The 57,671-nt window shown below is 52.4% G+C and carries 53 protein-coding genes (2 of these 53 running past the window's edge); 41 read left to right on the top strand and 12 right to left on the bottom strand.

The window, feature by feature from the left end:
• The 3 genes from ACTID9_RS23815 to ACTID9_RS23805 all read right to left on the bottom strand — a co-directional run.
• Positions 1-776: the 5' portion of a DUF3231 family protein gene (locus tag ACTID9_RS23815; protein ID WP_441067360.1), read on the bottom strand. The gene continues 268 nt to the left of window position 1, outside the view; 776 of the gene's 1,044 nt are visible here — the first part of the coding sequence; the start codon lies at positions 774-776; its stop codon lies beyond the left edge, outside the window.
• 73 nt (positions 777-849) lie between these two features.
• Entirely contained in the window at positions 850-1,329 is a 480-nt protein-coding gene (locus tag ACTID9_RS23810; protein WP_441067358.1) for a hypothetical protein, read from the bottom strand.
• 276 nt (positions 1,330-1,605) lie between these two features.
• Positions 1,606-2,172 (bottom strand): hypothetical protein, encoded by a 567-nt coding sequence (locus tag ACTID9_RS23805; RefSeq protein WP_441067356.1) that lies wholly within the window; start codon positions 2,170-2,172, stop codon positions 1,606-1,608.
• Between the two features lie 211 nt (positions 2,173-2,383).
• Here ACTID9_RS23805 and ku point away from each other — a divergent pair, with 211 nt between their 5' ends.
• The 4 genes from ku (at position 2,384) to ACTID9_RS23785 (ending at position 6,558) form a co-directional block, all read left to right on the top strand.
• A complete protein-coding gene (gene ku / locus ACTID9_RS23800; protein WP_441067354.1) occupies positions 2,384-3,283 on the top strand; it encodes a non-homologous end joining protein Ku in 900 nt (299 codons plus the stop codon).
• A 49-nt stretch (positions 3,284-3,332) separates the two neighbouring features.
• On the top strand, positions 3,333-3,461 hold the full coding sequence (locus ACTID9_RS23795) for a hypothetical protein (protein ID WP_441067352.1): 129 nt from the start codon (positions 3,333-3,335) through the stop codon (positions 3,459-3,461).
• Positions 3,462-3,645: 184 nt separating this feature from the next.
• Positions 3,646-4,851, top strand: a complete 1,206-nt coding sequence (megL, locus tag ACTID9_RS23790) for a methionine gamma-lyase (protein WP_441067350.1) — start codon at positions 3,646-3,648, stop codon at positions 4,849-4,851.
• Between the two features lie 138 nt (positions 4,852-4,989).
• Positions 4,990-6,558, top strand: a complete 1,569-nt coding sequence (locus ACTID9_RS23785; protein ID WP_441067348.1) for a sigma 54-interacting transcriptional regulator — start codon at positions 4,990-4,992, stop codon at positions 6,556-6,558.
• 82 nt (positions 6,559-6,640) lie between these two features.
• Here the strand turns inward: ACTID9_RS23785 and ACTID9_RS23780 are convergent, their stop codons facing one another.
• Positions 6,641-8,032: a DJ-1/PfpI family protein gene (locus ACTID9_RS23780; protein ID WP_441067346.1), complete on the bottom strand. Its 1,392-nt coding sequence runs from the start codon at positions 8,030-8,032 to the stop codon at positions 6,641-6,643.
• A gap of 251 nt (positions 8,033-8,283) precedes the next feature.
• On the opposite strand from ACTID9_RS23780, the gene ACTID9_RS23775 reads away from it, so the two are divergent.
• The 7 genes from ACTID9_RS23775 (at position 8,284) to ACTID9_RS23745 (ending at position 18,021) form a co-directional block, all read left to right on the top strand.
• A complete protein-coding gene (locus tag ACTID9_RS23775) occupies positions 8,284-10,476 on the top strand; it encodes a PAS domain S-box protein (RefSeq protein ID WP_441067344.1) in 2,193 nt (730 codons plus the stop codon).
• A gap of 5 nt (positions 10,477-10,481) precedes the next feature.
• Positions 10,482-11,129 (top strand): response regulator transcription factor, encoded by a 648-nt coding sequence (locus tag ACTID9_RS23770; protein ID WP_441067342.1) that lies wholly within the window; start codon positions 10,482-10,484, stop codon positions 11,127-11,129.
• 168 nt (positions 11,130-11,297) lie between these two features.
• Positions 11,298-11,768 carry an IS200/IS605 family transposase gene (gene tnpA / locus ACTID9_RS23765; protein WP_441065058.1) on the top strand — a complete coding sequence of 157 codons (471 nt, stop codon included), beginning with the start codon at positions 11,298-11,300 and terminating at the stop codon, positions 11,766-11,768.
• Positions 11,769-12,045: 277 nt separating this feature from the next.
• Complete coding sequence (locus tag ACTID9_RS23760; RefSeq protein WP_441067340.1) at positions 12,046-12,738, top strand: ABC transporter ATP-binding protein; 693 nt, start codon at positions 12,046-12,048, stop codon at positions 12,736-12,738.
• A complete protein-coding gene (locus tag ACTID9_RS23755; protein ID WP_441067338.1) occupies positions 12,735-15,218 on the top strand; it encodes an FtsX-like permease family protein in 2,484 nt (827 codons plus the stop codon). The genes ACTID9_RS23760 and ACTID9_RS23755 overlap by 4 nt, the downstream gene beginning before the upstream one ends.
• On the top strand, positions 15,211-16,017 hold the full coding sequence (locus ACTID9_RS23750) for a hypothetical protein (protein WP_441067336.1): 807 nt from the start codon (positions 15,211-15,213) through the stop codon (positions 16,015-16,017). Before ACTID9_RS23755 ends, ACTID9_RS23750 begins: the two co-directional genes overlap by 8 nt.
• A 210-nt stretch (positions 16,018-16,227) precedes the next feature.
• Positions 16,228-18,021 carry an ABC transporter ATP-binding protein gene (locus ACTID9_RS23745; protein ID WP_441067334.1) on the top strand — a complete coding sequence of 598 codons (1,794 nt, stop codon included), beginning with the start codon at positions 16,228-16,230 and terminating at the stop codon, positions 18,019-18,021.
• A gap of 140 nt (positions 18,022-18,161) precedes the next feature.
• Here the strand turns inward: ACTID9_RS23745 and ACTID9_RS23740 are convergent, their stop codons facing one another.
• A complete protein-coding gene (locus ACTID9_RS23740) occupies positions 18,162-18,998 on the bottom strand; it encodes a GNAT family N-acetyltransferase (protein WP_441067332.1) in 837 nt (278 codons plus the stop codon).
• 176 nt (positions 18,999-19,174) lie between these two features.
• On the opposite strand from ACTID9_RS23740, the gene ACTID9_RS23735 reads away from it, so the two are divergent.
• Positions 19,175-20,509, top strand: a complete 1,335-nt coding sequence (locus ACTID9_RS23735) for a PLP-dependent aminotransferase family protein (protein WP_441067330.1) — start codon at positions 19,175-19,177, stop codon at positions 20,507-20,509.
• Between the two features lie 302 nt (positions 20,510-20,811).
• On the opposite strand, the gene ACTID9_RS23730 is transcribed toward ACTID9_RS23735, so the two are convergent.
• A complete protein-coding gene (locus ACTID9_RS23730; protein WP_441067328.1) occupies positions 20,812-21,165 on the bottom strand; it encodes a hypothetical protein in 354 nt (117 codons plus the stop codon).
• 334 nt (positions 21,166-21,499) lie between these two features.
• Here ACTID9_RS23730 and ACTID9_RS23725 point away from each other — a divergent pair, with 334 nt between their 5' ends.
• On the top strand, positions 21,500-21,853 hold the full coding sequence (locus ACTID9_RS23725; RefSeq protein ID WP_441067326.1) for a hypothetical protein: 354 nt from the start codon (positions 21,500-21,502) through the stop codon (positions 21,851-21,853).
• 269 nt (positions 21,854-22,122) lie between these two features.
• Here ACTID9_RS23725 and ACTID9_RS23720 read toward each other — a convergent pair whose 3' ends face one another.
• A complete protein-coding gene (locus tag ACTID9_RS23720) occupies positions 22,123-22,659 on the bottom strand; it encodes a GNAT family N-acetyltransferase (protein WP_441067324.1) in 537 nt (178 codons plus the stop codon).
• 139 nt (positions 22,660-22,798) lie between these two features.
• Here ACTID9_RS23720 and ACTID9_RS23715 point away from each other — a divergent pair, with 139 nt between their 5' ends.
• Positions 22,799-23,113, top strand: a complete 315-nt coding sequence (locus ACTID9_RS23715; protein WP_441067323.1) for a metal-sulfur cluster assembly factor — start codon at positions 22,799-22,801, stop codon at positions 23,111-23,113.
• Positions 23,114-23,390: 277 nt separating this feature from the next.
• Here the strand turns inward: ACTID9_RS23715 and ACTID9_RS23710 are convergent, their stop codons facing one another.
• Together ACTID9_RS23710 and ACTID9_RS23705 are read right to left on the bottom strand one after the other, a co-directional pair.
• Entirely contained in the window at positions 23,391-24,200 is an 810-nt protein-coding gene (locus ACTID9_RS23710; protein ID WP_441067321.1) for a DUF2935 domain-containing protein, read from the bottom strand.
• 77 nt (positions 24,201-24,277) lie between these two features.
• Positions 24,278-24,658 carry a DUF1259 domain-containing protein gene (locus tag ACTID9_RS23705; RefSeq protein ID WP_441067320.1) on the bottom strand — a complete coding sequence of 127 codons (381 nt, stop codon included), beginning with the start codon at positions 24,656-24,658 and terminating at the stop codon, positions 24,278-24,280.
• Positions 24,659-24,872: 214 nt separating this feature from the next.
• On the opposite strand from ACTID9_RS23705, the gene ACTID9_RS23700 reads away from it, so the two are divergent.
• A complete protein-coding gene (locus ACTID9_RS23700) occupies positions 24,873-25,715 on the top strand; it encodes a DUF2785 domain-containing protein (protein ID WP_441067318.1) in 843 nt (280 codons plus the stop codon).
• Between the two features lie 78 nt (positions 25,716-25,793).
• On the opposite strand, the gene ACTID9_RS23695 is transcribed toward ACTID9_RS23700, so the two are convergent.
• The gene (locus tag ACTID9_RS23695; protein ID WP_441067316.1) at positions 25,794-27,761 is read right to left on the bottom strand and encodes a methyl-accepting chemotaxis protein; all 1,968 of its coding nucleotides are present in this window, start codon (positions 27,759-27,761) and stop codon (positions 25,794-25,796) included.
• A 247-nt stretch (positions 27,762-28,008) separates the two neighbouring features.
• On the opposite strand from ACTID9_RS23695, the gene ACTID9_RS23690 reads away from it, so the two are divergent.
• The 5 genes from ACTID9_RS23690 to ACTID9_RS23670 all read left to right on the top strand — a co-directional run bounded on the left by ACTID9_RS23690 (position 28,009) and on the right by ACTID9_RS23670 (position 35,776).
• Entirely contained in the window at positions 28,009-29,370 is a 1,362-nt protein-coding gene (locus ACTID9_RS23690) for a D-serine ammonia-lyase (RefSeq protein ID WP_441067314.1), read from the top strand.
• 201 nt (positions 29,371-29,571) lie between these two features.
• On the top strand, positions 29,572-31,011 hold the full coding sequence (locus ACTID9_RS23685; protein WP_441067312.1) for an aldehyde dehydrogenase family protein: 1,440 nt from the start codon (positions 29,572-29,574) through the stop codon (positions 31,009-31,011).
• 31 nt (positions 31,012-31,042) lie between these two features.
• On the top strand, positions 31,043-32,704 hold the full coding sequence (locus ACTID9_RS23680; RefSeq protein ID WP_441067310.1) for an acetolactate synthase large subunit: 1,662 nt from the start codon (positions 31,043-31,045) through the stop codon (positions 32,702-32,704).
• Positions 32,705-32,734: 30 nt separating this feature from the next.
• On the top strand, positions 32,735-33,667 hold the full coding sequence (gene glsA, locus ACTID9_RS23675; RefSeq protein ID WP_441067308.1) for a glutaminase A: 933 nt from the start codon (positions 32,735-32,737) through the stop codon (positions 33,665-33,667).
• Positions 33,668-33,991: 324 nt separating this feature from the next.
• Positions 33,992-35,776 carry a hypothetical protein gene (locus ACTID9_RS23670; protein WP_441067307.1) on the top strand — a complete coding sequence of 595 codons (1,785 nt, stop codon included), beginning with the start codon at positions 33,992-33,994 and terminating at the stop codon, positions 35,774-35,776.
• Between the two features lie 46 nt (positions 35,777-35,822).
• On the opposite strand, the gene ACTID9_RS23665 is transcribed toward ACTID9_RS23670, so the two are convergent.
• Positions 35,823-36,350: an RNA polymerase subunit sigma gene (locus tag ACTID9_RS23665; RefSeq protein WP_441067306.1), complete on the bottom strand. Its 528-nt coding sequence runs from the start codon at positions 36,348-36,350 to the stop codon at positions 35,823-35,825.
• A 456-nt stretch (positions 36,351-36,806) separates the two neighbouring features.
• Here ACTID9_RS23665 and ACTID9_RS23660 point away from each other — a divergent pair, with 456 nt between their 5' ends.
• From ACTID9_RS23660 to ACTID9_RS23610, 11 genes are all read left to right on the top strand, one after another.
• A complete protein-coding gene (locus tag ACTID9_RS23660) occupies positions 36,807-37,667 on the top strand; it encodes a MurR/RpiR family transcriptional regulator (protein WP_441067305.1) in 861 nt (286 codons plus the stop codon).
• A gap of 63 nt (positions 37,668-37,730) precedes the next feature.
• A complete protein-coding gene (locus tag ACTID9_RS23655; RefSeq protein WP_441067304.1) occupies positions 37,731-39,212 on the top strand; it encodes an amino acid permease in 1,482 nt (493 codons plus the stop codon).
• A 31-nt stretch (positions 39,213-39,243) separates the two neighbouring features.
• Positions 39,244-40,119, top strand: coding sequence for a GNAT family N-acetyltransferase (locus ACTID9_RS23650; protein WP_441067303.1), 876 nt, complete (start codon positions 39,244-39,246; stop codon positions 40,117-40,119).
• Positions 40,120-40,286: 167 nt separating this feature from the next.
• Entirely contained in the window at positions 40,287-40,973 is a 687-nt protein-coding gene (locus ACTID9_RS23645) for an FHA domain-containing protein (RefSeq protein ID WP_441067302.1), read from the top strand.
• Between the two features lie 278 nt (positions 40,974-41,251).
• Positions 41,252-41,836 (top strand): hypothetical protein, encoded by a 585-nt coding sequence (locus ACTID9_RS23640; RefSeq protein WP_441067301.1) that lies wholly within the window; start codon positions 41,252-41,254, stop codon positions 41,834-41,836.
• Positions 41,837-41,864: 28 nt separating this feature from the next.
• Entirely contained in the window at positions 41,865-42,767 is a 903-nt protein-coding gene (locus ACTID9_RS23635) for a VanZ family protein (protein WP_441067300.1), read from the top strand.
• Positions 42,768-42,822: 55 nt separating this feature from the next.
• Positions 42,823-43,353 (top strand): cysteine hydrolase family protein, encoded by a 531-nt coding sequence (locus ACTID9_RS23630; protein WP_441067299.1) that lies wholly within the window; start codon positions 42,823-42,825, stop codon positions 43,351-43,353.
• 193 nt (positions 43,354-43,546) lie between these two features.
• The gene (locus tag ACTID9_RS23625) at positions 43,547-43,975 is read left to right on the top strand and encodes a lysostaphin resistance A-like protein (RefSeq protein ID WP_441067298.1); all 429 of its coding nucleotides are present in this window, start codon (positions 43,547-43,549) and stop codon (positions 43,973-43,975) included.
• 167 nt (positions 43,976-44,142) lie between these two features.
• Positions 44,143-44,481 (top strand): NTF2-like N-terminal transpeptidase domain-containing protein, encoded by a 339-nt coding sequence (locus tag ACTID9_RS23620; protein ID WP_441067297.1) that lies wholly within the window; start codon positions 44,143-44,145, stop codon positions 44,479-44,481.
• 75 nt (positions 44,482-44,556) lie between these two features.
• Positions 44,557-45,363, top strand: coding sequence for a hypothetical protein (locus ACTID9_RS23615; protein WP_441067296.1), 807 nt, complete (start codon positions 44,557-44,559; stop codon positions 45,361-45,363).
• 66 nt (positions 45,364-45,429) lie between these two features.
• Positions 45,430-45,552 carry a hypothetical protein gene (locus ACTID9_RS23610; protein ID WP_441067295.1) on the top strand — a complete coding sequence of 41 codons (123 nt, stop codon included), beginning with the start codon at positions 45,430-45,432 and terminating at the stop codon, positions 45,550-45,552.
• A gap of 93 nt (positions 45,553-45,645) precedes the next feature.
• On the opposite strand, the gene ACTID9_RS23605 is transcribed toward ACTID9_RS23610, so the two are convergent.
• On the bottom strand, positions 45,646-46,449 hold the full coding sequence (locus ACTID9_RS23605; protein WP_441067294.1) for an MBL fold metallo-hydrolase: 804 nt from the start codon (positions 46,447-46,449) through the stop codon (positions 45,646-45,648).
• A 591-nt stretch (positions 46,450-47,040) separates the two neighbouring features.
• Between ACTID9_RS23605 and ACTID9_RS23600 the strand changes: the two genes are divergently transcribed.
• The 10 genes from ACTID9_RS23600 to ACTID9_RS23555 form a co-directional block, all read left to right on the top strand.
• A complete protein-coding gene (locus tag ACTID9_RS23600; RefSeq protein ID WP_441067293.1) occupies positions 47,041-48,876 on the top strand; it encodes a phosphoenolpyruvate hydrolase family protein in 1,836 nt (611 codons plus the stop codon).
• Between the two features lie 189 nt (positions 48,877-49,065).
• Positions 49,066-50,304 carry a Tm-1-like ATP-binding domain-containing protein gene (locus ACTID9_RS23595; RefSeq protein ID WP_441067292.1) on the top strand — a complete coding sequence of 413 codons (1,239 nt, stop codon included), beginning with the start codon at positions 49,066-49,068 and terminating at the stop codon, positions 50,302-50,304.
• A 34-nt stretch (positions 50,305-50,338) separates the two neighbouring features.
• On the top strand, positions 50,339-51,172 hold the full coding sequence (locus tag ACTID9_RS23590) for a phosphoenolpyruvate hydrolase family protein (protein ID WP_441067291.1): 834 nt from the start codon (positions 50,339-50,341) through the stop codon (positions 51,170-51,172).
• 1 nt (position 51,173) lies between these two features.
• Complete coding sequence (locus ACTID9_RS23585) at positions 51,174-51,584, top strand: cupin domain-containing protein (protein ID WP_441067290.1); 411 nt, start codon at positions 51,174-51,176, stop codon at positions 51,582-51,584.
• 137 nt (positions 51,585-51,721) lie between these two features.
• Complete coding sequence (locus ACTID9_RS23580) at positions 51,722-53,308, top strand: amidohydrolase (RefSeq protein WP_441067289.1); 1,587 nt, start codon at positions 51,722-51,724, stop codon at positions 53,306-53,308.
• Between the two features lie 175 nt (positions 53,309-53,483).
• Positions 53,484-55,112 carry a GAF domain-containing sensor histidine kinase gene (locus ACTID9_RS23575; protein WP_441067288.1) on the top strand — a complete coding sequence of 543 codons (1,629 nt, stop codon included), beginning with the start codon at positions 53,484-53,486 and terminating at the stop codon, positions 55,110-55,112.
• 21 nt (positions 55,113-55,133) lie between these two features.
• On the top strand, positions 55,134-55,811 hold the full coding sequence (locus ACTID9_RS23570) for a response regulator (RefSeq protein ID WP_441067287.1): 678 nt from the start codon (positions 55,134-55,136) through the stop codon (positions 55,809-55,811).
• A gap of 168 nt (positions 55,812-55,979) precedes the next feature.
• Positions 55,980-56,516, top strand: a complete 537-nt coding sequence (locus ACTID9_RS23565) for an NADPH-dependent FMN reductase (protein WP_441067286.1) — start codon at positions 55,980-55,982, stop codon at positions 56,514-56,516.
• A 42-nt stretch (positions 56,517-56,558) separates the two neighbouring features.
• Positions 56,559-57,242, top strand: coding sequence for a VOC family protein (locus tag ACTID9_RS23560; protein WP_441067285.1), 684 nt, complete (start codon positions 56,559-56,561; stop codon positions 57,240-57,242).
• Positions 57,243-57,296: 54 nt separating this feature from the next.
• Positions 57,297-57,671 carry the 5' portion of a VOC family protein gene (locus tag ACTID9_RS23555; RefSeq protein WP_441067284.1) on the top strand. 90 nt of this gene lie beyond the right edge of the window, so the window shows 375 of its 465 coding nt (coding positions 1-375); it begins with the start codon at positions 57,297-57,299; the stop codon falls past the right edge of the window.

The raw sequence follows: 57,671 nt of genomic DNA, 5'->3' as shown, positions 1-57,671 counted from the left end.
TCAATGATGGGAGGAGCTGTTAACCCATCTTCTTGCATGATCGTGCTGAACGTATCGTAATGTTTGGTGGCTATTTCGAGCCCGCGCCGAAAGTATGCCTTTGACTGATTGGATTTCGCTACTTGACTAAAGCCAATTAAAACCGCTTTGCTTGTCGCGTTGTTTTCAATGTTATCGTAAAGATGCGTAATCTCCAGCGCTTGCAGCGGTCTGACTCGACCAAAAAAGCCATGGGAATAGCTGTGTTTGTCGATAAAATCCACCGTTTCAGGATAAGGAATATAAGGTGGCTTGACCATGAGGCCCTTTTTTATCAATACCGTATTTACCAAATTAATGAGTTTGACTGTCTGGTCTATACAATTCGTAAAGAACTGCCGAATATCAGTTCTTGTTACCAACGGAATTGCGATTCCATACAGGCTGATTCCCGCTTTCGCAACATATTTCAAGTAGTGAAGGTAAAAGTCATCTTCAAATAGTCTCGGCGCCGTTATATCGACATCCTCTTTCGTGAATCCTACGGGAATCGGGTATTTTTCTTGAGTAAAAATCTCTTTCAGCGATTTAATAAATTGCCCGGACAAATGCAATGCATTCTGCAGCACCATCTTGATTTCTTTATCCTCAACGTGATTCGCCATATAACTCAACACGCAAACCGACATGGTATTCCCGATATATGTAGCCCAAAGCTTCCCTTGCTCGGCGGACGTTAATTTATCATGCTCAGCTTGAGTAGATGTACCGGTTTGCACATCCTGTATGGTTTCCATAACGAACTCCTCCGTTCAGCGAATGTAATCTTGTCAAATTTTTGCCAATCAAAAGCCGAAATATGTTGCCTGTTTATGGATGGGGCGTTTGGGGTAATTTGTTTTTAAACATAAACTGCAAAAATTTGCCTGCGAGTAAACCGAGAAAACATAGCAGGAGCGGCAACCATACAGGACCCAAAAGCACGCCAAAAATCCGAAAATTGGGAGAATACATAATCCCTATTGTTGCGAAAAAGGCTGTGAAGGCAAAGGGAAAAACCGAGTAAGGGGGAATATCAGCTGAAAAGGTATCGCGGTACGCATCATAAATCGCGAACATATACACGCACGGGTAAAACATCAGCCATTGATAATCCGTTAATCGAATTGCTAATGAGGGATCACCTTGAAAACTTGCGATGATGATCTGGTTTAAATGGGATTTTTGATTGATAATGAATTCAAGGCCAAGCAAAGTCAGGCCTTTTAAAAACTTTCCGTTTAATAGTTGACCAAATCCAGGTAGAGCAATACTCCACAATATTTTTTCTATTGCTGCACTCTTTCTCAATTTTTCCTTCCCTTCCCTTGACTAAATGAAGTATTCTCCATGTGACCATTTTTATGCTTTCCCTTGTTGTTAGAATGGCAAAATGGCTGTGTTTTAAAACGGGGAGGCAGTCAGAGGCAGTCACCTATATTTGGCTGGCCGGAGCAGTGAAAAGCGAATCGGCTGCAACAGAAAAGCAGCTTGCCTCCATGGAGGAAATCCCCGGGGATTCGAGGGCATTTCCAAGAGGGTGGAGGAGCTGCAGACATGGATAAGAACATTCGCGGTGCAAAACATTCAAGAGTCTTCTTGCTGTTCCGTTGCTTTTAGAAGTGATTCAAGATCAAAGCATTTTTGAAAAAGCTCCAATAGCAAAGGTTCAACAGCTTTCGTAAATAGACCTGCTGCCTTGGACGTGGAAAAGGCAGCGGAGTACAGAATCTCTTTTCTTGTTTCACCAGGAGTAAAAAAGAAATGCACTCCGCCCACTTCCTTCCCTTCATCTAACGTTTCAACGTACGCATCGTCCTCAAGCTTTTGGTAATCATCATTGAGGCTATGCAGATCCGCGCAGTGCAAGGAAAAAGTCTCCGCTTTAAAATTGGTGATCGCAAATGACACACTGCCTTCATCATCTCTGTTGTCCACGAATACAACCTGTGAAGCAAATGCTTCAATCGTTGGCTTGTACTTGTTGCAAACATCCTCAAACAAATGAAAAAGCTTGTCAGCTTGATCGATCCATTTATTATTTATTTGTGCTTTTTTTACTTCCTTTTGCTTGATTTGTTTGTAATTTTCCACCTGGTCGTCCACAAAGGCTTCAAAAATCGTTCCTTTCGCTATTTCTTTTAGCTCATCCAACCTTTCCAGCACCTTTCAACACCATCCATTAGTAAAGTGGGCGAGAGCGGTTCAAATACGTCCAGGGCTGTCCCTTTTCGCATGGGTACAGCCCTTCCTATTTTGCGACGCGCCAAAAAAAGTAGCATAGGGGTTTTCTGGAAGCATGTGCGAGCGAGTGCAATGAGCCGGATTGGGGATGATATAGCAAAAAGGGAAAAGGAGCATGCAGATGCGGTCCATGTGGAAAGGCAGTATCAGCTTTGGCCTTGTGAACATCCCGGTGTCGTTGTATAAGGCTACAGAAGATCATAAAACGAGTTTTCGCTCCTTGCACGAGGAATGCAAGCATCCAATCCAGTACAAGAAATGGTGCCCGGTATGCGATCGGGAGATTCAACAATCCGAGGTCATTCGCGGGTATGAGTACGCTCCTGGTAACTATGTCATCATCACGGACGATGACCTGGATGAGCTGCCGTTGCCGACATTGCGCACCATCGAAATTTTGCACTTCACAGATAAAGAGAATATCGACCCCATTTACTACGAAAAATCGTACTACCTAGGCCCGGGAGAATATGGCGGAAAACCGTATAAGCTGCTGCATGACGCAATGGATCAAACAGGCAAAGTAGCCGTTGCAAAAGTGGCTTTTCGGACAAGTGAGCATTTGTCGGTGATTCGGTTACATGAAAACTGTCTGCTCATGAATATCATCCATTATCCGGCCGAAGTGCGCTCCGTTCAAGGCGTACCTGGCATCGAAGGGATCGCGGGAATCGAGGTCAGCAGCACGGAGCTGGAAATGGCCACAAAATTGATTCAAGAAATCAGCAAGAACTTCACCGGCGATTATAAAAGCAATTACGAGGAAGCGCTCAAGACATTGATCGAGGCGAAGGTGCAGAAGCAAGAAATCGAACAACCTGAATCGACTGCACGCATGAATAATGTCATTGATCTCATGGAAGCTCTCCAAAAAAGTCTAAACGTTGCGGAGGATAAGCGGACGGAAGCCCCAATGATCACCGGTAGAAAGCAGCCGGTTGTTACAGCACCGACCGAAATCGAAAGCGGCACCAACGTTTTATCGCCGACGCCGAAACGCAGAAAGCGTAAAGTGGAGTGAAAAACGGGGCTGGCTGCAAGCGGAGAGTGAATGGTATCTCATCGACCCGATGCTTCCGCAGGAGCTGTTGCCCGGTGACTGGAAAGGAAAAAAGATACTTCAGGAGTTCGCGGGGTGTATGGAAACACTAGCAAACGCCATTCCCCAGGATACGTTTTATTCGAAGTTTACGAGATGAACCCAGGTCAAACTTTTTCATTAAACGGAATAACATAGTTGGAAACTTTTCTTTCCGTTCGGCAACAATTCGTTCCACTTGCTTCCCGTTACTCGCGAAACGCCTCATCAACTTCCAGCTTTATCCTCTGGCACACATCATGCATGAATACGCTTTCAAAACGAATTCATGAGGTGATTCTTGCATGAAGAACAACCCGACCATAAACATGCCGAAACAGCAGGGACGATCCACGACGGCGATCCATGCCGGCTATCATGCCGATCCGCAAACGGGCGCATTGGCCACACCGATTTATCAAACCTCGACGTTTGTTTTTTCTTCCACGGAAGAAGGGGCGAGACGATTTGCCGGGGAAGAAGCAGGCTACATCTACTCGCGACTGGGAAATCCGACGGTCACTGTCCTGGAAGAGAAAATCGCGGCTTTGGAACAGGCGGAAGCGGGTCTTGCTTTTGCATCGGGAATGGCGGCTGTTTCCGCTGTTCTCATGGCACTGGTGAAAACGGGCGACCATATTCTCGGCACGAAAGGATTGTACGGCTGCACCTATGGATTGCTGAATCTCATGAAAGACCGCTTTCAGGTCGATTACTCCCTCTGCAACATGACCGATGAGGATTCCATTCGCCAGATGCTGAAGCCAACGACCCGCGTGATGTATGTGGAAACCCCGATTAACCCGACCATGGAGCTAGTCGACCTGCAGCTGGTCGCAAAAATTGCCAAAGAGGTTGGCGCTTGTGTCGTCGTGGATAACACGTTTATGTCGCCTTATTTACAGCGGCCGATCGAGCAGGGCTGTGACATTGTCATCCATAGCGCGACCAAGTTTATCGGCGGGCATGGGGATGTGATTGCCGGTGTCGCTGCCGGTCCGAAAGCAATCATGGACACGATTCGCATGACCTCCCAGAAAGATATCGGGGGGATTCTGGCGCCATTTGATGCGTATTTGTTGATTCGCGGGTTGAAGACGCTCGGTGTGCGCATGGATCGTCATTGCGAAAACGGCCAGAAGGTGGCTGAGTTTTTGCACAATCATCCGAAAGTGGCAATCGTGCATTACCCTGGTTTGCCCCAGTTTCCCCAATACGAATTGGCGTGCAGGCAAATGGACGGCTTCGGGGGCTTGCTCGCTTTCGAACTGAAAGGCGGCTTGGAAGCGGGGATTCGCATGATGAACAATGTGCGCTTGTGCAAACGAGCCGTCAGCCTCGGCGATGTGGACTCGCTCATTCAGCACCCTGCTTCGATGACTCACTCGGTCATCCCTCCTGAAGAGCGAGCGAAGATGGGGATATCGGATGGACTGATTCGTTTGTCCGTCGGGATCGAGGACGTGGAAGATATTTTGGATGATTTGGAAACGGCTCTTTCTTTCGCTTAATCAAGGCCAGCCCGTGTGTTCATTCCACACCGGGCTTTTTTCTATGATGGGCAACCGCAATTCCGCCAAATAGCTTGGCGCAGCCAGGTTTTCTCTTTATGATGAAACCAGAGGATAGAACGGGTGAGGTGGATTGCGTTGACGGGAATTACCTTGGAGATCAAAGGCGTGAACCGGGTGGGAATTACCCATGAGGTAATCGCATGCCTTGCCGCCAACCAGCTTGACATCATCGGAATGGAAGTAAAGCCCCACTATATTTATGTGAAAATCCCCCCGGTATCTGCGGAACAGATCAAGACAATCGTGGGCATGATCAAACAGGTGAAGGGCATCGAACAGGCCAAGACGATTCCCTCTCTCCCGGCAGAAGAACGTGAAAATCGCATCCATACGATCTTGACGACCGTTTCGGAAGGGATTCTTTTGTTGGACGGCCAGCTGCGCGTCACCACGATCAATCGGGCTGCCCAGGCGATGCTGACGATGGAGCCTGCACAGCTTTTGCATCAATCCATCGAAAAATTGTGGGGGGAACAAACGAGCGAAATCAAGCGCTGTCTGGACGAAGGGCTTGAACTGCCCAGCGTTCAAGTGAGTCTCTTGACAGGGCAAAAAAAACGCATGACCTACATCTGCAGCTACCATCCCATCATCCCCGCTGAAAACAGCGAGCGCCAAGGTGTCGTGGTTGTGCTTCGAGACAACAAGCAGATCCAGGAATGGCTGTCCACCGTTCAGCGGAATGATTGGTTTTCTTTTGATGAAATCGTTCAACAGAGCGACAATATGCGAAAGTGCATTGAGACTGCAAAACGCGTTGCCAAAAGCGAAGCAACCGTCTTTTTGCAAGGAGAGAGCGGGACAGGAAAAGAGCTGTTTGCCAGAGCGATTCATTTTGAAAGCAATCGTGCTGCCGGCCCTTTTGTCCCGATTAACTGTGCGGCCATTCCTGATGCCTTGTTGGAAAGCGAGCTTTTCGGGTATGAGCCGGGTGCGTTTACAGGGGCGTTAAAAGGCGGAAAGTCAGGGCTGTTTGAAGTTGCCCAAGGCGGAACGCTTTTTCTGGATGAAATCGGCGACATTCCGCTTCATCTGCAAGCAAAGCTCCTGCGTGTTTTAGAAGAAAGAAAAGTCCGTAGAGTGGGCGGGAGCAAAGCGCTGCCGATCGATGTCAGAATCATTGCCGCGACCAATCGAAATTTGGCTGACATGACGAGCAAAGGGCTTTTTCGCGAGGATTTATATTATCGCTTGCACGTCATTCCGATCGTCATTCCTCCGCTGCGCGAGCGAAAAAGCGACATCCCGATGCTGGCTCAATTTTTCATCCAAAAAGTATGCCGAGCGACGAACCAACCGATGCTCTCCCTCGCTCATTCTGCCATTCGCGCCCTGCAAGCTCATCATTGGCCAGGCAACGTGCGCGAACTGCAAAACGTGATGGAACGTACGGTGTACCTTTGTCCTGGCAATGACATTCAAGCGCAAAATTTGTATCTGGATATGCAGCAGGATTCGCCGGAGGAGGATTCGCGATCTCCGCTGCCGTCATCCAGGCTGCTCAAAGACCAAATGGATGCGTATGAAAAAACCTTGTTGATTCGTGCCTTGAAAGAGCATTCCTCGATTCGGCAAGCTGCGGCTTATTTAGGGATCAGCCATACGGCCGTCCTGCAAAAAATGAAAAAGTACGGGCTATCATGAGGACAGTGATTGCGAAGGATTTCTACAAATAGAGAAGAGGCGGGGAAACCGCCTCTTTTTTTGAACCACGTGACCGGGGACATCACAGGGTGCGTTGTTTAAATGATTTGAATACAGCTTTCTTTGCAATAAATCGTCGATCGATCATAAAGGCTACCATCCAGGCGACGAAACATGTCAGAAGGATAAAGCCGTAGGTTGCAAAGGGAAGCGGGCTGCCTTCCAGATGGATGTCATCCGAACGATATTCGAAACGCTTTACACCGTGCGCGGCAGTCAGCAGATCGTCTTGTTTGGCCAAGTCTTCCAACGGTGCTTCAAAAACATAGCGGTTTGGCGCATCGCTGTGAATGAGCAGGGTCTTTTCAGCGTGGCCTGTTTCGCTCCACAGCTTGAGTTCTTCCGCTGCAAGCGTTTTTGCATCGCCGCCTGGCACGATCATTTTATCCAAGCGGGGAGCGTTGGCGATTGAATGCCTTGCCACTACCGTGAGATGATGTTTCGTGACGATCGGTTCTTCCGCGCGCGAAATGGTCAAAATCTGTGTCGTTCCTGTATCCGCGTACGAATCAAAAATCGAGGACAAAGCCAGTTCATCCATGTTTTGATAGAGCATGACACCCATTTGCGTCTTATTCCAGTGGAATGCGCTATTCAGGATGTATGTCGCGAATTTTACATCCACAGTAAACGGATCGACCTTTGGATTCGCAACAAAGTGGTAGGAAGGATAGCTGATTTCTTTCGCAATTTTTGCCGCAACGGGTTCATCAAGTTTCTGGGAGATCAGATGGAGAACGGCATCGAACCCGGCGCTTTGACCGGCTGAAGTTAACGTATTGCCCTCATGCACGTACCGGACGTCTTCCTTCCATTGGGTATCGGCATACAGCTTTCGTAAATCCGGGATTGCCTGCCAGTGCGAGGTCGCTGATTTCCCTTGCAATAAGCCGGCATCGGCAAGATTTCCGGAACCGCCACAGATGCTCAAGAACGTTGTCGTCTGGTTGTTTGCATGCTGCTGAATCCACTTGCGGGTAGGGAGATATTTCGCTTCATTGATGATCGGCATGAAAGGAACCACAATGATGTCAGGACTTTTCCCTACGAGCTGATCCAATTCTTGATAGGTGTAATGCGGCATCACATCGAGCCCGCCGGATAACGACTTCACCTTGTGATCCGGGGCAACGGCGTATACGTTGTACGCATCCGTCATCGAAAAAAGCGTATACGGAATGAGAAAATCGAAATCTTCGGTAGGCATTGTCGTGTCCGCTAAAACGACGGCCACCGTGGGTTTACCCGGATCATAAGGCGGGGCTTTTACCGCCGGGAAAGATGGAACGGGCTCGTGTCGGACATTTAAGTAAAAATCGTTCTGCGTACGCATTAATCCATAATACCCAAGCCCTCCTACAATCAAAAGCAAACTCAATGCGTAAACAGTGAAACGTAATAAAAACCTCTTCATGTTTTTTCCTCCTCGAAACGTGCTTCTGTATATCAGCATAAAACCGAAATCGCCTTGTTACCGCGCAAACGATGCACAGCCCACCGCAAATTTTTGCGGGCTGCGCGCAACGTGGCAGCACGAAGCAGAGAAGGATGACATAATTTGCGTGGATTCCGCATTTATTTGCGTGGTAAAAATGGCGAACTCTTTTATAATGGGCTCAGGCACTGGTGAAACCGACATGCAAAGAAGGGAAAAGGAGAAGATGGATGTTGATGGGCGAAGGAACCGCAAATCGGGAAGTGTACAACGATGAGGCAGAAATGTTCCGAATTGTCGCGGAAAACACTTCGGACACGATTGTCGTCGTCGATAACAGAGGGATCGTTCGTTATGTTTCACCGTCATACGAGTCGCTTACCGGTGGCAGCGTGGAGGAGTATCTTGGGAAGGATGCGTTCGAGGTCGTTCCTCCCGAAGAGAGGGAGCATGTTCGAGCATCGCTTACCCAAGCCGTACAAACAAGAACATCGGTGGATGTGGAGTATCATGTCTACCATGTTCACGGCTATTTGATTGACGTTGAAGCGCGCGTCAAACCGGTTTTGGACGAAAAAGGCAACGTCCAATATGTTGTCGCTGTCGCCAGGGATGTGACCAAACGGAAAACGACAGAGCAATTGCTGCAAAAAATATTGGAAAATGTAAACGCTGCGGTATGGGCGACCGACAAAGATTTTACCCATTATATCTACTGTTCTGACACCATGGAAAAGCTTGGCGGAATTCCGAAAGAGGAACTTTGGAACAATCCGATCCGTGCACATGATCATATCCACCCGGACGATAATGAAATGCTCATGGGGGAAGTGAAGCAGAAGCTTGATAGGGGGATACCGTCCCGCGTTGATTTTCGCTGGACCCACATTCCGAACGAAACCAGATGGGGGCAGATGATTGTCCATCCTTATCGGGACAAGGCGGGTGAGCGGATCGACGGCATCATCCTCGATATTACGGAAAAAAAGCGGGCCGAGATGGCGTTGGAAGAAAGCGAGCAACGGTACAAGTCATTGTTTGAACATAATTTGGATGGCGTTTTTTCGATCGAATTGAAGCATTTTTACTTTATCAACGCCAATCGCTCCTTTGAAAGAATTGCCGGAATCAAGCTCCATGAGCTGACGGATCGATGCTTTATCGGTTTGATTTTTGACGAGGATCACGGAGCGGTGTATGAGACGCTTTTGGAAGTCATGCAGCACGGGCAACCGCGAGATATTGAATGCAGGCTCGCCAATATGCAGCAGGGAGAGAGGATCGTCAGCATCACGTTTGTCCCGATCTTTTTGGCCGGCGAACTGAATGGCATTCATGGAATCATCAAAGATATTACCAAACGCAAGCATGAAGAGCGGGAGTTAATCAAGAGTGAAGAACGATCCAATTTTCTGCAGCAGAGCTTAAATCGATTTTCGAACGACCTGGCGAATGTCATGAAAGTCTCGGAGTTGGAAAACCGGTTGCTAGACGAGGTAAGGGCCGTTCTGCAAGTGCGCCATGCCTCGATTGAAGAGGTGCCAAAGGGCCAGGAGCCTGAACTGGCAAGCGCGAATCACATTCTGGTGAAAATCGGCGAGCAGCAGCACCCCGTGTATTTGCGGGTTGAATTGGACAAACAGCTGCTTAAAATCGAAGAAGAGTGGCTGGAGACTGCCGTTCATTATGTAACGATTCTTTATGATAATCTGCACCGGACCGAGGACCTGATGAAGCGTCTGGAAGTTTTGGTCGCCTCCAATGAAACACCGAAATGGATGCTACGGCTTCTGTTCAAGCTGTCGGAAAAGGAGCGCTCCTCACTCTCCAGCGATTTGCATGACTCGGTTTTGCAAGATTTGATCATTTGGTATCGAAAGTTGGAATCGCTCCGGTCATCCACTGTCTTTGAAAACGAAACAGAGCGTGAGCTGAGCGAAATTGAAGAGGGACTTTTGGATGCGATTCATCAGATCCGCATCACGTGCAATGAGCTGCGGCCGCCATTCCTGCTGAAAATGGGGCTGGTTGAATCGCTGAAAAGCTTATTTTCGTATACGCGCATGTTTGCGAATTTCGAGATTGAGTTTTCAGCTCAGGAGCTGGATTGTCTGCTGGATGAAGAGCAGATTCTCGGGGTTTATCGGATTGTGCAGGAGTTATTGAACAATGCGTCCAAACACTCCCGGGCGACAAAGGTCACGATGGCATTGGCGAAAATCGATGACCATCTCCATTTTTCCTATTCAGACGATGGCGTAGGGGTTGACTTGTCTGCGTTGGAAGGCTCGTTTCAGCATATGGGAATCGCAGGGATCGAGAAAAGGGTGCTCAGTCTGGAAGGGAAAGTCAGGTTTGAGACTGCACCCGGGCAAGGGTTTCATGTACACATCCATTTTCCAAAAAATCAAGCGGAAAGGTGAGCGGGATGGAGGTCTTACTAGTAGACGATCATCGGTCAGTGGTTGAAGGAACCAAAATGCTGATCGAATCAGAGCCGGACATGAATGTTACGGTTGAAACGGATGTTTATTGCGTATTGGATTTGGTTCGGCTGAAGAAATTTGATGTGATTCTGTTCGATTTATATATGCCGAATATCAATGGGGCCGATTTGACGCGAAAAGTGCTTGATTATGTGCCAGATGCAGTCATTTTGATTTATTCGGGATTTGAAATTGCGCCCCATTTCAATTTGCTGATGGAATCGGGCGTGTCCGGTTTTGTTTCCAAAACATCGACCCGGGAGGAACTGATTCAATCCATCCGCTGCGCGGCAAGGAAACAAGCCATCATCCCGATGCGCCTGCTAAGACAATTGAGGCGTCAGGAGGTCATCGTGCAAGGGGAAGCGGATCATGAACCAACAACGATTACCCAGGAGGAAGATCGACTTCTCCGCGAGCTGGCGAAAGGGAAAAGCAACAAGGAGATTTCCAAAACGCTGATGATCAGCCAGCGGTCGTTGGAGTATAACTTGACGGAGCTGTTTCAGAAGCTGCATGTCAGTTCGCGGGTCGATTTGATCAAAAGAGCGAAAAGTCTGGGAATCCTCCCTACGGAGGACTTATATTGACAGGAGAGGGGCCGGTGCATGCCGGCCTCTTCTTTTTGTATAATGAAAACCCCCAGTTCGACTGGGGGTTCCAGAAAGCTTATAGCTATAAGTGGTGATCCTTTGAACTCGATGATACCATGAGAACTGGTCTGCCAACCGCTCACATGAAATCAAGGAGGACAAAGGATGGACAACAGCAGTTTAGCACACACAAAATGGAACTGCAAATACCATATTGTATTTGCTCCAAAATACCGTAGACAAGTAATTTACGGCAAACTAAAACGAGAAATAGGAAAAATCCTTCGGGAACTATGTGAACGAAAAGGAGTAGAAATTGTTGAAGCGGAGGCCTGCGTGGATCATATCCACATGCTGGTAAGCATCCCTCCCAAACTAAGTGTGTCGGAATTCATGGGCTATTTAAAGGGGAAAAGCTCACTTATGATTTTTGATAAGTTTGCAAACATGAAGTATCGATACGGAAGCCGACAATTTTGGTGCAGAGGATACTATGTGGACACGGTAGGTCGAAACAAAAAAGTGATTGAAGAATACATTCGAAACCAAATGGTGGAGGACAAGAATTATGAACAATTAACGATGAAAGAGATGATTGACCCGTTTACGGGTGAGTCGGTAAAAAAGGGCAGGTAAAGTAGCCCTTTTAAGGGCCAGCCTGTGGTAGCACGCGGTTGGCAGACTTTCAGTGCGCCTTGGAGGCGCCCGCTTGCAACATGCCCTTATAGGGCTAATGGAAGCCACCGGCTAAGCCGGTGGTTATGACTTGGGGTTCAAAAGCGCTTTGCGTGATGAGCGCAAATTTTTGCGGAAGAGTGTTCATCCTTTGCGCGTTGGCTGGCGTCACCCTCTTGTAAGATGGTTTCATCGGATAACGAACAGGACTTTTACCAAATGGAGGGACGACAAAGCCATGATCATCCTTGATAAAGTATCCAAAGTGTTTCAATTGGAAGCGGGCAGTTACACCGCATTGAAGGAAAACAGCATGTGCATTCGGAAAGGGGAATTCATCGCCATCATGGGGCCGAGCGGTTCCGGCAAAAGCACGCTGCTGCAGCTGCTCGGGGGTCTTGACCTTCCCAGCTCCGGCTCCATCACCGTCGATGGCGTTGAACTGAACAAGCTGAACGAACTCGAACGAACGATATTTCGCCGAACGAGAGTGGGATTCGTCTTCCAAAACTATCAGCTGCTTCCCATGATGACGGTAGCGGAAAATGTGTCTCTTTCGTTGGCTGCCAACAAGACGCCGAAGGCCGAGATGAAGACGAAAGTGCAGCGCTTGCTGCAGGACGTGAACCTGGCCGACAAAGAACATCATTTTCCGGCTCAATTAAGCGGCGGACAGCAGCAGCGGGTGGCAATCGCCAGAGCGCTTGCGATGAAGCCGAAGCTCATTTTGGCGGATGAGCCGACAGGCAATCTCGATCAGAAAAACGGCAAGGACGTCCTGCAGCTATTATCGCGGTTGAACAAGGAGGAGCAAATCACCATCGTGATGGTCACCCATGACCGGCAAGCAGCAGAAAAAGCCGATCGGATCATCATGATCCAGGACGGCGAAGTGGTGCAGGAGAGATTGGAAGGAGTGGAGCTGCGTTGAATTTGCAAACGGCTTGGCGCAATCTCATGCGCCGGAAGCTCCGGACGTTGCTGACGATCATCTCGATCGTGATCGGGGTCAGCGCAACGTTTGGGGTCATTGCTTCTGTCGACACCGCAAAGAGGACGTTTCCCCTCTATCTGAAGGCAGCGTTCGGCAAAGCGGATTATACCGTTTCCGGCACGGCGGAATATTTTCCCGAGACGGTCCATGACGAAATCGGGAAGCTGCAACATATCGCTTCCGTTGCGGTGGTAAAACAACCTGCGACATTGCATTGGGAACAAGAAGGGGTAGCATCCATCCAGAAACGAGTGGAAATAAGCGGCTACAGCAATTTGGATACACCGGTTACCGCGTTTCAGGTGGTCGAAGGAAATCTGTCATCGGGCGGCGCCATCATCACGGATCGAACGGCTTCTGTCTGGAAAACGGGTGTGGGCGACACCATCACGTTCGACACGGTGAACGGCAAAAAGCAAATTCAAATCGCTGCAATCGTCAAGTATACGGCAGAGTTGATGGGGCCATCCAGCTGGAGCATGGCCAAATATCATCCGTGGGCGGTTGCCGTTCCCCTGCACAAGGCACAGGAGTGGTTTGATTTGCCCGGGAAAATTCAAAACGTGCAAATCAAGACGCTCCCTCAAGCAGATTCCCACGTGTTACAGGAGCGGTTGAACGAACTGGCGAAACGGTACGGCAATATTTATACACAGCCGGTCGTGATCCAGTTTGATTCCACATCCAATGAGATGAACACGTTCTTCATGGCGTTGTATATCGCGGGATTTTTGGGGATTGCGCTAAGCGCCATCGTCATTTTCAACTCGCTTTATGTCAGCATCAAGGAACGCAAGAATGAATTTGCCACGCTCAAGACGATCGGCTATACGCCTGCACAGCTGCAGGGACTTGTCTTGTCCGAGGTCATGCTGCTTGCCGTCATCGGCACCGCCGTGGGGTTGGTGTTTGGATTCGGCCTTGCCTACCTGCTGAAAGCGGTTGTCTATATGATCTTCAGCATCCATGACGATGGCGGCATGCTGCTTGGCAAAGGGATTGCCATTTCCGCCACTTCCGGTATTTTGGTGCCGATCATCGCCGCCTTGTACCCGATCCGCCAAGCCGGGAAAGTCAGCGTGATCCAGGCATTGAAAGAAACCGCTGCCGTTTCGGCTTCCCAGAAAAAGTGGCAACCGATTCTTGGTGCGCTTCTGATCCTGTCGGCATTTTTCATCAAGCATCTGCTTCTGGTCGTGCCGTTATCGGTCGGCATCGTGCTGCTGTATCCCTCTTTGTTCAAGCGATTCGTTTTTGTGGTGAGACCGGTCTATACGCTGCTGTTTGGCTTTAGCGGTACGCTGGCTGTCAGCAACCTGCACCGGAACCTGGGCCGCACGGCGATGACCTCTGTCATTCTTTGTCTGGGAATTGCCATGATCGTCCTGATGAGTTCATTGAACTCTGCATTCGTGCAGACGTATGAAAAGCTCATTTACGCGTCCTACGGCGGCAATCTGGACGTCATGTTCCATCATTCGGAGAAAACGGATTTGGAGCAGTTGAAGCAGATCGAAGGAGTGGCCGATGCGGAAATGTACAGCATGCACTCCGTGATCTGGACATTGAATGGGCAAAAGCGCAACCTCCCCGTATTTGCGGTAGATGCGGCGCGGATCGACCGTTTTCCTTTGTTCTCGACTTCCGGCAGCACCCGCAGTCAACTGATCGGCAGCCTGGGAAACGGCGATCTCATTTTGGATCAGGTTGCATACAGCGTATGGGGCGGCAAAATTGGCGACAGCATCACGCTCGACACGCTGCAAGGAGCCAAGTCGTTCAAGGTGGTCGCCGTTGTGGAGACGATGAAGAACGGTGGCTATGGCGCGTTTATGACAAAAACTTTGTTTAAAGACAGCTTCGGGCTTACCTATGAAAAAAATGCGCTCGTGCTCAAAAAAGAAGGCACCGATCCGATGCAGTTGAGGGAAAAGATATTTGACCGATTCGGGGTTCGCATCATGAAAATGTTCGGACCGGAGGATCAAGTATCGGTCGTTAGCTCCATGCTGACGGGTTCGTTTTCGGTCATCAACTTCCTTGTCGTATTGTCGATCATCATTTCAGGTGTCGGCATTACCAATACTCTTCTCTTAAATATTATGGAGCGAATTCGTGAGCTTGGGATGATGCGGGCGGTCGGGGTTACGCGGCGACAGGTGATCCACATGGTCATTTTGGAAGGATTCGGCATCGGGCTTGCCGCTACCGTGATCGGCTGCGCATTCGGCATCCTGCTGATCTATCTGACATCTTCTTTCTTTGCAATCAACGCGTTAACCTATCAATTTGGCGTACCGTGGAGCATCATCCTGTTGATCGCCTTGTTTGGTCTGTTGGTCAGCCTGATATCCAGTTTCACGCCGGCATCCAAGGCCGCAAAAACCCATTTGAGTGAGGCGCTTCGCTATGAGTAGACGATTTCTGATTTTGCTCGTGATAGCCATGCTGCTGCTGTCAGCTTGCAGTACGATTTCATCCTGGGACAAGGAGGAAGAAACGTTTGTCAGCGATCGAATCATGGCCGACAACGTCCATGCGGAATGGACGCTTGCTCAGGACGCAGCAGCCGGACACCACAAGACGTCGATTCGCCTTGCGATCAAAAAGACGGATGGCACGCCGATTGTAAATTTTGATCAAACGCACGAAAAACTGCTGCACCTCATCGTGGTCAGCAAAGATTTATCGTATTTCAATCACATTCATCCCGAGTTGAAAGGGAACGGTGTTTTTGAAATAGCCAATGATTTTCCGGCCGGCGGCGAGTACAGGGTCATTGCTGATTTCAAGCCGACAGACGGGGATGCGATGTCCAAGATGGAATGGGTTCGCGTCGACGGCGCCCCTGCTGCACCGGTTCCGCTTGTTCCTGACACAAGCCTGGAAAAAACAATCGACGGCAATCAGGTGACACTGCAAAGCAGCGCCTGGGAGGCACAAAAAGAGGTAACCTTGACGTTTTCCTTTCAGGATGAAAAAACCAAAAAACCGATTGCCGATCTGGAGCCTTATTTGGGGGCGATCGGGCATGTCGTCATTTTATCGGAAGACGGACAAAACTATGTGCACGCACACGCGGAAGAAGATCAGGGTTCCGGACCGAAAGCCCGGTTTGAAGCGGAATTCCCCAAGAAAGGGATCTACAAGATCTGGGGGCAATTTCAGCGAAACCACCATGTTTTTACGACATCCTACGTGGTGAATGTGCAATAATCATGAAAATAGCTTCCCTATGTGCAAACAGCCCGGCTGTTTCCTGTGGGGAGCTTTTTTTTATCCCATCTGCCTTTTTGCGTGCGGCGCGCAATCTTTTGCGTGGCGATGGCGATCGTTTGCGCGATGCATGGCTTCCCGCCGCGATAAGATAATTGCAGGACACACAGAATCCTTTTGGTCAATCAAACCGATAAAGGGGTTTTTCATATGAGAGAGTTGCGTCAGTTTTTACCGTACGTGAACAAACAAAAGAAGCTGTATTTATTGGGGTTTATCGGCAGCTTATTCCGCTTTCTGATCCCGCTGTCTGTGCCGCTGGTCATCAAGTATCTGTTCGATGAGCTGCTTCGCAACGAAGCGTTTTCCCGCACGGACAAGGTAGAGCATCTTTTGTATATTGCGGCTTTCATGGTTGCGGTATTTTTTGTGGTTCGCGCACCGATGGAATATGTCAGGCAGTATTTCTTGAACAAGGCAAACAACAATATCATCATGCAGCTGCGCAAGGATGCGTTTCGTAAAGTGCATTCCCTCGATACGAAATATTTTGCCGAGCATAAAAGCGGGGAAATCGGGACCCGGTTTTTCGATGATATTGAAAAAATAAGAGGGTATATGACGGCCGTTTTTTCGAACGTCTGGATCGAAATCATCGTGCTGCTGTTTGTCATCGGTGTCATGCTTACCTTGCATCAAGCGTTGACGCTGCTCGCTGTTTTGCTTGTGGCGGTCCAATTTTCGTTAGCCCACTTTCTCGCCAAAAAGCTGAAAAAAACCACGCGCCATATGATGAGCTATCGTTCCGTATTAAGCGGTTTTGTGTTTGAAAAAATTCAGGGAGCGTTGCTCTCGAAATTATTTTCAGCGGAAAAAAGGGATAAAGAGCAGCTCGATCAGCATTTGAAACAGTACGAACGGATCACGGATCGACAGGCCGGAATCAATGCCTTTTCATTGGCTGCGGTTAACGTTCTAAGCGATGTAACCCCTTTTCTTGTCGTGCTGGTCGGGAGCTTGTTTGTGATCGACGGGAATTTGACCCTCGGCAGTCTCATCGCCTTTTTTGCCTACGTCGACAGGATGCGTGGCCCTGTTGCAGCTCTCGTGCAAGCGTTCCCCGCCATCACGGAAGGAAGCGTCGCGCTTCATCGGGTATTCGAATTCTTATCGACGCCTGTCACGATCGTGGAAACCGAGCGGCCGAAAAAACTGGACACGTTTTCGGAATCGATCACATTCGATGACGTTTCTTTTTCCTATGATGATCAAAATCAGGTGATCAAAGGCATGTCATTTACCATTGAAAAAGGAAAGACCTATGCTTTTGTAGGGGAGAGCGGGGGAGGCAAAAGCACGGTCTTGCAGTTGTTGACCCGCATGTACGATGTGAGCCGAGGGGAGATTCTCATCGACGGTGTGAATATCAAAGACTACTCGCTGGCGAGTTTGCGGAATCTGATGGGAATTGTGACACAGGACAACTTTTTGTACAGCTCGTCGGTCAAAGACAACATCAGGATGGCGAAGCTGGACGCAACGGATGAAGAGATCATTGCCGCCGCAAAGAAAGCTTTCGCGCATGACTTCATCCAGGCGCTGCCGGACGGCTATGATACGGAGGTTGGGGAACGAGGGGTGAAATTATCCGGGGGACAAAAGCAGCGGATCGCGCTTGCCCGCGTCTTTTTGAAAGATCCGGCACTGATTTTGCTGGACGAAGCAACGAGCGCACTGGATAACGAAAGCGAAGAACTGGTCCAACGCTCCATTCAACAAATCGGCCGCGCGAAAACGATTGTGATGATTGCCCACCGATTGTCCACGGTCTTGCATGCGGATACGATTTTTGTCATCAAAAATGGAAGGATTATCGAAAGCGGGGACCACCAGACGCTGATGGAGGCGAATGGTTATTACAAGGAGCTGTATGCGAAGCAAATGGCCGGCGGGCAAGAACATAAGAGTCCACAGGAGAAGTACGCTGTATCCGTTTCGTTTTAATGGCAGGATCAGTGAAATGAGCGAGGCTGCAAGAATGTGTTTGCAGCCTCGCTTCCTTTTTCTCTGTCCCCCTTCGACTCGCGCGGGGGAATCATTTTTGCCGCGTGAAGGTTCGATCAGGTGATAGAGGCAGCCGCAGCTCAGCGCAATGTCATGCAAAAATAAGGATGATAAGAAGCAGGAACAAAGCCCAAGCGCTCGGCCAAGCGTGATGAGCCGATGTTTTCGCGCCTGCATGCCCACAGCGGTTGATAGCCATTGGCCAGACAATAGGAAACCAATGCGGATGCGGCATAGACGGAGTAGCCTTTTTTTCTGAATGCCGCCGTTGTTTCGACCCCCAGCTCCAATTGGTCATCCACAATGTACGAGGCAAACGACGCGCTGACGATCTGATCGTCGTACAGCAGGGCAAAGCCGATCCCGTTTTCAAGAAAGTCCTCTGCCGAATTCCAGAAATGTTCAGGTACAACCGTGCTTTGGACTTCATGAATTTTCCGGTACAGGTCTTGATCGATTTTTGTAACGGTAAACGAAGCGGGGACCTGGATATCATGCAGGCAGGACGGAGAGGCGTAAGCATAATTGATCCGTTGGGTTTGCAGACAAAACGCATCGTTTTCCTGGCCCTGCTGCTGGCCGTCGACCTCGCGCATCTTTGATCCGAACAAAGCCGTGAGTTTCTGCTCCCATTGCTCCGGGTGCGTCAGCAAATATTTTGCCGGGAACGCGACCGCTGGATGTTTCAAGAACCGCGTCAGCTGGTGATTGAAGGCGTCATTTTCATGGTTGCCGCATAAAAGTGCCATCCCATATTTATGCACGATCAAGCTGACAGACGGATTGAGGGCGTCATCGACAAAAACATGCCCGTCTACCTTGTTTTCGATAACAACGCGGGCAAACAGGTTGTTGAAGGGAACGCTCCTTACCAGTGGAGCTGCCTTGGCATATTCCTGCGGGTGTAGTTGAATCATGGTACTTTCTCCTTCCGATGAGCTTTTTACTATGCTGATTATAAATAGCTGGAACAATCCGGTACAATTCGGATTATCACGCTCTGTACTGGTACAAAAACTCGTACAAATACTCGTCGCATGTTCTTTCGCGGTGGTAAAATGGTCACGGGGAAAGCGGCAATGAGGGGGAGAGGATGAAAAGAAAGTTCGAGGAGATCATCGATTACATCGAGGATTTGCAGGCGCAAAATCAGTTGAAGCAAGGCGAGCGTTTACCATCCATACGTGCAATAGCGGAGCAATTCGCCTGCACAAAAACAACGGTGATCCGCGCATACAAGGAACTGGAGTCCAAGCACAAAATCTACGCGGTCCCCAAAGGCGGTTATTATGTTCTTGCGAAAACGAATGCCGCGAGTAGCAGCCAGGGGGCGATTGATTTTACGGAGGTCATGCCCGATACGGCATTGCTGCCCTACCGGGAGTTTACCCATTGCATGAACCGTGCGGTAGCGCAGTATAAAGATCACTTGTTTACATACTGTGATCCACAAGGACTGTTGTCCTTGCGAAAAGCGTTGATCGATCATTTCGCAGATCAGCAAATATTTGCTTCTGAGGAAACCATTTATATTACCTCTGGTTCTCAACAAGCATTGAGCATTTTGGCAAAGATGCCTTTTCCGAATGGGAAGCGAACGATTCTGGTGGAACAACCGACCTATAGCCTGATTCAGAAAACGGCAGAACTGCACGGAGAAAAGACGATCGGGATTGCGCGCGATTTCGACGGCATCCCTTTCGATGAATTGGAGAGAATTTTCAAAAACGAAGACGTCAAGTTTTTTTACACCATGCCGCGGTTCCATAATCCGCTCGGGACGAGCCTTTCTGAAAAAGACAAAAGAAGAATGGTTGCCTTGGCGGAAAAATACGATGTCTATATTGTGGAAGATGACTATCTGGTCGATTTGGACCGTCATACCAACGTGCTTCCGGCGCATTTTTATGACGTATCAGGCAAGGTCATTTATGTGAAAAGCTTTTCAAAGGCGTTCATGCCTGGCATTCGATTAGGTGCAGTGGTGATGAACAAAGCGTTACAAGCGGAATTTCTCATGCACAAAAAATGCGCGGATCTCAATACAAGCGTGCTGGCGCAAGGGGCGCTGGAGCTTTTTATCAATAGCGGGATGTACAAGAAACAGATTCGGAAGGCACGGCTTGAATATGGGAAGAAGATGGCCTGTCTGCGTGAGTGTGTCACGCACCGAAAAACGAGTGGGATTGAATTTATCGTCCCGGATATGGGCTTTTTTGTATGGATTCGATTGAATGAAAAAATAGATCGAACAAAGTTGATCCGCCGGCTGAAAGAGAGAAACGTCCTCATCGCATCGCCGGAGAAAAATTATATCGGTCAGGCTCGGGATGAAAATAGCTTTGGCATCTGTATCGCCAAGCTATCAACAGAGCAAATACGGGCAGGGATCTCGATGATCTGCGAGGAAGCAGAGGTGCTGGAGTAAGGGGAATCCGTCCGAATCAAGGAAAAATCTCCAGGAAAATTCCTGGAGGTTTTGCTTTGGAGTGCTAGATTGCGCGGGTTATGAGCATTATGTAGAAGAGCACCTGTTCAAGCCAGATGCTCTTGAAACGATTAGTGGCAGCCGCATTTTCTATGTGTGCGGCGGCGGCAATGGCACGTGCAGGTGCAGCGATTACGTGTGCGGCGGCGTTTTTGCGTTTTCACCAGAATGCACTCACCGCGTTTTAAGGTAATGACATGACAAGTTTTGCTCATGAAGGATACCTCCTTTTCAACCGGATGCTATATTTCTACGCAAAGAGAGCAACGTCTGCTTGGACGAATTATGTGGTGAAAATACCACATTATCAAACTCGCGACACGCGGAAGCCTCAACAGTAAACGTCCTTGATCCGAAACGATCGAGGACGTTTTTGATTTATAACGGCTCACTTGAAAATGACCGTCCCGTGTGCCATCCGGTTTGAATTCCGCGCTGCCGGTTTTGTCGAATTTTTTCTCAAGCAAGGCAAACTTCGCAATGCTTACAGCTGCTGCCGTTTCCGACTCCGCTGCCTGTGCAAATCCGCCAAATGCGCCCAGTAGCATGGCGCATAGCAGCATGCATAATGCTGTTTTTGTCATTTCCCGTTTCATTTGTACACACGCTCCCTGATGAATCAATTTCGAATGGTATCACTATAACGGCGTGGGATTCCCGGGAACAAGGGAATCTCTTCCTTGCCGATCCGGGAAGTTTTTCAGGAACGTTGGTTCATGCGAAAGAAGCCGAGCCGCCCCCAAGGAGCGCTCGGCATGTTCCGTGATCCTGGCCAAACACGTGGTAACGAGTTCGATTTGGCGATTTTGGAATGAGGATGATCAGCACAAACTCCACGAATGCGTGGCGTTTTTTATTTGCATGCCGTTCTTATGATTGCGTATAATACGGGAACAAACGTTCTTGTTTTACGGAGGCGAAGTCACAGCGATGTTTACCAAAAGTGAAGTGAATGAACAGCTGCTTGAATGGCTTGCCTGGCGGTTGACGATGAAGTCACTCCGACAGGATGCCGGTGTGATGGAGACGGCTTCTCACCTAAAACTGGGGATCGGCTATGGACTGGTGCTTCGTCAGCTGTCAGAAACAGCGGCTGCGCGAGAGAAAGCGGCTTTTACCGCGATGCAGACAAGCGGCATAACCGTGCTCGGAGTTAAGGAGGACCGGGGGGAGACTTTTGTCTGGTGGAAGCAGAAGGGACGTCCGGACATGTATCGAATCGCAGATCAGCTGCTCCAGCCCGCTGCGCAAATGAAACTCGGCGAGCTGATTGAAAGGCTGTAAATGGCCTTTAGGGAGGTGTGCGTTTTAGGAAAGGAGGGAATGCGTTGGAACGCAGCCATTGTCTTCAGTTCTTTGGCACGCTGATGGGAAATGTCCAGCTGCACACTCAACTGCTGGGCATCGATGTCATGGAGTTCATTCAGCCGGATGCGATTTGACCGCAGGGCGGCTCGCTCGGTTGCGGATAGATCAAGTTTTGGCGTTTTTTTCGCTGTTTTCATCGCGTTCACCTTTGCAATCGATTTTGGTTTGCATGCTCGGGAATCAACCTATCCCAAAAAAGCGCTTGAATATTCCACGACGCCGGAAACGCGATCAAGCGCATTTTCGTTCAGCTCAACTGCCATAAATACTTCATCTGGGATTTCGAACGGCGCTTTAATTCCCCAAAACGAAGCAGGCTTGAAGCCGAATTTGGGATAATAGCGGGGATGTCCCAAAACAATGACAGAATCGTAGCCAAGTTCTTTTGCTTTTTGCAGGGCATGACGGATCAACAGCTTTCCGACACCTTGGTTTTGGTAATCCGGTGCGACGGAAACCGGAGCGAGCGCAAGCGATGGGGCAACCTGTTCGCCATTGCGGATACCGATCTTCGATAAAAGGAGATGCCCCACGATTTCTTCTTTTTCCGTATCGATGGCTACAAGCGATAATTCAGGAAGGAAAGCAGCGGATCTTCTGATTCGGGCTACCAACTCATGCTCGTTTTTATCGCTGATTTCGACCGCAGCGAATGCGCTTTTTACGACGCCCTCGGTCTGTTTATAATCTTCTGCCCGCTCTTCTCGGATCGAGATATGCATCGATCAGTCACCTCCACCTTTCAGTTACCCATTCAGTGTACAGCTTGGCAGCTGGAAAAAACAGTGGTTTCGTGAAGGGTAATTGAAGCGAAATGGGGCATTTTATACCAGAACGAACGAGAGAAATGAGGTGCTTTTTTTGCAAAAAGAGGATGCGGTATGGGCAGCATTGGAGGAAGTGATCGATCCTGAAATCGGGGTAAACATCGTCGATCTGGGGCTTGTCTATGAGATAGATGTCGATGACAACGGGCGGGCAAACATTGAAATGACGTTGACCATTCCCGAGTGTCCCTTGGCTGACGATATCGTCAAACATGTCAAAGAGGCGGTCACCGCCGTTTCGGGGATCACCGAGGCGAATGTCTCGCTTGTTTGGGAACCGAAATGGAGTCCCGCGCGAATGAATGACCGGGCCCGCGAAGAAATCAGGGCGCGTCAAAGTATCACATAGGGGCAGCTGCGTGTAACGGTTTATTGCAAATGAAGCGCCGTGGAGTCGGTGCGGACGGAATAAAGAGCGCCCTCCGGCGAAAATGGCGGAGGAGGGCGAAAGATCCGCGACAGGGCTTCGTTCAGCAGTTCTTTGACTCGGTTCATCCAATGGCAAACGTACAGATACGATTATATAAAAAATCAGCGGTCGTCCAAGACTTTCGTTCACAGTCCCAGTCCTCCGCTGGTTTATTTTTAGGGCCAGTCTATCCTTATATTTTCTGCGGGAATGAACTTCATTGCTCCAGTCTCGGTCGAGTCGGATAACAGTCGGGCGTTTGCACGTCGGACACCTCTGACAGCTTCATCAAATAATAGCATTCCTCCCGCGACATATGGTCAGCCATGAGGGGAGACAAAACGCCTAATAATTCATTCTGCAGCCGCATTTCTGTCAATTCATGCAAAAAAACCTGGAACAGCTGGATTTCCATTTCGGCCTGGCGGTTGAAGCGATTGAGTGCGGGGAAATCTTTGGCATTGGTGCGCAAGTATCCAGCCAGCTCGATCGCCTTCAGATAAAAGTGTTCAAATTGTTTCGTGAAGCGACTGCTTGTTTGCTGGCTATCATGTTCTACCATATCGAGGAGCGATGCGATGGTGGCAGCGTGTCCGGCAGCGTCCGACAGCCAAAGCAAATGATGATGGACGGCATGAAACGAGGGAACCCCGCCAGTGGACAAGTTATAGCTCAAGATGCGCTGATATTCTTCCAATTCGTTCACCATATGGTTGAGGAAGGTCGGAGACAAGCTGATGGCGATCTTTCCGACCAGGTGCCGTTCGAGCAGGTGCAGCTTGAAATCGCGCAAGCAGCGAGTCAGTTCGCTCGCCTGCAGTGTAAGCGAATGAAGCTCGTCATCGGAAAGGTTTGTGCGCGCGTACGCGAGCAGGCTGTCAAAGGAGCCGATGAAATTGCTCGCCTGCTCGATCTCTGTCTGTTCAACCGGCGCCAGCGATTGATGGATAAACCGGGCATGATCCCCGAGGATTTGCAACCAGAAACGGTGTTCAAACAACAAATCGTTTCTTGCGTCATGGTTCAACGTCATTCCCTCCCTTATTACAATCCAACCTATGTGCAAGAGCCCATAAGTGTGTAAGAGAGAGCCTGCGACTGTGCTTATTTCAAAACATCCAAGGCTTTTCTAAGCTTCTTTGCGAATTTAACGGGCTCGCTCACCGATTCCAAGTGGATGTACATCAGACGCGGATCATCAAACAGCCAGTGGTTGTGGATTGCGGTCACTTTCAGTTTCTGCTTGCGAGCAGCATCGACAAAACGCTGGACTTCTTTTTGAAGAACGGTGATTTCTGCCGTGTTTAACGATTTTCCATCACACCCTAGCGACTGGAAAACGATCTCGTGTTCGGTATCGTACTTTTTGCCCAAAATTTTTGCGTTCAGGTTTCGTTTCACCATGACGGTGCACGAATCATCTGACATGCCTGTACCGCCCAAAATGCCAGCCAGTTTCTTGCATAAGTCTTTTGGAATTTTCACTTTTGTTTCCCCCCTTCGAGTTTGCATGATACAAACTATGTCGAGGAAGAAAAAATGTACTAGTTTCATAGCTGAGAGGGCAAATACAGAAAGCTTTGATAACGGCGTTCCCTAGCGAATTTCTTTTCTGGTGGGTTACTTTTCCCTTTTTTCAAGTTTTTGCTATGATAAGGATTATCGTAATCGTTTGAATCATGCTTAAAGGAGTTGGAACATGAACGATATCAGGTCAACACTCATCCGGAATCTGCATCGCATTGAAGGGGAGCATTACGAGCTTCGTGATGGGGAAACGCAGCAGCAGTTCATAACGCTGATGCTGCAGCACATTGGCGCCCCTGATCCAGCGCTGCGCGACAAGCTTATTTATCCGACATTCCATGAGTGGATTACGAGGGAAAAGCTTACGGAAAGCGAGCTGCGCGGCCTATTGAATACGCTGATTAGCGAGAGCCATTTGTTTTACCAGATTGGCAGCGATGGAGACCAATCTGTGTACACCCGAACATTCTCTGCTTTGCAGATCGCGTTGATTGTACGTCGTCATAGGCTGAACCCTTTTTTGAACCGTACTGAATTCGTGCAGCTGAAAGATTCGCTCATTCGTTATTGCAAAGAGGAGAAAGACCTGCGTGGGTATGTTGCCGTGGAAGGGTGGGCGCACAGTGCCGCGCATATTGCGGATGTTTTGGCAGAGTTGGTGCAGTGCCATGAAAGCGATGCTACGGTGCAGCTTGAGGTTCTGACCGCCATTCAAGGGATCCTGCAAAACGGGAAACAAACCCTTGGTGAAGAGGAGGATGAACGGATTGCTAGCATTGTGGATGTAATACTGGAGAAAGAATTGCTACCGTCCCAGACAATTGCAGACTGGATCGACGGCTTGGTGCAATGCGGCAGCTGGCCGAAAAGCCGTGCTCAAGCCATTGCCCGAGTAAATGGGAAAAATATGTTGCGGAGTCTTTATTTCCGTAGAGAGCGGCAAGGACGCGCACAAGACCTTTCCGCTGTTATACAAGCTGCTGAGGCTGCTTTAAACAGATTTGCAATACGGTAAACATAAAGAGGACACGTTTAGGGGCGCGCAAAACGAAAGAGGCGGAAATCCGCCTCCTGTTCCAATCGTTCCAGCCACTCACAGCGTAAAGCTGGTGACCAGTTTTTGCAAATCTTGCGCCATCGTTGTCAAGGAGGCAGAGGCTGCGGAAATTTCTTGCAGGGAGGCCGATTGCTCGTCGGCAGAGGATGACACCTGCTGGTTTCCGGCAGCATTTTGCTCAGCTGCAGCGGCGATGGCCGAGATCGACGCAGCGACGTCTGCCGTTCCGCTTGAAATTTGCGCGGAAGAGGTGGACACCTCATGGATTTGTTCCGCGATGGTGATGACGTAGTCCTGTATTTGCTTGAATAATTCTCCGGATCGCTGCGCGACTTCCAACCCAACCGCAACTTCCTTGGTTCCGGCGCTCATCGATTTCACCGCCGATTGCGTTTCTGCCTGAATGGCGGCAATCAGCTCGGCAATCTGACCAGCGGAACCGGCTGATTGCTCTGCGAGCTTCCTCACTTCATCAGCGACGACAGCGAATCCTTTCCCGTGCTCTCCCGCTCGGGCTGCCTCAATCGCAGCATTTAGCGCCAACAAATTCGTCTGGGAAGAGATTTGCTTGATGAAATCGACAAATTGGCCGATTTCCACCGAGCGGTGCTGCAATCCTTGCACAACATTTGCCAGATGAAGCATCGTATCGTTCATCCGGTTCATTTGGGTGGTCGTGATCTGGATCGCTTCATTTCCTTCGTCGGCTTTTTCCGCTGCCTGTGCGGCGGTGGATGAAACCGTTTTGGCATTGGCAGCGATTTGCTCGATGCCTGCAGACATTTGCTCCATCGTGGCGACACAGTTCTGGATTTCGCCGACCTGCTTTTCTGCCCGAAACGCTACGCCCTGGATCGATTCGGTTATCATCTGTGTCGCTTTGCTTGTCGTTTCCGTGCTTTCCGCCAGCTCATCCGACGAACTCGCCAAAATCATTGCCTGCTCCCGCACCTTCTGCAAGATACCGCGCAGCGACTCGCTCATTGCGTTGAAATGCTCGGCCAACTGGCCAATCTCGTCTTTGGAGGAGACAGCGATGTGAACGGTTAAATCGCCTTGCTTAATTTTTTTGGATGCGGTCACAAGCGTATGTATGGGCTTTACGATGGAAGCGATGACGGCATAGTTGGCTCCGAAACCGACCAGCAAAGCAAGCGCGACGACAATGCTGGTCGTAATCAAAATGGAATCCGCCGAATGGGCCAGCTCCTGATCATAGATGGTTCCCGCCAGCTTGAGGCCGGTCAATTTATTGGTGACGAACGACATCCACATTTTTTGCCCCTGGTCCATATAGGAAAACGTGCCTGTATCCTGTTTGTACAGTTGGTTCACCCAGTCACCGGCAACCGGTGTCCCGAATTTTTCCGTCGGGTGGATCACCAGCTTTTGATGCTGATCGAGAATGGCGACGTAGCCGGAGCTGCCGATTTTTTGCTCGTCGGCGACTTTCGCGAACGCATTTATATCAAGCTCGATGGCAAAGACAGCCGAATCATCGCTGACCGTACGGGCGATCGCGATGACTTGTACACCGGTGATCGGGTCGAGGTAAGGGGCTGTGATGATTGTTTTTCCGGCAGCGTTCATCGCCTGCTCATACCACGGGCTTTTTTTCACTTCGTAGCCGCTTGGCAGGTTGCGGTCGGGAGACAGAATGGCGGTTTCCTCATTCGCCGCAATCAGCAGAAGTGCCTCCGGATGAAGGATATTGTATTTATTGAATTCTTCACGGTGCAAAAACTGCTCATTTTTTTCAAATGAACTTTCCGATAACGTCGCAGATAAATAGCCGACATCGTTCACTTTTGGCGAAATCATCTGATCGATATACTTGCTGAGTGACCGAACATTTTGATCTGCGGTTTGCATCATCTGCTGACCGACTTCCGCCTTGGCATTGATAAACGAGAATACGCCGATCGTCAGGCACGGAAGCAGCAACAACAACGATGTAAAAAGGATCAGTTTCCACTTCAAAGGCAAGCCAAGCTGTTTTTTCATTTCTCGGTTCTCCCCATATCCCAGTCGTGATTCTTTGAACGTGTGCCTGTTAAAGTGTAACAAAGCCATTCCTGTGATAGAAGAACTATGAAAACGAATTTACAAAATCTTTAATTTGCCTTAATAATAGGCGGGGCGAACCGCCATGGTGCTTTACAGTCACATCGGTCCACTCGCGCACAGGGTTGCAAAGTAACCGATTCTCGTATATTGATAGAGATGAAACGAAAGGGAGGGATTGCGCACAATGAGCAACGATGCGATCATTGCGGGAAAATCAATCAGGGAATGGAAGGATGCCTACCCGCTGCTTCAGCCGCTTTGCGAGACGGAGGAAGTGTTTTGGACGAACCCGCTCTATGCCGGGTTCGATGGGACCGCTGCGCCAGTGACTGCGGAGGACGTGCAGGATGCGAGCGATCGGCTGCAACGGTTCGCGCCCTTTATCGAAAAAGCGTTTCCGGAAACGGCGGAGTCCGGCGGATTGATCGAATCGAAGCTCGTCATGATCAAGGACATGCAGAGCCTGCTTGCAGAAAGAAGCAGTCAGGAACTTCCGGGTTCACTGTGGTTGAAATGCGATAGCCACCTGCCGATTTCCGGCTCGATCAAAGCCCGGGGCGGCATTTATGAGGTGCTGGCACATGCGGAATCGCTGGCGTGGAAGCATCAGATGCTCAGCGAGGAGAGCGACTATGCGGTGTTGGACTCGGATGCGTTTCGGGAATTGTTTTCCCGTTACTCGATCGCTGTCGGCTCCACGGGCAACCTTGGGCTTAGCATCGGCGTAATCAGTGCAAAGCTTGGTTTTCGCGTGACGGTTCACATGTCGGCTGACGCCAAGGCATGGAAAAAAGACTTGCTGCGAAAGCGAGGAGTCACGGTCGTGGAATATGAAGCCGACTATGGAAAAGCGGTCGAAGCAGGTCGGAAGCAAGCGGAAGCCGACCCGACCTGCTATTTCATCGATGATGAAAATTCCAAGCGTCTGTTCCTCGGCTACGCCGTCGCGGCAAATCGGTTGAAGAAGCAGCTGGACGAGCAGCAAATCACAGTAGATCGGGAGCATCCGCTGTTCGTCTATCTTCCGTGCGGTGTCGGCGGCGGGCCAGGCGGCGTCGCGTATGGACTGAAACTGATTTATGGCGAAAATGTCCACTGTTTTTTCGCCGAGCCGACCCATTCGCCCTGCATGCTGATCGGGCTGATGACCGGGCTGCATGACGAGGTCTCTGTGCAAGATTTCGGCATTGATAACAAGACGGCTGCGGACGGACTGGCTGTCGGACGGCCATCGCGATTTGTCGGAAAAGCGATCGAATCGCTGCTGAGCGGCATTTACACCGTGGACGATCAGGAGCTGTACCGGTTGCTGCGCGACCTTTGCGACACCGAGTCGATCCGCCTGGAGCCGTCTGCATTGGCAGGGATGCCGGGTCCCGTGCGATTGCAGCAGACCGAAGCAGGGCAAGCCTATCTTGCACGGCATCACTTGACCGACAAGATGAAAGAGGCGACGCACATCGTCTGGGCAACGGGAGGAAGCATGGTTCCCCCTGAAGTTCACGAAGAGTATTATGCAAAAGGCGTGCAGGCATCGAAACGATAAGAAAGAAGAAGCACCAAAGCGAAAAAACGCTACCGAAAAAAATCGGCGGCGTTTTTTTCTGTTACCGGCAGCATCCGCTTTGCTTGCTAGGAATTACATGAAAATCCAGCAGAAAAGAAACACTAGAACCGACTTTACATCACGGCTACGAAAACTAGCGCCCGCTATGCGGCTTTCCGCCAGCAAAGGAGAGACGGTTCAATGAAAAAATGGGGTCTGTGGATCAAAGGAAAATGGGAGGAAGGCACGCGGTATGAGCCGCTGCATGCGCCGCAAACCGGAGAGGTAATCGCCGAAATCGCCCAAGCGACGGAGGCGGAAGCGAAGCGTGCGATTGAAGTGGCACACGAAGCTTTTCAGCAATTCCGGTGGATGCCGGCGCATCAGCGGGCAGGAATTCTCATGAAAGCGGTGCAGCTTCTGGAGGCGAAAAAGGAAGAAGCGGCACAGATCATCGCCACCGAGGCAGCGAAGCCGATCAAGGCAGCGCGCACGGAACTCATCCGCACGATCCAGACGTATCAATTCGCGGCGGAGGAAGCCAAACGCATTTATGGCGAACGAATTCCGATGGACGCGGCGATCGGCGGGGAGGATCGCATCGGTTTCACGATGAGGGTGCCGATGGGGGTGGTGTCCGCCATCACGCCGTTCAACTTTCCGTTCAATCTGGTCGCGCACAAGGTGGGGCCGGCCATCGCTGCGGGCAATGCCATCGTCTTGAAGCCGGCGGAGAAAACGCCGCTCAGCTCGCTCTTTCTCGCCGAGCTGTTCCAGGAGGCCGGTTTGCCGGATGGCGTTCTCAATATTGTCACAGGCTTCGGCCCTGACCTTGGACCTGTGCTCAATACGCATCCACATGTCAAAAACATTACCTTTACGGGGAGTCCGCGGGTCGGCAAGGAAATCCGCAAACTCGCTGAATTCCGCAAAGTGACGCTGGAGCTGGGCTCCAACTCCGCCCTGATCATCGATGAGGGGGTGGATGTGGGCGCCATTATCGGCCGGGTGGTGGAAGGAGCGTTCTCGTACAACGGGCAGGTGTGCATTTCCATCCAGCGCATTTATGTGCACCGTTCGCTGTATCAACCGTTTTTGGAGCAATTGGTGGAACGGACGAAACAGCTGGTCATCGGCTCCCCTTATGACGAGAAGACGGACATTACGGCTGTAATCACGAAAGATTCGCTGGACCGGCTCTCTTCCTGGATCGCGGAAGGGGTGCAGGCGGGGGCGAAGGTGGTGTATGGCGGCACGGTGGACGGGCAAGTCATGACGCCTGCCATCCTGACCGATGTTCCGCATCAGGCCAAGCTGATCCAGGAGGAAGTGTTCGGGCCGATCGTCAGCGTCCGCCCGTTCGATCAGCTCGAAGAAGCGGTAGGCTGGGTGAACGACTCCCGCTACGGATTGAACGCAGGGGTGTATACGCCCGATCTCAATCATGCGTTTTATTGTGTCAACCATATCGAAACCGGCGGCGTGCTGATCAATGACATCCCGACATACCGCCTCGACCACATGCCCTATGGCGGGATCAAAGATAGCGGAACAGGCCGGGAAGGGGTCAAGTTTGCGTTGATGGATATGATGGAGGAAAAATTCGTGAGTTTTCACTGGGATCATACTTACGGGCGGTAAGGCAACCGCGCAGCGAAAAAAGGAGGGCAGGATGAAAGCGACGGACTTGATGGTCAAATGTCTGGAGAATGAGGGAGTCCGGTATATTTTCGGCATCCCGGGGGAAGAGAATATCGATCTTGTCCATTCGTTGGCCGCCTCGGAGCAGATCGAGTTTGTGACGGTCAGGCATGAGCAAGGGGCGGCTTTTATGGCAGATGTGTACGGGCGATTAACGGGAAAGGCAGGCGTTTGCCTGGCTACGCTTGGACCGGGAGCGACCAACCTCTTGACCGGGATCGGCGACGCCAACCTCGATCACGCGCCGGTCGTGGCGATTACCGGACAGGCGGGACTGGAGCGGATGCATAAAGAATCGCACCAATACATCGATATCGTCGCCATGTTCGCGCCTGTGACGAAGTGGTCCATCCAGGTCAAACGGCCGCAGACAATACCGGAAATCGTGCGCAAGGCGTTCAAGCTGGCGGAACTGGAAAAGCCGGGAGCGGTCCATATCGAGCTGCCGGAAGATATGGCGGAGGACGATGTCGACGCGAACGTGCTGCCCAAAACGCCGCTGCCCCAATCGGTCGCGAGCGAGGAGAGCATGAAGCAGGCGCTCGCGCTGATCCAACAGAGCAAAAAGCCGTTTATCATCGCGGGAAACGGCGTGATCCGCCAGCAGGCGTCCGCCGAGCTGCAGGCATGGGCGGAGGCGCTTGGCGCTCCGGTCACACACACCTTCATGGCAAAAGGCGTCCTGCCGCCCGACCACCCGTTGAATATGTACACGGTGGGACTGCAGATGAAAGATTATGTGCTGTGCGGCATCCATGAGGCCGATCTGATCGTGACGGTCGGCTACGACTTTGTCGAGTATTTGCCGATTTACTGGAATGAAACGAACCCGCGCCCGATCATCCATATCGATACGTGCCCGGCCGAGGTGGATGAGCACTACCCGGTGGCGGCGGAACTGGTTGGCGATTTGAAAGCAACGCTGACGTATTTGACCAGCCATCTCCAAGGGACGAAAGAATGGCGCCCCGGCGATGAGCTGCAGCAAAAACTGAAGCGTGAGCTGGTTGAGTACCACGCTGAAGGCGAAAATGGCTCCGCTGCGGAGGATCGAAGCCGGATCAAGCCGCGAGCGCTTTTGGATGCGCTGGAAAAAATCGCCCCGGACAACACCATCGTGTTATCCGATGTCGGCGCCCACAAGCTTTGGATCGCCCGCAACTATCAGCCGAAACGCCCGAACCGCGTCATCATCTCGAACGGGTTTGCCACGATGGGGATTGCCGTTCCCGGGGCGATCGGCGCCAAGCTCGCTTGCCCCGATGATCCGGTTGTCTGCATTTCGGGCGACGGCGGCTTCTTGATGAATGGCGTGGAGATCGAGACAGCCAAGCGGCTGGGGCTGGCGTTCACGATTCTTGTGCTGACCGATTCCAAATACGGTCTGATCGAATGGAAGCTGAAAAACCGCTTTGACGCAAGCTACGGGGTCGATTTTGAAAACCCGGATTTTGTCCGTTTTGCGGAAAGCTTCGGGGTCACAGGCATGCGTGTCCATCATGCGGACGAGCTGGAGGAAACGCTGAAACAAGCGATGGGACGAAACGAGCTGGTGCTGGTCGAGATCCCCATCGACGCCGCGGAAAATTTGAAGCTCGGCAAGCACTTGGGCAAACTGGTGTGCAGGCAGTAAGAATGCGGCTCACAGGAAAGCGGGTGGCAGATGATGCTGGCAGACAAAGCCGAATTGCAGCGGATTGTGGATGAATGCAGGCCGTATCTGGCAGGAGGCAAGGTAGCGGATTATATTCCCGAACTGGGTCATGCCGATCCGGCTGCCCTCGGTGTTACGGTGGCGCAGCCAGGCAGCATCGTGTCTGCCGGAGACTGCGACACGGCGTTTACCATGCAAAGCATTTCCAAAGTCATCAGTCTGATGATCGCCCTCATGGATCACGGTCCGAAAAAAGTGTTTGCAAAAGTCGGCATGGAGCCAAGCGGCGATCCGTTCAACTCGATTATCAAACTGGAGACGATGAACTCGCACAAACCGCTCAACCCGATGATCAATGCAGGGGCGATTGCGGTTGCCTCGCTGATCGACGGCAGCGATGTGGGGGAACGGTTCCAACGGGTGTGCCGATTGCTGAACCGGATCACCGGCAACGAGCAGATCGCCTTGGATGAGAGCGTGTATGCCTCGGAAAAAAGGACGGGCGATCGCAACCGCTCGCTCGCCTATTTCATGAAAAGCACCGGCATTCTCGAAGGGGATGTGGAGGATGCGCTCGACCTGTACTTTCGGCTTTGTTCCATCACGGTTCACTGCAGCGATTTGGCCAAAATCGGACTGTTTCTCGCTCGGTGGGGGCGGATTGCGGGTGAATCGGCTCCGCTGGTCGAGCCGGAGATCGTGCGGATTTTGCTCGCGATCATGATGACGTCCGGCATGTACAATGCTTCCGGCGAGTACGCCATCCGCGTCGGCATTCCGTCCAAAAGCGGCGTGAGCGGAGGCATCATGGCCGTGGTCCCCGGTAAAATGGGGATCGGCGTGATTGGCCCTGCGATTGATAAAATCGGAAACAGTGTCGCAGGCGTGCAAATTTTGGAGACGTTGTCGAACGAATTTCGCTTGCATCTGTTTGCATGGTAACATGAACAGGAATGCCCTCCGGAATCGCTGCTCGTGGCGAATCGGGGGGCATGTTGCTAAAAAGAACAAGCGAATAATTCTAAAAATTCTCAACTTAAAATATTGACATCATGTCACATACATCGTACTCTTAGTGTAGTTCCGGAACGAATGGTTTGTAAAGCATGAAATTGTTTGCAAGCGGTTGCGATGGCGCGATCGACAGACAGCCAGACAAAAAGCAGAGAAGACGGAAAACCAAAAGAGATCGACAGACATGTAAGTGACGGAATTTTTAGAAAAATAATTTTCCAAAGAATGTTTGATGTGGGGGGAATGGATTGGATGAAAAAAGCAAACAAGCAGCGGTTTTTCGGCGGTGTTCTTGCTGCCGTCCTCACTGCTGGAGCACTGTATGTGCCGTCTGAGGCGGTAAGCTTTGCTGCGGGCACAGGGACCGGCGCCGACCCGGATACATATGTCGCGCCGCGAACAGGACTGAACGTGAATGCGCCCGCTGCGCCTGAGCCATATCCGCAAGAGCCGAAAACGCTGCTGCCGGGCGAGCCGGCGGAGCCGGTCCCAGGCACATGGGGCTACGATGTCAGAACCGGCGCATTCACGCATCCGGCCATGTCGCCGGATACGGGCGAGGGGCCGCAGCCGTTCAATGGCAGTCTGCCGTATCTCGACATGAATCAATACAGCAAAAACATGAAGGTGGAAGCTTTTTATCCGTATGTGGCCGGTTGGGGACACAGCTGGCAAGCCACGTTCGATCTGAACGGGCATCGCTATCTGTACGACTATGAAAACGACATGTACAACGTATTCGATATCACCGACCCGAAAAAGGTCAAGCGCATCGACCACAAAGAATTCAACATCAAAGGGATCGATGGCGGGCTGAACCAGTTCGGTCCGTTCAACGTCAAATACAACAAGACGCTCGGCAAGCTGATTGCCGTGCAAGGCTATGAGACGCCGCGCTACGGCATTTTGGAAAATAAATATACGTCACCGGAAGAGGTCAAGGCGATTCGCGACCGCAAAATGCTGCGCGGCTTCCGTATCTATGAAGTGACAAGTCCGCTGTGGACGGAATGGAAGGTGCTGTCCGAGACGCCGCTCGACAGCAAAGCCAAAGCGAAAGACCAGCCGCAGCAAGGCTCCGGCTCCGTCGATGTGCCTGTTTATTGGGGCGACAAGTATTTGTTCGTTGCCGGCGCGCCGGACGATAGCTTTGCGAACAACGAATACAAGAGCTATTTGTACTCGAATGCGCAAATCGCCTATGACATTTCCGACCCGACCAAGCCGAAGCGGCTGTCTGTCTGGTGGGCACCCGGCCAGCGCAAAGGGGAGGAGGCGGAATACAACAAAAATCCGCGTGCCGGCAACAAGACGAGCTGGATGGGCGCGCGCATGCCGCTGTTCATCCCGAAACCGGTCGAGCAGGGCGGCAAATACGGCTATGCGGCGATGGGGGGACTCGGCTTTTATGTCGTCGATATTTCCGACCCGGCCAACATGAAAACCGTATCCCACCTCGAAATGCCGATGAGCGTAAGCGGCACCGAGGGCGACAACATCGATGTGACCAAAGTGGAAACGACGGGCATGGTTTACTACAGCGGCTATCCGCTTGGCGAGGACTGCCACGAGCCGTATAAGCACATTTATGCAATCGACGTCCGCGATCCGAAAAATCCGAAGATCGCCTACGCTCTGCCGCGCCCGACACCGCCGGCAGAGGCGCCGTTCACCGATTATTGCCAGCGCCGTGGCAGCTTCGGGCCGAAGCGCAGCGGCTATGCGGCCATCCAGCCGGGCACGCCGAACCAGCAGTATATGCCATACACGTTCTACAATGCAGGCGTGCAGATTTTTGACCTGAAGGACCCGAAAAAGCCGACGATCGCCGCTTACTTTGTGCCGAAAATGTATGGGGAAATCCCGAATGAAGACGGCAAAACGACGCGTCCGAGCGAATCGTCCAATCCGGTGCACAGCATTTTCGTCGAATGGGACCGCAACCTGGTCTGGGCATTCTCCAATCACGGCATCTATGTGCTGTCGACGCCATTGCTGGGAGAACCGATCAGCGGTGTACCGAAAAACAAGCTGTGATTTTTGCACAGACATACCCCCCGCCATTGATTGGTGGGGGGTATCGTCATTGGAGCGGCTGAAAGGCAACCTTCCAAATGCCATCATCATCCTTGATCATTTTAAAACCGGACTTGGTTGCTGCATCCTCGCCCGGTTGATACTCGATATAGCCTTCAAAATCGCTTGTCTGGATGAATTTCCCGCTCTCAATATTGTGGAAGTTTTTGCGGATTTGCTCCGTCGATCCCCGATCCGAGTCGGGAATTTTTTCATCCTCTTCCTTTGTCCATTGTACATACCCGTTTTTGCCGGTATAGAGGGCATAAACAACATCATGTTTTTGGTCCAACCTTGCTTGCACATACAGCTTGGCGATACTCAGAGGCTCCAGCCCGATTAATTGTGTATCATCCAGGTTTTTCTGAAAGCTGGCGTATGCCTCTTGTTCTTTGGCGGATAACGTAACACCATCTGATGGGGCAGGCTTTGAAGCTGGACTTGCCATTGGCGCTGTTGAAGCACTTTCGTTCCCGTAACAACCGGTAAGCGCCAAAGAAATGGCAGCGGATAATAACGCGATTTTTCGTTTCACATACAACGACTCCCTTCACCCTTCTGCTTTCTTGCGTTCACTTATTCGTATTGACGTAATCATTCATGCAGTCGTTTCCGCAAGTTTTGAAACCGCCGTCCTGATCAGGGGCGAATCGATTTTGTCAGCGGGTGAAGTGAAATCAATTCAGTTGATTTGATGCGGATTTGCCGCGATTTTTTGCGGAACGGTGAATCGGATTCGGTTCGGATAGAGAACCAGGCAGCAGCAGAGACGCAGGTTTTGCCGCAAATCGTTTTTGGTACAAAGCTTGCAAAGAAAAACGAGGGTACATACAAAAAAAGAGAGAGAACAAACAGGGGGATTGCATGCAGGAAATAAAATTCTGAATAATATTTATTTTTGAAAACCCGTGTGGTATAACTGATGATGAAGTTGTAATTTCGTCGAATGGAAAAAATGCCGATTTAACTTCATCAAAAGCGAGGTGGGTTCATGGAGAATCTCACATTCGAGCAGCGGGTGAAAGAAAAGTTCAACGGACTCTCGGCAGGACAGAAAAAAATCGCCGAGTACATGGTGCAAAATCCGGAGGAAGCGGCGCTCAGCAAGGCATTTCAAATCGGGCAAAAAGCAGGCGCAAGCGAGACGACGGTGATCCGTTTGGCGTACGCGCTCGGCTTCAGCGGGTTTTCGGAAATGCAGGAGAAGATTCAGCGCCATCTCTTGCAGCACAATCAAAACGCGTATCAGGCGAGCCACGCGGAATATGCGGCCGAAAGCAGACATGAGGCGAACCCGTTCGCGAAAGTCATCGAGAAGGAACGGGATCTGTTGGGACAAATCTTGCATCAGCTGGATGTCCAGAAGGTGTGGGATGTGGTCGATGCCTTGATCAAGGCGAGCCAGATTATGATCGCAGGTGCGCGAACCTCGCATGCGGCGGCGTACTGGTTTTCGTACACGCTCAGCACGCTGCGGGAAAATGTGATTCTTTGTCCGCCGGCCAGCGATGTTTTCGAAAGATTCAGCGATCTGAAACAGGACGCGGTGCTGTTCGTCATCTCGTTTCCGCGCTATGCCCGAGAATCGCTGCAGCTAGCAGAATGCGCCAAACAGCGGGGAATCAAGGTGATCTCCGTGACGGACCGGATGCTCTCGCCGATCGGGCGCATCTCCGACATCACGCTTACGACGGAGGAAAACGTCGAATCGGGATGCAACTCCATCTCCTTGATCATCAGCCTCCTTGACTTGATCGTCATGGGAATCAACGAGCGCGACGCGGACCGGATCAAAGCCCGCCAGCATGATTTGGAGCAGCTTTATTCCGCCTATCACGTGTTTGTCGAGTGAGTGTCACACGAAATTGTAAGCCCTTACATGATTGGAAACTAACGATGCGAAGAGGTGTATCCTATGGCTCATTCTCCATTATCAACTCCACCTAAAACAAATTCGCCTTCACAGCAGCACTTGCATCGGGGACTTCGCACAAGACATTTATCCATGATCGCCATCGGCGGGGCCATCGGCACAGGTCTCTTTCTGGCGAGCGGCGCCGCAATCAATCAGGCTGGACCCGGCGGGGCGCTCACGGCTTATATTCTCAGCGGCTTGATGGTATTCTTCCTCATGACCAGCTTGGGGGAAATGGCCACCTTCATGCCGGTGACCGGCTCGTTTAGCACCTATGCCTCCAAATTCGTCGATCCGGCCCTCGGCTTTTCGCTCGGCTGGAATTATTGGTACAACTGGGCGATCACCATTGCGCTGGAGATTTCGGCCGGAGCGATCATCATGAAATACTGGCTTCCTGATGTGCCGTCGATATTATGGAGCGGCGGATTTTTGGTACTCCTGTTTTTGCTGAACATCATCTCGGTAAAAGGATACGGGGAGTCGGAATACTGGTTTGCGTTCATCAAGGTCGCAACAATCATCATCTTTTTGGTGGTGGGTGTGCTGATCATCATCGGGGTGATGGGCAGCGACCATGTCGGCTTTGACAATTTCACAACGGGTGACGCGCCGTTTGCCGGCGGCTTCATGTCATTCCTCGGCGTATTCATGATTGCAGGTTTTGCGTTCCAGGGAACAGAGCTTGTCGGGATTACAGCGGGGGAGAGCGAGGACCCGAAAAAGAGCCTGCCGAAAGCGGTCAAGCAAGTGTTTTGGCGTATTTTGCTGTTTTACGTGTTTGCCATCGTTATCATCAGCTTCCTCATTCCTTACAACGATCCGAAACTGCTGCAATCGGATATCGAGAACATTTCTGTCAGCCCGTTCACGCTGGTTTTCCAAAAAGCAGGGTTCGCCTTCGCCGCATCGGTCATGAACGCGGTCATTTTGACCTCGGTGCTGTCGGCGGGCAACTCCGGCATGTATGCCGCGACCCGCATGCTGTGGGTGATGGCCAAGGAAGGAAAAGCGCCAAAGTTTTTAACCAAAGTCAACAGCCGCGGCATTCCGGTCAATGCGCTGCTCGCGACGACGCTCATCGGGATGGCAGCCTTCCTCACGTCCCTGTTCGGAGACGGCAAGGTGTACATGTGGCTGATCAATGCGTCGGGCTTGTCGGGCTTCATCGCATGGCTGGGGATCGCCATCAGCCACTACCGTTTCCGCAAGGCTTTCATCGCCCAAGGCCGCGATTTGAGCGAATTGCCGTATCGGGCAAAATGGTTCCCGTTCGGGCCGATCTTTGCTTTCGTGCTCTGTATGGTCGCCGTTTTGGGACAAAACTACAGCGCGTTTCTCGGAGAGTCGATCGACTGGAACGGTGTAATGGTCTCCTATATCGGTTTGCCGCTGTTCCTGTTATTATTGGTGGGGTATAAGATCGTCAAGAAGACAAAAGTCGTCTCGTTAAAAGACTGCAATTTTGACCAAGACGAATAGCGGTGTGGGCATCGGCTTGGGGGAGAAAGGAATGTTGTCACAGATGAAACAGACCGATTCGCAGACAGACCTCATCATTCGTTCGCTGCACACAGTGCCGGAGCTGGAAGAGGTGCGGAAGCTCGGTGCGCGCATATGGGGCGAGAACGACGCGATCCCGACGCATCAAACCTTGACCGCCTGCAAAAACGGCGGACTTGTGCTCGGCGCATACATCGGGGAAGAGCTGGTGGGGTTCCAATACAGCTTTGCCGGCTATGACGGCGAGCGCGTCTACCTCTGTTCACACGAGCTGGGCATCGATGCGGCATATCGCAGCAAAAAGATCGGGGAACGGCTCAAGCAGGCGCAGCGGGAAGAAGCGCTGAAAAAGGGGTACAAGCTGATTACGTGGACGTACGATCCGCTCGAGTCGGTCAACGGCTATCTCAACATCGCCAAGCTCGGCGGCGTCTGTTCCCAAAACATCATCAACTGCTATGGCGAGATGGGGGATTTGCTCAACAGCGGCTTGCCGTCCGACCGGTTTTTGGTGGAGTGGTGGATCGCGGATGACAAGCCTGCGACCCCGACAGCCGTTTCTGTGGAGGAGATGCCCGCTGTGCACGAGCGCTCGCTGCTCGCGTGGCGCTTCAACGAAGACGGTTTGCCAGTCCCGCAGAAGCGGGATGATCAGTCGACACTCGTTGGCGAGCCGTTTTATGTGCCGATCCCGTCCGGCTTCCAGCAGTTGAAGGAAAAGGATCGCGAATTGGCACTTGCTTGGCGCTTGCATACGCGCGACGTGTTCATGGCGTCTTTCGAGCAAGGGTATGAAGTGGCAGGATTCGTGAAAAATCCGGATGCGGCGGTGCCGGTGCATTTTTATCAGCTGCGGCGGAAAATGGAACGCACAGCCGGGGTATAAGGGTAGTCGAGAGACAGGAGGCCTCCTTTTGCGGAAAAACGCAGAGGAGGTTTTTTCATTTGGCGCTCAGGGAAGTGACGCGGCCTGCCGTTTTCTTGTTGACTTTCCCTCTTTTCCTGCACGTATAATAACGGGGAGCCCCACTTTGAACGAGGTGATACAAGGTTATGTTGGGTGACGGAGTGTACGTGTTGATCAAAAAAGGGGACCCGAGCCAGCTGCATGCCCGCAAATATTTGACCAAAAGCGAGCTTACCATCGGCCGTCAGGGGAACGGCGTTCAACCGGACATCGCTTTTTCCAGTCCCTATATCTCAAGGATGCATGCGGCGTTTCGCAAGGTCGGCGATCGGTATGAAATCGCAGACCTGTCCAGCAAGCATGGCACGGAAGTGAACGGAAATGCGGTCTGTGAGGAGGCGGTGGTGCTGCGCCACGGAGATCGGATCAGCTTGGCGAAGGGCGTGGCGGAACTGGTGTTTATCATCGAGCAGGACGAGCTGGATGCGACCAGAGAGCTGCCGCTGTCTGTTACAGTGAAAGAATCGCTCCTGACAGGGTTGGATATACATATTGAAAGGCGCGAGGTCCGCCTGGACGGCAAACGGATTCCGCTTTCAGGAAAAGACATGGACCTGCTTGTGCTCCTGTATCAGCGGGCCAATCAGGCTGTTAGCTATGAGGAGGTCATGGTGCACATCTGGCCGGAGCGCCTCTCTTTTTCCGAAACGACGATTCCGGATGTGGGCCGTTCGGAAATCAACGCGCTGGTCTATCGGCTGCGCAGAAAGCTGGGGCCGTATGGCGAGCAAATCATGACGATTCCCCGCTATGGGTATCGGTTGGAAATGTAAAAGGAGGAAGGTGGCGATCACCTTCTTTTTTTGATCGTACAAGAATTTATAAGTGCTCGCGCTTATAAATTCTGGAGCGGAAGACGGAGTACCTCAGCGTTACTTCCAGCATAAGCATCGGTAAAAACTTCCTTTGACCGAAGAACCAGCTTCTTGAAAGGACTTCTGAAAGAAGTTTTTCTTACTTCGGCAAAAATCTGCACCGTGCTGCTGTAACAAGGTTTGGTCTGGTTCGTATCGAAGGTAAAGCGACGATAAAGGGAAAGGCGGTGGAGGAAGTGGATTGGAGAGAGAAGGCAGCTGTAGGCGCAGCCTTTGTGCTGAAGAATGTGGCATGCAGCGTTTTTCAGCTGATCGTCCTTGGAGCGGCGGTCGTCCTGCAATTCATCCTGTGGTTGTTCTGCGGCCAATTGACCGCGCACGGGTTTGCTTTCCCGGCGCAAGCTTCGGATCTTGCATCATACATCAGCTGGAGTGTGATTTTTGTCGGTTATGCGTTTGTGTGGTACGTGTTTTGGTGGATGGTCACACAGCATGGCGGCAGATGGTTTTATTGGAAAATGGCGTTCGCCACGATTCCGCTCGTCGCCGGGTTGATCCTGTTCAATCCTCAGCAAGACCCGCAGGCGATGATCCCGTTATCAGCGGGGGAGATGAAGTTTCGCTTCAGCACGATTGCGACAGGAACGGTATTGTTCCCTCTTTATGCGATTGCGCTGCGCATGTTTGTTTTTCAAGGAGAAGGCCGGAGCATGTGGAAGCGGGCGATCCTGGCCGGTCTCGTCATCGTGGTGATCGGGTGTTTGGTGTTTGCGGCGAGCTGGCATTATGTTACGAATTGCTTGTCGTTTCCGTCTTCCTAAAATAGAACCAATAGGGAGATGCATGAGGATGGAAACGAAAGCACGGAAGCTTGTTTTGGCAGGCACCGTTTTGTATTCGCTCTTGATTTTGTATTTTATGTTTTTTGCCTTCAACCGGTTGCGTCATTCCGATTTTGACGAGTACGTCTTTATGCTGGTTCCCGAGAAAGTCCCGCTCAAATTTCCCGAGCTTTCTTTTTTCTGGCTCTTCGATTTTGGCAACATCGCTGCCTTTCTTCCTTTCGGCGTGCTGATTCCCATGCTGTATCGCACCCGATTTTGGCGCTTCATCACGGGATTTATGGCGGCGATTCTTGTTTTGGAAACGCTGCAGGCGATAACCCGTCTCGGCTCGTTTGATGTGGATGATGTGATTTCCAATACAATCGGGGCAGCGATTGGATACGCCGTTTATCGTGTGGGATTCGCTGGAGATTTGTCGTTGAAAAAGGTTTGGGCTGCGGCTCTCACGGCTGTCGCGCTGTTGTTTGGCGTCATGGTTATGTCTGAGGCCTTAGTAAAAAGGGAAGGGCCGATTCGCGCCTTGTCGGAATGGAAGGAAGCGACCGGAAGTGAACCCGTGACGGTTAATCTGGCGAGCTTCACGGTACAAGGTCAAAAAATCGAACCGAAATGGAACGTTTACAGCAGCCAGGGAGAACAAAAGAAAACCTATACCTATTATCTCGGGAACAAAACCGACGTCACGTTTTATTCCGTTTACGGCATTCCGGATCAGGCGGGCAGCAAAGGGGAAGTGACAATAGAGGTGGACGGAATTGGGTTTGCCCAGCTCAATGAACAGTATGCGCAAGGGGCGGAAGCAATCGTAATGCCGCTGCCCGCTGCCAACGAAATTACGATTGCCATCTCTGGGAACGCGAAGCTGTGGGACGTGGGGATCAGTGAACAGAAGCACTGGTGGGAGTGACGGAAGGATGGTACACTTTTTCCTGATGGAAGGAAAAGGGAAGGGTGGTTTTCGAATGAATACACAAACTGCGCTGCTCATCATCGATGCACAAGAATTTCTAATCGAGCATGCTTTTCAAGGACAAGCCTTGGTCGAGCGAATCGAAAAGCTGGCCACGCGTGCCCGGGCGCTGCAAATTCCGGTCCTGTATGTTCAGCATTGCGAGAGCGAGGGCGAGTTTGCGATCGGGACGCCAACTTGGGAAATTCATCACGGGATTCCCCCACAAGAAGGAGAACCTGTCATCCGCAAGTCTGCCTGCGATTCTTTTTTTGAGACCACCTTGCGCGATGAACTGGAGGCCCGGGGAACCCGTCATCTGGTCATTGTCGGTCTGCAAACCGAATATTGCATCGACACCACGTGCAGGCGTGCGGTTACGTCCGGCTACGACGTGACACTCGTGGCTGATTGCCATTCCACATTCGACAGCCCCGTCTTGTCAGCGGAACAAATCATTGCGCACCACAATGCGGTTTTGAACTGGTTTGGGACAGAGAAGAACCGGGTTTTTGTGAAAGGGTCTGATGAGCTTTTTGTTTAATCGAGATCGGTATCGTCTTGGTGCTTTTTTCATTTGTTTGTACTTAATCTGGACAGCGAAGGAAATCCTGTTTCAGCTTTATCCCTTCCCTCCCCCCATTGCCCTTATTGCCAAATATGTGATTTGGATCGTTCCAGTCTACTTTTACTTGACTCGGATCGATCAAATCCGGCATCCGTGGTGCGAGATTGGAGTGAGAAATGCGGCAGTTGGAGTAAAGTGGGGCGTAATCATAAGCTCCATGATCGTTGTCATTGAAGCGGGACTGACGTATTTTTTTCAGGGCTCCTTTCATTTTGATTTGGGGTGGCGCTGGCTTACGACGCTTTTGTTTGCGATTCCGGAAGAAGTTCTCTTTCGCGGGTTTCTTCTTCAAAAGCTCTCTTCCTCGCTGACGTTCATTAAGGCGAATCTGCTTGCTTCCCTCTTGTTTGTCTCCATCCATCTCCCGATTTGGCTGGTACAAGGCGGAGCTTCCCTTCCCAAACTCATCGGCAATGGGGCCACCGTCTTTTTGGTCGGATACGGTCTGTCGTTACTTGTGAAACGCACGAATTCGCTTTGGTCATCGACGATTGTCCATACGGTTTATAACTTGCTGATTTACCTTAGGGCCGCCTAAACCCGTACAAACAGCCTTCCGGCAAACGTCGTGGCGGCTGTTTTTTTGTCCTGTTTAGATAGAAAATTCAAAAAGTTATCATCAATTTGTAACCGATGCGTGAGGATTCTCCCATATATTCACAGCTTCCGCTGGCGTATCGTTGTCAGTGGGAAGGGGAAATTGTCGTGAAGAAAGTGTGGATGTTTGTCGGAATTACATTGGTGGCCGGTGCTGCGGGGATTTTCCTCATCTTTGGCAACGGGGCGACCGCTGATCCCCACGCGGAGGAGAAGCGCGCGCTGGCCGCTTTTCAAACCTATATCGCAAGCCGGGAGAACCAACAGTTCGATGTGAGGTACGGACAGCTTTCTTCCGCTGCGCAAGCTCGTGTGACAAAAGAACAGTTCGTCAGCAAATATCGCAGCATTTTTGCGGGCATTGAAGCTGACCATGTGAAAATAAAACCGGTTTTTCCGCCGATCAGCTTCAAGGGGAGCGTTGCGATGGTGAAGGAAGAAACGTAAGCGCATCAAGGCTGGTATGTGGCCTGGAACCCGACCTTCATTTTTCCGGAGATGGCGGAGGGGGACAAGGTGCGGGTGAGTACGTTTGCGCCGAAGCGCGGGGCGATTCTGGATCGAGGCGGTCATCATTTGGCAACCGACAACGTGGTCGTGGATGTGTGCATTGTCCCGCGCGACTGGCAGACGGCGCCGCAGGGAGATCAGCAGAAGCTGCTGCATGTACTCGCGACGACGTCGGAGGCCTTGGCCTCGATTTTGCAAGCGTCATCAGCCAATCCCGACTCGCCTGTCCGGCTGGCAACGCTGTCGGAAGAGGACGCACGGCTTGAGCTTTTAGTGAATGTAAACGGGGTCACGCTGCGCAAAAAGGAAGTCCGGTATCACCCGTTCAAAGAGGCGTTTGCGCATTTGGTCGGCTATGTCGGCCCGATCGACCAAAAAAAGTGGGAAGCGCTCAAGGAGAAAGGCTACAAGCCATCCGATCTGATCGGCAAAGCAGGACTGGAGCAACTGTCTGAGGGGGAACTGCGGGGAGCGGCTGGCGGCATCATCAAAATTACCGATGCCGGCGGCGCGTTGAAAAAAGTCATCGCAAAAAAGCCTGCGACAAACGGCAAAACGATTGCGCTGACGGTCGATGCGGCGCTGCAGCAGACGATCTATGAACAGATGAAACAAGATGAGGGAGCGGCGTCGGCGCTCGATCCGAAAACAGGCGAGGTACTGGCGTTGGTCAGCACGCTGTCTTATGATCCCAACGCGTGCGTGCAAGGCATGACTGCCGCGCAATGGAAGCAACTGAGCGAAAATCCGCATGGCACCGGACACAAGGCGCGGGTACCGGGAGCCATTACCTCGATCCCAAGATCAGGCAGGTGTTAACAGTCGGCTTGCAGCTTCAAGCCAAACGATGAAAGGACGTGAGCACATGAGCATTCGATACGGTGGATGGAAACAGCGGCACAGCACAATGGCGGCGGCATGGAGGCAGAAAATCGATGGGCGGACAGGGAGCGATACGAGTTAGGCGAAGAGGCGGATGATCTCGCCTCTTTTTCCTTGTACAGATAAGAATGTATAAATTTCTTATCCAGTATAAGTGCAACCGCGGCCCCGCCAAAAAGCTTGGCGTAGCCAGGTTTTCTAACATGCAAGGAAGGGCCGCTATGCTTGGAGAGCTGCCGTGATGACGGATTGCACGATATGGCGGGAATCGAACTCCCGCTCCGACACTTCCACGATCGGGTACCGGTTCGGGAACAGCTTGGCATCGATTTCCTCCGGTGTCAGCCCCAGCCGGTACAGATGCAAAATGTCGCCGGACAGGTTTTCCAAATAGTCAAGCTTGGCGGTAAGCATCAAGCGGCCGTTGGCAAGGTAACCGGCATGGCTGCAAAACATCGCCTGAAAATCATAGGCGAGCAGCGTGCGGATCGACGCGATGATCTGCGGGATCGATTCGTCGTGCATGATCAGCTTTGTTTTGGGGATGAGATACAGGTCGCCGGAAAACAGCAGTCCGTTCGCTTCATTATACAGGGCGACATGATCATCGGCGTGGCCGGGGGTGTAGATGACGTTCCACCGGTACGACCCGGTTTCAACCGAATCGCCCAAACGCTGCGCAGTGAACGGTTCGCGGATGCCCCATGTGTCCTGCCGGTATTTGCGGTAGTTGGCGGGCTGGGAGCAAGGGACAATCCCGTTTTCGTGAATCAGAATCGGCACGTTCCGGTTCCGCTCGATCCATGCCGCCGTGCCGACATGATCCTCGTGCCCGTGCGTCAATACCACCTGCTCGAAGGAAGCGGCTTCATAAAACGAAATCAGCTCGTTTTCGAGAATCTTCGCCCCGGTATCGATCAGCAGTCCATCCACGAGATAAAGATAAACGGAAGAATCTTTACCGCCGATCGACACTTTGCCTTCGACACACGTGACGTTTTCATAGGTATGGAACGTAATCATATAAAGAAAGCCTCCATTTTTCGGCATCATGCATAAATCCGGCGATAATAATGTAGTTCTTTCATTATAAACCATATGAACGATTCAGTCATTTGGGAAGCTCTTATAGTTTGCCTGAGCGCGGCTTGCTCCGGCCGGGCTATGAAGGCGACTGCCCCGGTTGGGCCGTGAATTTGACATTCATGCCGAATTTGTTCATGGTTTTTCCCCTCTCTTCTCTCATTGGGTCAATTTGATAGTTTTATTGTCTTCTATTTAGCAGTAAATTTTCAGTGACAATCCAACAGCCAGGGATTTGGGAAAAAAGATCGCCGCGGAGCCTTTGTCATTGCCAACAAAGGCGCAAACCAAAAACGAAAACGGCTTTCGCGCCTCACATCATCCCTGAGATACACCCGCCGCGCAGCGTGTGGCTTTGGGGCGCGGTTTTCGTTTTTGGTTTGCGCCGGACACCCCGACCCCCAGTGGGCAAGGACAAGAGCGCAGCGCCGAGCTTTTTTCCCAAATCCCCTCGCCTCCACCAAACTATTTTCCCACAGGTAAATTCTTGCTACACTTGTGGAAACAAACAGAGGGGAGGCCGCTCAACGAATGAAAGAAAAGCTCCGCGCATCGCTCATTGACAGCCTGAACACCAAAAAACCCTTGATCGGCGTCGCAACCGGCTCCGGCTTTTCCGCAAAGCAAGCCGTGGCAGGCGGGGCCGATTTTTTGCTCGTCTTAAACGCAGGATTATTCCGGAACGCGGGCGTGTCCACGTTAGGCTCCCTGCTTCCATTTGCCAATAGCAACGAAATGGTGCTGAAAACCGGTTACCGCGAAATTTTGCCGCATGCGGGGGAGACGCCGGTCATTTACGGCGTTTGTGCCACCGATCCGACGATCGACCCGCAAGCGCTGATCGACAAAATCAAGGCGACCGGCTTTTGCGGCGTCAACAACTTTCCGACGGTCGGCCTGATCGACGGGACCATGCGGATCGCGCTGGAAGAAGAGGGATTCGGCTTCGCCAAGGAAGTGGAGTTCCTCGCCAAAGCGTCACAGCAGGGGCTGTTCACGATCGGCTTCGTATTCAATGAGGAGCAGGCGCGGGCGATGGCGGCAGCGCAGGTGGATGTGGTCTGCGCCCACTTTGGCTGGACGATCGGGGGAGGAACCGGGATCAAGAGCGGCATCACGATTCCGGAAGCCGTCCAGCTTGCCACCCGGATTTTTCAAGCGGCACAGGACGTGAACCCGGATTGCCTGCATATGGTGTACGGCGGACCGATCGTGTATCCGGAGCAGGCGCGCACTTTTTACCGCGAAACGAGCGCAGTCGGCGTGATCGGCGGCTCCACCTTCGAGCGCATCCCGACGGAAGAGAGCATCAAGGGCGTGATCGGCCAGTTCAAGCATGGGGACGGGCTGTCGGCGGAGAACCGCTATTTGAAGCAGGAGCTGCTCAAAAAAATGCGGTTCGACGAGATCGTCGGGCAAAGCCGCGCGATGCAGGAGATTTATGAGATCGTGCGCAAGGTGGCGAACAAAAACGTCAACGTCCTGGTCCAAGGCGAGAGCGGAACGGGCAAAGAGCTGATCGTGCGCTCCATCCATTACAACAGCGACCGCTACAAGCACGCTTTCGTGCGGGTCAATTGCGCTTCATTGCCGGACAGTTTGCTGGAAAGCGAGCTGTTCGGCCATGAAAAAGGCTCATTCACCGGCGCGACGCAGCAGCGGATCGGCCGTTTTGAGCTGGCGCATCAAGGAACGCTGTTCTTAGATGAGATCGGCGAGATGAGTCTGGCGACGCAAGCGAAGGTGCTGCGCGCGATCCAGCATCAGGAATTCGAGCGGGTCGGCGGCACCAAAACGATCAAAGTCGACACGCGGATTCTGTGCGCGACCAATGTGGATTTGTACAAAGCGGTGCAGGAGGGCAAATTCCGCGAAGACTTGTACTATCGCCTGAACGTGATCGCGATTCAGACGATCCCGCTTCGCGAGCTGAAGGAAGACATTCCGCTCATGGTCAATCACTTCCTGAAAAAGATCAACGAAAAATTCGCCTGCGACATCGGCGGGCTGACGCCGGCTGCTTTCGATGCCTTGCTCGCCTATGATTGGCCGGGCAATGTGCGGGAACTGGAGCACGTGCTGGAGCGGGCCTCGATTTTGTGCAATGGTAGCCGCATCGAGTGGAAAGACTTGCCCGCGCCGATCAGGGAAGCCAGCTTGCCGACCGTTGGCGACACACGCGGGACCAGTCATGTGGAGAGTCAATGGGTCAGCCGCTCGGTGGAATCGTTTGAAAAGGAACTGATCGAACAGACGCTGCAAAAGCTGGACTGGAACCGGACGCGCACGGCGGAAACGCTCGGTTTTACGCGAAGAACGCTTTTTAACAAAATGAAAAAATACAACATTACGCCGATTCCCAAATGAGAGAGAACGTGAACTATTTTTCCCGTTACCTGATTTGGGAATTTTTTTCTCACTGTTTTGCGGCGTCGTGAGAAAAAAATTTCCCACAACCGTTGCGATACCCTGATCAAACCGGGCTGAAATGATTGGCAAGGAACTTGCTCGAAATAGGCTGTGAATCAGAGCGTTGAAGGAGGGAAAGTGGAATCTATGGGACAAAAGCCAACAGTTGTATTGCTTGGCACGCTTGATACGAAAGGGATCGAGTACGGCTACATTTGTGAGCGCTTACAGCAAGAGCATGGCGTCGAAACCATTTTGGTGGACATCGGTGTACTTGGCGAGCCTGTCGTCCAACCGGATGTGATGCGCGAAGCGGTCGCGGCAGCTGCTGGTCATCAGGTCGATCGGCTGATCGCTTCAGGCGATCGCGGAGCGGCGATGAAGGCGATGGCCGAAGGCGCCGCTGCCATCGTCAAAGAGCTGTATGAGCAAAACCGGCTGCAAGCGATTTTAGGACTCGGCGGCTCGGGCGGCACAGCTGTCGTTTCCCATGCGATGCGCCAGCTGCCGGTCGGCGTGCCGAAGCTGATCGTGTCCACGATGGCATCGGGAGACACCCGCGCGTATGTCGGGGCGGTCGACATCACGATGATGTATTCGGTCGTCGATGTCGCCGGAATCAACCAAATTTCCGCACGCATCCTTTCCAATGCCGCAGCGGCCATCGCCGGGATGGCGAAAGCGGCTGTTCCAGACATGTCGGCGAGCAAGCCGCTGATCGGGGCGACGATGTTCGGCGTGACGACTCCGGCTGTCGAGACGGCACGCAAGCATTTGGAGGAGCTTGATTACGAAATTCTCGTGTTCCACGCTACCGGAACGGGCGGGCAATCGATGGAAACGCTGATCCGGGACGGCTTTATCACCGGGTCCTTTGACCTGACAACGACGGAGCTTGCGGACGATTTGGTCGGCGGTGTGTTGACGGCTGGCCCGACCCGGCTCAATGCGGCAGGAGAGGTGGGTATTCCGCAGGTGGTATCGCTGGGGGCGCTTGACATGGTGAACTTTGGGCCGCGCGATACGGTGCCGGAACGGTTTGCAGACAGACGGCTGTATGAGCACAATGCGACAGTCACCTTAATGCGCACGACACCGGAGGAATGCGCGGAATTGGGGCGCCGGATCGCGGCCAAGCTGAACCAGGCGACAGGTCCGGTCAGCCTGTTCATCCCGCTGCGGGGCGTATCGGTGCTGTCCAAGGAAGGGCAATTTTTCCATGACCAGGCCGCTGATGAAGCGCTGATCGAGGCGCTGCGGCAAAACGTCAATCCACACATCGTCGAAATTTTGGAGCTGGATACGGATATTAACGATCCCGCTTTCGCCATAGCGATGGCGCAGCGGTTCCATGAACAATATCAAGCGTGGCTGAACAACAGATAAAAGAACACAACGGAGAATGGTAGGAGAGGATCGCATGATGACAAGAGAAGAAGCATTGGCACGTCTGCAGGAGGAAATCAAAGCGGGGAATCCGATTATCGGCGCGGGTGCGGGCACCGGACTGTCGGCCAAATCGGCCGAGGCGGGCGGAGCGGACCTGATCATCATCTACAATTCCGGGCGCTACCGGATGGCGGGCCGCGGCTCGCTGGCAGGGCTTTTGCCGTATGGCGACGCCAATCAGATCGTCGTGGAGATGGCGGGCGAGGTGCTGCCGATCGTCAAAAACACGCCGGTGCTGGCAGGGGTATGCGGCACCGATCCGTTCCGGCTGATGCCTGTGTTTTTAAAGCAGCTGAAGGAAATGGGCTTTACCGGCGTGCAAAACTTCCCGACCGTCGGATTGTTTGACGGCACGTTCCGCGCCAATCTGGAGGAGACCGGCATGGGCTATGATCTGGAGGTGGAGATGATCCGCCAGGCACATGAACTGGGGCTGCTGACCGCGCCGTACGTGTTCGATGCCGAGCAGGCGCGCAAGATGGCAGAGGCAGGGGCCGACATTCTGGTGCCGCACGTCGGCTTGACCACCTCCGGTACGATCGGGGCGAAAACGGCGCTGACCATCGATGAAGCGGCTGCGCTCGTTCAGGAGATGCACGATGCGGCGAAAGAAGTGAACCCCGACATCATCGTGCTCTGCCACGGCGGACCGATCGCCGAGCCGGATGACGCCGCGTATGTGCTCGATAACACCAATGGCATCGTCGGATTTTTCGGCGCATCCAGCATGGAGCGGCTGCCGACAGAGGTTGCCATCACGGAAAATATGCGGAAATTCAAAGCGATTTCACATGGAGGCGAATAACGTGAAGCAAATCGATCCGAAAGAAATCCCGACACATACGTTCAATTGGGGCATGATCAAATGGTTCGTCACGCCGGAGCAGACACCGGGTGCGAAGGTGACGTGCGGCGAGGTGATCCTGCTGCCGGAAGAGGGGCATGATCGGCACAATCATCCGGATGCAGAGGAGATTCTGTATATTTTGTCCGGGGAGGGTGTGCAAATGATCGGGGATGAGGAGCCGTTTCCGGTCAAAGCGGGCGACATGCTCTACATCCCGACAGGGGTTTACCACTCCACGCACAACACGGGCTGGGAGCCTCTGCGGCTGCTCGCGTTCTATAATCCGGGCGGCGCGGAGAAAGGGCTGACCACCTTGCCGGATTTCAAGGAAGTGCCTGCCGGTGCGGTGCAGAAATACGAGCGCATATAAAGCGATAGAGAAACCCCGGGCGTCAGAGGCTGCCCCGGGGTTTTTTGCTGGACAGAATTCCAGTTGAAACGAAAAAGGAGTGCCGCCCTTTCGCGTGGAAGGAGTTGGGACGACGATAAAAAGGAGCGATACCAGACATGACGACAACGATTTTTACCAATGGCCGCATCTACACCCAAGACCCGGCGCACCCCTATGTGGAGGCGATCGTGGCGCGGGATGGGCGGATCGTCGACCTCGGTTCGCACGCCGACATGCAGCTGCAATGGGGGCGTCATGACGCTAAATATGTGGATTTGCAAGGAAAATTGGCGACGCCGGGCCTGATCGACAGCCACCTGCATCTGGGCTGGCTCGGGTCCACCTTTCTCCAGCTCGATTTGAACAAAACGACATCCAAAGACGAGATGCTGGCAACCATCAAGCGGGCGGCAAGCGAAAAAACGGCTGATGAATGGCTGATCGGGAAGGGCTGGGACGAAAACCAGTTTGTCCAGGGCGGCATCCCGACCCGCGAAGAACTGGATGCGGTCGCGCCGCATTGCCCGATTTTTCTCAACCGGGTGTGCGGTCATGCCGTGCTGGTCAACAGCAAGGCGCTGCGGCTCGCCGGGATCGAAACCCGCGCGGATGCGATAGCGGCAGGCTTGATCGGAGCGGATGAGGAATTGACAGGGCTTTTGCTGGAAACGGCGGCGAACGTCGTCAAAAAACACATTCCGGAGCCGGGTTATGCTCAATTGAAGGAACAGACGAGAAAGGCGATCCAGTATGCGATGCAGCACGGGCTCACCGGCGCGCACACAGAGGACTTGCGCGATCTCGGCGGATTGGACCAGACGTACCGGATTTATGACGAGCTGTTGAATGAAGAAGGATTGGGTTTGCGCTGCAACCTGCTGCTCTATTACCCGCATCTGCCAAGCATTCGGGAAAGTCACCTGCGGACCGGATTCGGCAACCACAACCTGTCGATCGGGGCGGTGAAGCTGTTTGCAGACGGCGCTTTGGGCAGAAGAACCGCTTACTTGTCCGCGCCTTATGCGGATGATCCGACGACGAGCGGGATGCCGATCCATTCGCAGGAAGAGCTGCTCGCCATCATGCGCGAGGCGCGCAGCCTGAACATGACGATTGCGGTCCATACGATCGGCGACAAGGCGCTGGATATGGTGCTCGACGGGCTGCGGCAATTCCCGACCGTCCCGTATCGCGACCGGATCATCCATACGCAAATTCTTCGGCCGGACCAGCTTACCGCCTTGAAGGACGACAGCAAAATCGTCGATATTCAGCCGCGCTTCGTCGCCTCGGATTTCCCTTGGGTGGAGGAGCGTGTCGGCAAGGAGCGGATTCGCCATTCCTACAGCTGGAAAACGATGATCGACGCGGGGATTCACTGCGCCGGTGGCTCTGATGCCCCAGTGGAGCCGCTCGATCCGCTTTTGGGCCTCCATGCTGCGGTCACGCGGAAAGCTCCTGGCGAGACGCATGGCGGCTACTATCCGGAGCAGAAGCTGTCGATGGCGGAGGCGATTCGCCTGTTTACGGTGGGCGGCGCGATGGCTACCAACGAGGAGCAGCACAAAGGGACGCTTTCGCGCGGCATGCTGGCGGACATGACCGTCTATTCACAGGACTTGTTCACGGTCGAGCCGGATGCGCTGCTTTCGACCGGGATCAGCATGACGATTATCGGCGGAAAGGTATGCTACGCGAAATAAGCGCATCGACGATCGCAAGGCAGTTACGGACGATGACGCTCTGCATGGAGCGTCTTTTTTGCGCGCTATCGCGGGATCGACCGCGTGTGTGCAGTTTTGCCCGTTCCCCCCTTGTTTCCGCCGTTCCGGTCGTTTACGCTAGAGCCACGAGATACGAACGGGAGGACGGATGCGCATGACGGATGGCAAGCGCGTGGATGAATTGGCTGCGCTGAAAGAAATCGCGGTGACGCTCAACATTACGAACGACACCAACCATATGCTCGATGCGGTGCTGCGAAAGCTGCTTGAAGTGACGGGGCTTACGACAGGCTGGATTTTTTTGATGGAAAAAGAGCCGGGCTTTACGTGCGTGGTCGATCATCGCCTGCCCCCGGCGCTTTCCTGGGGCGAGAAGGAGCCGATGTGCACCGGCAGCTGCTGGTGTGTCGACAAGTATTGGGGCGGCCGCCTGCACAATGCCGTCAACATCATCAACTGCAAGCGGATCGAAAATGCGATCGAATACAAATGGGGCGATACCGAGGGCATTTACCACCACGCGACCGTTCCGCTGAAAGCGGGGGAAGAATGGTTCGGCCTGCTGAATGTGGCGGCGCCGGGCAAAGAGCACTTTTCCGATGAGGAACTCGCCCTGTTGACGGCGGTCGCTTATCAGATCGGGACCGCGCTGAAACGGACCAAGCTGTTCCATGCCGAGCAAAAGCGGGCGGAGCTGTACGCCAAGCTGGGGGACGCAAGCAAGGCGATCGGAGCGGTAACCGAACTGCAAAAAATCCCCTGTACCGCCGTCCAGCAAATCGGCAAGCATTTTCCGTGGGCCGCAGCCGCCTTTTTCTTGAAGGAAGGCAAGGCGATGTCGCTGCGGGCGCTGTATCAAGGCGAATCGGTCAAGAGCGAATGGAAAGCGGTCACAGCAGCCGAGAGCGGCCCGGTCGCCGAAGCGATGAAAAAAGGCAAGGTGCGCCGGGTCGAGGCGGAAGCGGACCAGGAGCTGTCGCTGCCAGCGGCTGGAATCGCGCCGTTTCGTTCAGCGGCGGCGGTTCCGATCCGGCTGCGCGGGCAGACGCCGGCATGTCTGTTGGTTACCAGCCAGAAGGCAAGCGATTTTGACGAAACCGATCTGGAGGTGCTGCAATCGCTTGCGGATCATATTTCCATCTCGATGGAAAACGCCCGCCTAAACCAGCAGCGCCGGGAATTGAGCAAGCTCGAGGAACGGAATCGGCTGGCGCGCGACCTGCATGACTCCGTGTGCCAAAACCTGTTTTCCCTGTCGCTCATGACACGGGGGATGGAAGGCATTCTCGACGGCGAGCAGGACGATCTCATGCACAACTCACTCCGCGAGATTCAGCGGTTGACGGAGGATTCGTTGAAGGAGATGCGCGCGCTGATTTGGCAGCTGCGGCCCGCGGGCCTCGAGGAAGGGCTGCTCACCGCGTTGAAGCTGTACGGGCAAAAGCTCGGCATCATCGTCCGCGATCAATTGGATGGCTTCAACGAACTGCCGCGGGCGATCGAGGAGACGCTGCTGCGCATCGGGCAGGAGTCCTTGAATAATGTGGCAAAACATGCCAAAGTAACAGAAGTGCAAGTATATTTGAAAGTGACCAAGCGCGAAGTGCTGCTTCGGGTAAGCGATGGTGGCGCCGGCTTTTCCCAGCAAGCGGGGCAGAAGCTGAACTCGCTTGGACTGATCAGCATGCGTGAGCGCGCGGAGATGCTCGGCGGCCTGTTTTCGATCGAAAGCAAGCCGGGAAAAGGGACGGTTGTCCAGGTGCTGATCCCTACTTGTTGGTAGACGGCGGAGAGGTGAAGGTTCATGAAAATAAAAATCTTGTTGGTCGATGATCATGCGGTCGTGCTGCGCGGCCTGCAATTTTTCCTCAGCATGCAAAAAGATTTCGAGATTGTCGGTGAAGCGGAAAACGGCAAGGAGGCGCTGGAAAAAGTGGCGTCCTGCCAGCCGGATGTCGTGCTGATGGACATGGTGATGCCGGTGATGGATGGGATCGAGGCGACGCGGCTCATCAAGAAAACGTATCCGGACGTCAAAATTTTGGTGCTGACCAGCTTTTCCGATCAGGATTATGTGCTCCCGGCCCTGCAGGCAGGTGCAGTCGGATACTTGATGAAAGACATGAAACCCGATCAGATCGTCGAAGCGATTCGCGGGTCGTATAGCGGAAATATTCAGCTGCATCCGGATGTCACGTCCAAGCTGATGGCCCAGGTGACGGCCGCTCCCGCTGACCAGCCGCCGGTCGCCGCCCCCGTGCAAACGGGCGAGAGGCACCATGAGACGCTTACCAAGCGTGAAAAAGAAGTCCTTTGTCTGCTCGCGCAAGGATGCTCCAACAAAGAAATCGCCGCGGTGCTGGTTATCGCGGAAAAAACCGTCAAGACGCATGTCAGCAGCATTTTGGGCAAGCTTGATCTCTCCGACCGGACGCAAGCCGCTCTTTATGCGATCAAACATGGCTATGTCGATCCTGCGTAAGTCTAGTACCTACTCCATAAGTCGTACGACCAGTCCGCCTCATCAGGCGGGCTTTTTTTGTCAAAAGATACACCTGTGAGCCGAGGTAGCGGATGGCGTGCGGCGATACAATAAAGTCACAAACAAGGATAAAACAAACACAATAAGCAAATCGACGGAGGTATTCCCATGAACATTGTCATTTTGAATGGTGGAGCTACACAAGGATCGCGGACGCGCGGATTGGCGCGGACATTTGAGCAGGCGCTGAATAAGAACGATATCAACGTGACGTTTTTTGACCTGGGTGAACATGTACTCCCGGTCTATAACGGAAGCGACGAACAATATGAGCTGACATCGGTCAAAGCGCTGCAATCGCTGGCGCAGGAAGCGGACGGCTTTGTCATCTGCACGCCGGAATATCACAACGGGATGAGCGGGGCGCTGAAAAATGCGCTGGATTTTTTGGGCTCGCGGCAGTTCCGCAACAAGCCGACGCTGATCGCCGCTGCGGCTGGCGGCGGAAAGGGCGGCATCAACGCCTTGAACAATCTGCGCACGGTGATGCGCGGGGTCTATGCACTGGTGCTTCCGGATCAATTCGTGGCTGATCCGCATCATTTCAATGATCAGCAAAAGGTGACGGATTACGATGCGCAGGAGCGAATCAACGGGATGGCGGAAGAACTGATTCGCATCAGCCGCCTTTTGGCTGCGAAGTAAAGAATGGCGGAAAGCCAGACACAATGAAGGGGGACGGAAAAGATGAAAATCACCGAATTGACGCTGTACACCGATCGTTTGGAGCCGGCGAAGCAGTTTTATACAAACGTGATGGAGCTGGAGCTGCTTGCGGAAGAGGCCGATTCGTTCACAGTCACCGTCGGCTGGACGGCGCTGCGGTTCGCGGCTGTCCGGGATCAGAGCCGTCCCTTTTACCATATGGCTTTCAACATTCCGGAAAACAAGATCGAGGAAGCGCGGGAATGGCTGTCCCAGCGGGTGGAGCTGGTTTTGCATGAAGAGGACCCGCTCATTTATTTCGAGTCGTGGAACGCGCATTCGCTCTACTTTACAGATGCGGCCGGCAATCTGATCGAGCTGATCGCGCGGCACAACCTGGAAAACGCGACCGACATTCCTTTCAGCAGCCGCGATTTCCTCTGCGTCAGCGAAATCGGGCTCCCTGTGGAGGATGTGTTGGGCACGGTGGAAGATTTGGGGATCGGGCTCGGGATCGGACCGTGGCGCGGGCCGACCGCTTCCTTTACGCCGATGGGGGATGAGGATGGGCTGCTGATTTTGGTTGCGTTCGGGCGAACCTGGTTCATGAGTGATGTGCAAGCGCGTTTTCACCCCGCCGAAGTGACCATTCACGGCAATCGGGACCAGGATGTTCATCTGCGCGGCTATGAGTTTCATATGATTGCGGCGGATGGGTATGTGTGAAAGCAGCCGTCCCCTGTGGCGAAAAGCATTCCCGCAGCGAGAGGGGCAGTAACGATGATCGATGGTTTGTTTGAAACGCATCTCAATGTGGCAAATTTGGAACGTTCGGCTGCTTTTTATGAAAATGTGCTGGGCTTGCAGCTGCTTCATGCCGATGAAAAGCGCCGCTCGCGTTTTTATTGGATCGGCAAGGAGGGGAAGGCCATGCTCGGGATTCGGGAGGATTATCCGACCTCTCTGGTGCAGCGGCAGCATTTCGCTTTCCGGATTTCCTGTGAGCAGATGGGGAATGCCCGGGCTTTTTTGCAGGAGAAGGGCATTGAGGTCCGGAATTTTTACGATGGTCCTGCGAGCGAGCTGTACGTCTTCGCGTTCATGCCGGCCGTCTCGCTTTATTTTGCCGATCCTGACGGGCATCAGCTGGAAATG

The organism is Brevibacillus fluminis (assembly GCF_052072235.1).
Lineage (GTDB): Bacteria > Bacillota > Bacilli > Brevibacillales > Brevibacillaceae > Brevibacillus_D > Brevibacillus_D fluminis_A.
This window is presented reverse-complemented; position numbering and strand designations above follow the sequence as displayed.

What these genes read in the sequence shown, in the direction of transcription:
- ACTID9_RS23750 (WP_441067336.1), top strand. Translation starts at nt 15,211, where the DNA reads ATGAGTAGACGATTTCTGATTTTGCTCGTGATAGCCATGCTGCTGCTG.
- ACTID9_RS23795 (WP_441067352.1), top strand. Translation starts at nt 3,333, where the DNA reads ATGCTTCCGCAGGAGCTGTTGCCCGGTGACTGGAAAGGAAAAAAGATA.
- ACTID9_RS23575 (WP_441067288.1), top strand. Translation starts at nt 53,484, where the DNA reads ATGACGGATGGCAAGCGCGTGGATGAATTGGCTGCGCTGAAAGAAATC.
- megL (WP_441067350.1), top strand. Translation starts at nt 3,646, where the DNA reads ATGAAGAACAACCCGACCATAAACATGCCGAAACAGCAGGGACGATCC.
- tnpA (WP_441065058.1), top strand. Translation starts at nt 11,298, where the DNA reads ATGGACAACAGCAGTTTAGCACACACAAAATGGAACTGCAAATACCAT.
- ACTID9_RS23630 (WP_441067299.1), top strand. Translation starts at nt 42,823, where the DNA reads ATGAATACACAAACTGCGCTGCTCATCATCGATGCACAAGAATTTCTA.
- ACTID9_RS23735 (WP_441067330.1), top strand. Translation starts at nt 19,175, where the DNA reads ATGAAAAGAAAGTTCGAGGAGATCATCGATTACATCGAGGATTTGCAG.
- ACTID9_RS23725 (WP_441067326.1), top strand. Translation starts at nt 21,500, where the DNA reads ATGTTTACCAAAAGTGAAGTGAATGAACAGCTGCTTGAATGGCTTGCC.
- ACTID9_RS23650 (WP_441067303.1), top strand. Translation starts at nt 39,244, where the DNA reads ATGTTGTCACAGATGAAACAGACCGATTCGCAGACAGACCTCATCATT.
- ACTID9_RS23680 (WP_441067310.1), top strand. Translation starts at nt 31,043, where the DNA reads ATGAAAGCGACGGACTTGATGGTCAAATGTCTGGAGAATGAGGGAGTC.
- ACTID9_RS23635 (WP_441067300.1), top strand. Translation starts at nt 41,865, where the DNA reads ATGGAAACGAAAGCACGGAAGCTTGTTTTGGCAGGCACCGTTTTGTAT.
- ACTID9_RS23745 (WP_441067334.1), top strand. Translation starts at nt 16,228, where the DNA reads ATGAGAGAGTTGCGTCAGTTTTTACCGTACGTGAACAAACAAAAGAAG.
- ACTID9_RS23780 (WP_441067346.1), bottom strand. Translation starts at nt 8,032, where the DNA reads ATGAAGAGGTTTTTATTACGTTTCACTGTTTACGCATTGAGTTTGCTT.
- ACTID9_RS23700 (WP_441067318.1), top strand. Translation starts at nt 24,873, where the DNA reads ATGAACGATATCAGGTCAACACTCATCCGGAATCTGCATCGCATTGAA.
- glsA (WP_441067308.1), top strand. Translation starts at nt 32,735, where the DNA reads ATGATGCTGGCAGACAAAGCCGAATTGCAGCGGATTGTGGATGAATGC.
- ACTID9_RS23770 (WP_441067342.1), top strand. Translation starts at nt 10,482, where the DNA reads ATGGAGGTCTTACTAGTAGACGATCATCGGTCAGTGGTTGAAGGAACC.
- ACTID9_RS23600 (WP_441067293.1), top strand. Translation starts at nt 47,041, where the DNA reads ATGAAAGAAAAGCTCCGCGCATCGCTCATTGACAGCCTGAACACCAAA.
- ACTID9_RS23760 (WP_441067340.1), top strand. Translation starts at nt 12,046, where the DNA reads ATGATCATCCTTGATAAAGTATCCAAAGTGTTTCAATTGGAAGCGGGC.
- ACTID9_RS23685 (WP_441067312.1), top strand. Translation starts at nt 29,572, where the DNA reads ATGAAAAAATGGGGTCTGTGGATCAAAGGAAAATGGGAGGAAGGCACG.
- ACTID9_RS23690 (WP_441067314.1), top strand. Translation starts at nt 28,009, where the DNA reads ATGAGCAACGATGCGATCATTGCGGGAAAATCAATCAGGGAATGGAAG.
- ACTID9_RS23660 (WP_441067305.1), top strand. Translation starts at nt 36,807, where the DNA reads ATGGAGAATCTCACATTCGAGCAGCGGGTGAAAGAAAAGTTCAACGGA.
- ACTID9_RS23740 (WP_441067332.1), bottom strand. Translation starts at nt 18,998, where the DNA reads ATGATTCAACTACACCCGCAGGAATATGCCAAGGCAGCTCCACTGGTA.
- ACTID9_RS23670 (WP_441067307.1), top strand. Translation starts at nt 33,992, where the DNA reads ATGAAAAAAGCAAACAAGCAGCGGTTTTTCGGCGGTGTTCTTGCTGCC.
- ACTID9_RS23730 (WP_441067328.1), bottom strand. Translation starts at nt 21,165, where the DNA reads ATGAAACGGGAAATGACAAAAACAGCATTATGCATGCTGCTATGCGCC.
- ACTID9_RS23580 (WP_441067289.1), top strand. Translation starts at nt 51,722, where the DNA reads ATGACGACAACGATTTTTACCAATGGCCGCATCTACACCCAAGACCCG.
- ACTID9_RS23605 (WP_441067294.1), bottom strand. Translation starts at nt 46,449, where the DNA reads ATGATTACGTTCCATACCTATGAAAACGTCACGTGTGTCGAAGGCAAA.
- ACTID9_RS23560 (WP_441067285.1), top strand. Translation starts at nt 56,559, where the DNA reads ATGAAAATCACCGAATTGACGCTGTACACCGATCGTTTGGAGCCGGCG.
- ACTID9_RS23595 (WP_441067292.1), top strand. Translation starts at nt 49,066, where the DNA reads ATGGGACAAAAGCCAACAGTTGTATTGCTTGGCACGCTTGATACGAAA.
- ACTID9_RS23590 (WP_441067291.1), top strand. Translation starts at nt 50,339, where the DNA reads ATGATGACAAGAGAAGAAGCATTGGCACGTCTGCAGGAGGAAATCAAA.
- ACTID9_RS23655 (WP_441067304.1), top strand. Translation starts at nt 37,731, where the DNA reads ATGGCTCATTCTCCATTATCAACTCCACCTAAAACAAATTCGCCTTCA.
- ACTID9_RS23610 (WP_441067295.1), top strand. Translation starts at nt 45,430, where the DNA reads ATGGAAACAGCGGCACAGCACAATGGCGGCGGCATGGAGGCAGAAAAT.
- ACTID9_RS23775 (WP_441067344.1), top strand. Translation starts at nt 8,284, where the DNA reads ATGTTGATGGGCGAAGGAACCGCAAATCGGGAAGTGTACAACGATGAG.
- ACTID9_RS23565 (WP_441067286.1), top strand. Translation starts at nt 55,980, where the DNA reads ATGAACATTGTCATTTTGAATGGTGGAGCTACACAAGGATCGCGGACG.
- ACTID9_RS23720 (WP_441067324.1), bottom strand. Translation starts at nt 22,659, where the DNA reads ATGCATATCTCGATCCGAGAAGAGCGGGCAGAAGATTATAAACAGACC.
- ACTID9_RS23695 (WP_441067316.1), bottom strand. Translation starts at nt 27,761, where the DNA reads ATGAAAAAACAGCTTGGCTTGCCTTTGAAGTGGAAACTGATCCTTTTT.
- ku (WP_441067354.1), top strand. Translation starts at nt 2,384, where the DNA reads ATGCGGTCCATGTGGAAAGGCAGTATCAGCTTTGGCCTTGTGAACATC.
- ACTID9_RS23570 (WP_441067287.1), top strand. Translation starts at nt 55,134, where the DNA reads ATGAAAATAAAAATCTTGTTGGTCGATGATCATGCGGTCGTGCTGCGC.
- ACTID9_RS23645 (WP_441067302.1), top strand. Translation starts at nt 40,287, where the DNA reads ATGTTGGGTGACGGAGTGTACGTGTTGATCAAAAAAGGGGACCCGAGC.